This is a genomic window from Hymenobacter piscis (genome assembly GCF_018760735.1).
GTDB lineage: Bacteria > Bacteroidota > Bacteroidia > Cytophagales > Hymenobacteraceae > Hymenobacter > Hymenobacter piscis.
Window position 1 is genome coordinate 1 of record NZ_JAHHZN010000013.1, and the last position, 57,671, is coordinate 57,671.

44 protein-coding genes (1 of these 44 running past the window's edge) are annotated in these 57,671 nt (G+C 64.2%); 26 read left to right on the forward strand and 18 right to left on the reverse strand.

Translation table 11 applies throughout. The features are described 5' to 3' along the window. Positions 1 to 138 precede the first annotated feature (138 nt). The gene (locus tag KLP40_RS13880; RefSeq protein WP_215594426.1) at positions 139 to 1,350 is read right to left on the reverse strand and encodes an energy transducer TonB; all 1,212 of its coding nucleotides are present in this window, start codon (positions 1,348 to 1,350) and stop codon (positions 139 to 141) included. Between the two features lie 226 nt (positions 1,351 to 1,576). Between KLP40_RS13880 and KLP40_RS13885 the strand changes: the two genes are divergently transcribed. The 6 genes from KLP40_RS13885 (at position 1,577) to KLP40_RS13910 (ending at position 9,904) form a co-directional block, all read left to right on the forward strand. After that, complete coding sequence (locus tag KLP40_RS13885) at positions 1,577 to 3,652, forward strand: VWA domain-containing protein (protein WP_246558851.1); 2,076 nt, start codon at positions 1,577 to 1,579, stop codon at positions 3,650 to 3,652. Between the two features lie 230 nt (positions 3,653 to 3,882). Then, positions 3,883 to 4,278, forward strand: coding sequence for a hypothetical protein (locus tag KLP40_RS13890; protein WP_215594427.1), 396 nt, complete (start codon positions 3,883 to 3,885; stop codon positions 4,276 to 4,278). A gap of 105 nt (positions 4,279 to 4,383) precedes the next feature. Beyond that, complete coding sequence (locus tag KLP40_RS13895; protein WP_215594428.1) at positions 4,384 to 5,364, forward strand: pseudouridine synthase; 981 nt, start codon at positions 4,384 to 4,386, stop codon at positions 5,362 to 5,364. After that, entirely contained in the window at positions 5,364 to 6,317 is a 954-nt protein-coding gene (locus tag KLP40_RS13900) for an alpha/beta hydrolase (RefSeq protein WP_215594430.1), read from the forward strand. The genes KLP40_RS13895 and KLP40_RS13900 overlap by 1 nt, the downstream gene beginning before the upstream one ends. Before the next feature lie 225 nt (positions 6,318 to 6,542). Beyond that, positions 6,543 to 8,489: a molecular chaperone DnaK gene (dnaK, locus tag KLP40_RS13905; protein ID WP_215594431.1), complete on the forward strand. Its 1,947-nt coding sequence runs from the start codon at positions 6,543 to 6,545 to the stop codon at positions 8,487 to 8,489. A 263-nt stretch (positions 8,490 to 8,752) separates the two neighbouring features. Beyond that, positions 8,753 to 9,904 carry an FAD-dependent monooxygenase gene (locus KLP40_RS13910; protein ID WP_215594432.1) on the forward strand — a complete coding sequence of 384 codons (1,152 nt, stop codon included), beginning with the start codon at positions 8,753 to 8,755 and terminating at the stop codon, positions 9,902 to 9,904. Positions 9,905 to 10,117: 213 nt separating this feature from the next. Here KLP40_RS13910 and KLP40_RS13915 read toward each other — a convergent pair whose 3' ends face one another. After that, positions 10,118 to 11,287, reverse strand: a complete 1,170-nt coding sequence (locus tag KLP40_RS13915) for an endonuclease/exonuclease/phosphatase family protein (protein WP_215594433.1) — start codon at positions 11,285 to 11,287, stop codon at positions 10,118 to 10,120. Between the two features lie 185 nt (positions 11,288 to 11,472). Between KLP40_RS13915 and KLP40_RS13920 the strand changes: the two genes are divergently transcribed. The 3 genes from KLP40_RS13920 (at position 11,473) to KLP40_RS13930 (ending at position 14,755) form a co-directional block, all read left to right on the forward strand. After that, entirely contained in the window at positions 11,473 to 12,090 is a 618-nt protein-coding gene (locus KLP40_RS13920) for a MarC family protein (protein WP_215594434.1), read from the forward strand. Positions 12,091 to 12,212: 122 nt separating this feature from the next. Continuing rightward, entirely contained in the window at positions 12,213 to 13,247 is a 1,035-nt protein-coding gene (gene hemE, locus KLP40_RS13925) for a uroporphyrinogen decarboxylase (protein WP_215594436.1), read from the forward strand. A 104-nt stretch (positions 13,248 to 13,351) separates the two neighbouring features. Next, a complete protein-coding gene (locus KLP40_RS13930) occupies positions 13,352 to 14,755 on the forward strand; it encodes a hypothetical protein (RefSeq protein WP_215594437.1) in 1,404 nt (467 codons plus the stop codon). A gap of 2 nt (positions 14,756 to 14,757) precedes the next feature. Here KLP40_RS13930 and KLP40_RS13935 read toward each other — a convergent pair whose 3' ends face one another. The 5 genes from KLP40_RS13935 to KLP40_RS13955 form a co-directional block, all read right to left on the reverse strand. Continuing rightward, the gene (locus KLP40_RS13935; protein ID WP_215594438.1) at positions 14,758 to 15,783 is read right to left on the reverse strand and encodes a bifunctional heptose 7-phosphate kinase/heptose 1-phosphate adenyltransferase; all 1,026 of its coding nucleotides are present in this window, start codon (positions 15,781 to 15,783) and stop codon (positions 14,758 to 14,760) included. A gap of 264 nt (positions 15,784 to 16,047) precedes the next feature. After that, positions 16,048 to 17,274: a pyridoxal phosphate-dependent aminotransferase gene (locus KLP40_RS13940; RefSeq protein WP_215594439.1), complete on the reverse strand. Its 1,227-nt coding sequence runs from the start codon at positions 17,272 to 17,274 to the stop codon at positions 16,048 to 16,050. Between the two features lie 102 nt (positions 17,275 to 17,376). Further along, complete coding sequence (locus KLP40_RS13945; protein ID WP_215594440.1) at positions 17,377 to 19,377, reverse strand: glycosyltransferase family 2 protein; 2,001 nt, start codon at positions 19,375 to 19,377, stop codon at positions 17,377 to 17,379. Positions 19,378 to 19,435: 58 nt separating this feature from the next. Then, positions 19,436 to 20,050, reverse strand: coding sequence for a recombination mediator RecR (gene recR / locus KLP40_RS13950; RefSeq protein WP_215594441.1), 615 nt, complete (start codon positions 20,048 to 20,050; stop codon positions 19,436 to 19,438). A gap of 103 nt (positions 20,051 to 20,153) precedes the next feature. Continuing rightward, positions 20,154 to 20,435 (reverse strand): ATP-dependent Clp protease adaptor ClpS, encoded by a 282-nt coding sequence (locus tag KLP40_RS13955; protein ID WP_215594442.1) that lies wholly within the window; start codon positions 20,433 to 20,435, stop codon positions 20,154 to 20,156. 195 nt (positions 20,436 to 20,630) lie between these two features. Here KLP40_RS13955 and KLP40_RS13960 point away from each other — a divergent pair, with 195 nt between their 5' ends. From KLP40_RS13960 to KLP40_RS13970, 3 genes are all read left to right on the forward strand, one after another. Further along, on the forward strand, positions 20,631 to 22,814 hold the full coding sequence (locus tag KLP40_RS13960; RefSeq protein ID WP_215594443.1) for a S9 family peptidase: 2,184 nt from the start codon (positions 20,631 to 20,633) through the stop codon (positions 22,812 to 22,814). Positions 22,815 to 23,034: 220 nt separating this feature from the next. Further along, the gene (locus KLP40_RS13965) at positions 23,035 to 23,592 is read left to right on the forward strand and encodes a hypothetical protein (RefSeq protein WP_215594444.1); all 558 of its coding nucleotides are present in this window, start codon (positions 23,035 to 23,037) and stop codon (positions 23,590 to 23,592) included. An 18-nt stretch (positions 23,593 to 23,610) separates the two neighbouring features. Then, positions 23,611 to 24,387 (forward strand): hypothetical protein, encoded by a 777-nt coding sequence (locus KLP40_RS13970; RefSeq protein WP_215594445.1) that lies wholly within the window; start codon positions 23,611 to 23,613, stop codon positions 24,385 to 24,387. An 82-nt stretch (positions 24,388 to 24,469) separates the two neighbouring features. On the opposite strand, the gene KLP40_RS13975 is transcribed toward KLP40_RS13970, so the two are convergent. Together KLP40_RS13975 and KLP40_RS13980 are read right to left on the reverse strand one after the other, a co-directional pair. Further along, positions 24,470 to 25,108: a YceI family protein gene (locus KLP40_RS13975; protein ID WP_215594446.1), complete on the reverse strand. Its 639-nt coding sequence runs from the start codon at positions 25,106 to 25,108 to the stop codon at positions 24,470 to 24,472. Positions 25,109 to 25,155: 47 nt separating this feature from the next. Beyond that, a complete protein-coding gene (locus tag KLP40_RS13980) occupies positions 25,156 to 25,605 on the reverse strand; it encodes a MarR family winged helix-turn-helix transcriptional regulator (RefSeq protein ID WP_215594447.1) in 450 nt (149 codons plus the stop codon). A 204-nt stretch (positions 25,606 to 25,809) separates the two neighbouring features. Between KLP40_RS13980 and KLP40_RS13985 the strand changes: the two genes are divergently transcribed. Further along, positions 25,810 to 26,379 carry a DUF6799 domain-containing protein gene (locus KLP40_RS13985; RefSeq protein ID WP_215594449.1) on the forward strand — a complete coding sequence of 190 codons (570 nt, stop codon included), beginning with the start codon at positions 25,810 to 25,812 and terminating at the stop codon, positions 26,377 to 26,379. Positions 26,380 to 26,513: 134 nt separating this feature from the next. Here KLP40_RS13985 and KLP40_RS13990 read toward each other — a convergent pair whose 3' ends face one another. After that, positions 26,514 to 27,539, reverse strand: a complete 1,026-nt coding sequence (locus tag KLP40_RS13990; RefSeq protein WP_215594450.1) for a dipeptide epimerase — start codon at positions 27,537 to 27,539, stop codon at positions 26,514 to 26,516. A 138-nt stretch (positions 27,540 to 27,677) separates the two neighbouring features. Here KLP40_RS13990 and KLP40_RS13995 point away from each other — a divergent pair, with 138 nt between their 5' ends. The 5 genes from KLP40_RS13995 to KLP40_RS14015 all read left to right on the forward strand — a co-directional run bounded on the left by KLP40_RS13995 (position 27,678) and on the right by KLP40_RS14015 (position 35,258). Next, positions 27,678 to 29,102, forward strand: coding sequence for a dicarboxylate/amino acid:cation symporter (locus KLP40_RS13995; protein WP_215594451.1), 1,425 nt, complete (start codon positions 27,678 to 27,680; stop codon positions 29,100 to 29,102). A gap of 250 nt (positions 29,103 to 29,352) precedes the next feature. After that, a complete protein-coding gene (locus KLP40_RS14000; protein ID WP_215594452.1) occupies positions 29,353 to 30,009 on the forward strand; it encodes a hypothetical protein in 657 nt (218 codons plus the stop codon). Between the two features lie 173 nt (positions 30,010 to 30,182). Next, positions 30,183 to 31,826, forward strand: coding sequence for a CTP synthase (locus KLP40_RS14005; protein WP_215594453.1), 1,644 nt, complete (start codon positions 30,183 to 30,185; stop codon positions 31,824 to 31,826). Between the two features lie 318 nt (positions 31,827 to 32,144). Continuing rightward, positions 32,145 to 34,040 carry a membrane protein insertase YidC gene (gene yidC, locus KLP40_RS14010; protein ID WP_215594454.1) on the forward strand — a complete coding sequence of 632 codons (1,896 nt, stop codon included), beginning with the start codon at positions 32,145 to 32,147 and terminating at the stop codon, positions 34,038 to 34,040. Positions 34,041 to 34,181: 141 nt separating this feature from the next. Further along, positions 34,182 to 35,258 carry a DUF6438 domain-containing protein gene (locus KLP40_RS14015; RefSeq protein ID WP_215594455.1) on the forward strand — a complete coding sequence of 359 codons (1,077 nt, stop codon included), beginning with the start codon at positions 34,182 to 34,184 and terminating at the stop codon, positions 35,256 to 35,258. A gap of 161 nt (positions 35,259 to 35,419) precedes the next feature. Here the strand turns inward: KLP40_RS14015 and KLP40_RS14020 are convergent, their stop codons facing one another. Next, complete coding sequence (locus tag KLP40_RS14020; RefSeq protein WP_317196776.1) at positions 35,420 to 36,169, reverse strand: superoxide dismutase; 750 nt, start codon at positions 36,167 to 36,169, stop codon at positions 35,420 to 35,422. Positions 36,170 to 36,370: 201 nt separating this feature from the next. On the opposite strand from KLP40_RS14020, the gene KLP40_RS14025 reads away from it, so the two are divergent. After that, positions 36,371 to 37,606, forward strand: a complete 1,236-nt coding sequence (locus KLP40_RS14025; protein ID WP_215594456.1) for a carboxypeptidase-like regulatory domain-containing protein — start codon at positions 36,371 to 36,373, stop codon at positions 37,604 to 37,606. 276 nt (positions 37,607 to 37,882) lie between these two features. Here the strand turns inward: KLP40_RS14025 and KLP40_RS14030 are convergent, their stop codons facing one another. Next, positions 37,883 to 38,020, reverse strand: coding sequence for a hypothetical protein (locus tag KLP40_RS14030; RefSeq protein WP_215594458.1), 138 nt, complete (start codon positions 38,018 to 38,020; stop codon positions 37,883 to 37,885). 67 nt (positions 38,021 to 38,087) lie between these two features. On the opposite strand from KLP40_RS14030, the gene KLP40_RS14035 reads away from it, so the two are divergent. The 6 genes from KLP40_RS14035 to KLP40_RS14060 all read left to right on the forward strand — a co-directional run bounded on the left by KLP40_RS14035 (position 38,088) and on the right by KLP40_RS14060 (position 49,844). Next, positions 38,088 to 39,167 (forward strand): alkaline phosphatase D family protein, encoded by a 1,080-nt coding sequence (locus tag KLP40_RS14035; RefSeq protein ID WP_215594459.1) that lies wholly within the window; start codon positions 38,088 to 38,090, stop codon positions 39,165 to 39,167. A 94-nt stretch (positions 39,168 to 39,261) separates the two neighbouring features. Then, a complete protein-coding gene (locus tag KLP40_RS14040; RefSeq protein ID WP_246558855.1) occupies positions 39,262 to 42,495 on the forward strand; it encodes a glycoside hydrolase family 3 N-terminal domain-containing protein in 3,234 nt (1,077 codons plus the stop codon). Between the two features lie 170 nt (positions 42,496 to 42,665). Continuing rightward, positions 42,666 to 45,722 (forward strand): SusC/RagA family TonB-linked outer membrane protein, encoded by a 3,057-nt coding sequence (locus tag KLP40_RS14045; RefSeq protein ID WP_215594460.1) that lies wholly within the window; start codon positions 42,666 to 42,668, stop codon positions 45,720 to 45,722. A gap of 48 nt (positions 45,723 to 45,770) precedes the next feature. Continuing rightward, positions 45,771 to 47,120: a RagB/SusD family nutrient uptake outer membrane protein gene (locus KLP40_RS14050; RefSeq protein ID WP_246558857.1), complete on the forward strand. Its 1,350-nt coding sequence runs from the start codon at positions 45,771 to 45,773 to the stop codon at positions 47,118 to 47,120. Positions 47,121 to 47,433: 313 nt separating this feature from the next. Further along, a complete protein-coding gene (locus KLP40_RS14055) occupies positions 47,434 to 48,114 on the forward strand; it encodes a hypothetical protein (protein WP_215594461.1) in 681 nt (226 codons plus the stop codon). A gap of 107 nt (positions 48,115 to 48,221) precedes the next feature. Then, positions 48,222 to 49,844 carry a 3-(methylthio)propionyl-CoA ligase gene (locus KLP40_RS14060; protein ID WP_215594462.1) on the forward strand — a complete coding sequence of 541 codons (1,623 nt, stop codon included), beginning with the start codon at positions 48,222 to 48,224 and terminating at the stop codon, positions 49,842 to 49,844. 161 nt (positions 49,845 to 50,005) lie between these two features. Here KLP40_RS14060 and KLP40_RS14065 read toward each other — a convergent pair whose 3' ends face one another. The 6 genes from KLP40_RS14065 to KLP40_RS14090 form a co-directional block, all read right to left on the reverse strand. After that, the gene (locus KLP40_RS14065) at positions 50,006 to 50,524 is read right to left on the reverse strand and encodes a DUF2059 domain-containing protein (protein WP_215594463.1); all 519 of its coding nucleotides are present in this window, start codon (positions 50,522 to 50,524) and stop codon (positions 50,006 to 50,008) included. A gap of 126 nt (positions 50,525 to 50,650) precedes the next feature. Beyond that, positions 50,651 to 51,829, reverse strand: coding sequence for an acyltransferase family protein (locus tag KLP40_RS14070; protein WP_215594465.1), 1,179 nt, complete (start codon positions 51,827 to 51,829; stop codon positions 50,651 to 50,653). A gap of 206 nt (positions 51,830 to 52,035) precedes the next feature. Beyond that, complete coding sequence (nagB, locus tag KLP40_RS14075; RefSeq protein WP_215594466.1) at positions 52,036 to 53,946, reverse strand: glucosamine-6-phosphate deaminase; 1,911 nt, start codon at positions 53,944 to 53,946, stop codon at positions 52,036 to 52,038. 228 nt (positions 53,947 to 54,174) lie between these two features. Then, positions 54,175 to 55,962, reverse strand: a complete 1,788-nt coding sequence (locus KLP40_RS14080; RefSeq protein WP_246558859.1) for a glycoside hydrolase family 10 protein — start codon at positions 55,960 to 55,962, stop codon at positions 54,175 to 54,177. A 244-nt stretch (positions 55,963 to 56,206) separates the two neighbouring features. Next, positions 56,207 to 56,830, reverse strand: a complete 624-nt coding sequence (locus KLP40_RS14085) for a M15 family metallopeptidase (RefSeq protein ID WP_215594468.1) — start codon at positions 56,828 to 56,830, stop codon at positions 56,207 to 56,209. Positions 56,831 to 57,094: 264 nt separating this feature from the next. Next, a complete protein-coding gene (locus KLP40_RS14090) occupies positions 57,095 to 57,352 on the reverse strand; it encodes a hypothetical protein (RefSeq protein ID WP_215594469.1) in 258 nt (85 codons plus the stop codon). Between the two features lie 175 nt (positions 57,353 to 57,527). Here KLP40_RS14090 and KLP40_RS14095 point away from each other — a divergent pair, with 175 nt between their 5' ends. Beyond that, positions 57,528 to 57,671: the beginning of a hypothetical protein gene (locus tag KLP40_RS14095; protein ID WP_215594471.1), read on the forward strand. 984 nt of this gene lie beyond the right edge of the window; 144 of the gene's 1,128 nt are visible here — the first part of the coding sequence; its start codon is at positions 57,528 to 57,530; its stop codon lies beyond the right edge, outside the window.

Below are 57,671 nucleotides of genomic sequence, written 5' to 3' on the forward strand. Positions count from 1 at the left end.
CGGCCAGGTGCTCGGCCAAGTAAGTGCCGGTGTAGTTGACCTGGCTGCTGAGCAGAAACTGGCCATACAATTGAGCGGTGACTTTCATGGGCTTGGTACGCTGAGAAAGCCGTTTGCGTAAGTCCTACATCATAGTTTCTACTTCCCCGCCACGTACGGAAACGGCAGGCTCATCCGGATTTCGTGGTCCTGGCCGCGGGCGTTGGTGAAGCGGGCGGCGCGCATCACGCGCAGCGCCTCCTCGTCGCAGCCGGCCCCGAGGCCCCGCACCACCATGACGTTTTGGGGTGCGCCCTGGGGGTCGATGGTCATTTGCAACGTGACACTGCCGCTCAGGTTCTGCTGACGGGCGGCGGCGGGGTATTGCAGGCGGGCGTAGAGGGCTTCGTTGCCCCCGATTAGCTCCACCGGCGACTCTTCTTCCTCTTCCGTTGCTGATCGAGGCTGAGTGTAGAGTTCGGGTGGGTTAGGGTTGTGGGTGGCCGTTGGCACCTGGTAAGCAACATCATAGTTCTGTTTCAGATACTCCTCCAGCGGCTCCAGGCCCACTCTGGCCCGGCGCACGTTCACGTTGGGCTCGTCTTCGATGGGTTGCAGTGTGTACTTACCGTTCACGGCCGGCCCCAACTGGGAGCCGTAGAGCTGCTTTTCGCCTTTCATGCCTCGGGTTCGGTCAATGAGCAGGGCCACCGACGACCAGTTCAGCTCGCCCTTATCGGCGGCGGCGGTGAGCAGCGGCAGGTACTTTTCGTCGGGATTGTGCTGGATGACGAGGAAGGCGGTTGACTTCTGGTACTCGCCCACCTTCGACTTGCCGGGGTAGCCGTGAATAGTTATCAGGCTGTCTACCTGACGGATGAGTTGCAAATCTAATGGGCTTTGTGCTCTTTCTGCCGCTTGTTCCTGCGGCGAACCCGGCCCGTATTGCCGCTCCGCTTCTGCGGCAATGTGCCGGTAATGCTGGTCCTGATAGCGCATCTCCCTCATTAGCGCCATGAGCTTGGGGTCGAAGGCGGACTCGTGTTGGCGCTGGCGGGCGCTGGCGAAACCGACCAGTCGCACCCAGCCGGGCAGCTTCCGGAGCGAGATAAAATCAGCTTCCTGCTCCAGGGTTTCGGCCGCAATAAATCCTTTGGCCACCGCCTGATTCAGCTGGCGCAGCGCCGTCTTGGAATCCTGTTTCAGGGCCGCCTGGCGGGCTCCCGCGTACAACTCCGCCACCGTCGCGGGCGGCCGTTTGGCCATTGGGGCGGGCTGGGGAGTCCGGCTGGCAGTTTGGGCGGAGAGCGGGCTGACGACCGTCAGGGCCGCGGCCAGGACCAGAGCGGTCCGCAGGGCAAGAATAGACATGGGCATAATAAGAGAGGCCCGCAGGCCGTAGCAATATGGATGCGGCTAATATAGAAGAATCATCCGTAAGGCCGTTAGCACCATCAAGCCCCGGCACGGCCTGCCGTTTTGACCAGCCACGGCCGCAGGGAGCGGGCGTTCGGCCGGGCTGCGTACCTTCACGCAACCAACCGCGCCTGGGCGGGGTTCTTGGGTTTCCCCTGGCTTCCACTGATTCTACCGGCTTTTGATTTTATCTGCTTCTCCCTGGTTTATTGGGTTATGTCTGCTGGTGGGCGCGGGCTACGCGGCCCTGCTCTACTCGGCCACCGCGCCCTGGAGCCGGACCCTGAACTACGCGCTGGCGGCCGTGCGCTTTGTGGTGGTGAGCCTGCTGTGCTTTCTGCTGCTTTCCCCTTTCCTTAAATCAACGACCACCACCACCGAAAAACCCACCGTGGTGCTGGCCCTGGATGATTCGCGGTCAGTGGAACTGTTCACGCCCCCGGCCGTGCTGGGCCAGGCCACGGCCGGCCTCAGCCGGCTGGCGGCCGAGTTGCGCCGTCAGGGCTTCGCGGTGGAAACCCGCACGCTCTCGGCCGCCAACCGCGCCACCCCGCCCGATTCGGTGCGGTTCCGAGCCCCGGCCACCGACCTCGACGGGCTGCTGGCCGGCATCGGCGCAACGTTTCAGGGCCGCAACCTGGCGGGCGTTGTGCTGCTCTCCGATGGCCTCGTGAACCAGGGCCAGGCCCCGCAGTTCGCCGATTACCGCTTCCCAATTTACGCCGTGGGCGTGGGCGACACCATCCCCAAAAAGGACCTGAGCCTGCCCGCCCTCACCTACAACCGGGTAGCCTTCAGCGGCAATCAGTTTCCGCTGGAAGTGGAGCTGGCCTACGCCGGTTTCGCGGCCGGCACCACGGCCACCGTGCAGCTGCGCGAGAATGGCCGGGTGCTGCAAACCAAGCGCGTGGCCCTGCCCGCCGGCCAGACGCGCACCAAAACTACGTTCCTCATCACGGCCACCGGCCCCGGCAAGCGCCGCTACGAAGTGGTGGCCGCGCCCCTGCCCGGCGAATTCACCCGGCTCAACAACCAGAAATTCGCCTACCTCGAGGTGGTGAAGGGCAAGCTGCGGGTGCTGCTGGCCGGGGCCGCCCCCCACCCCGACCTCAAGGCCCTGCGCGCCGCCATCCTGCAAAACGACAACTTCGACCTCATCACCTACCTGCCCGGCATCCGCCCGCTCAAAAACCAGGACTTCGACGTGGCCATTCTGCACCAGCTACCCGCTCGCAGCGGGGTGGGCGCCGAGGTGCTGGCCCAGGTGCAGGCCCGCCGCGCCCCGGCCCTCTACGTGCTGGGGGCGCAGTCCGATTTCGGGGCCTACAACCGCCTCGGCGCGGGCCTCACCATCACGCCCCGCGGCTCCCAGACCGACGACGTGACGCCCGTGCCCAACCCGACCTTTGGCCGGTTTACCTTCGAGGATGACGCCCGGCGGCGCTTTGCCGCTTACCCGCCCGCGCCGGTGCCCTTCGGGGATGCCCGCCTCAGCGACGGGGCCGAAGCCGCACTCTGGCAGCAGGTGGGGCGGGTGAAAACCCAGAAGCCCCTGCTCGTGTTCGGTGGGTCGCCGGCCCGGCGCCAGGCCACCCTGCTCACCGACGGCAGTTGGCAATGGCGCCTCCAGGAAGCCGTGGAGCACGATGACCGGCCCGAGGCCTACGACCGGCTGGTGCTGCGCACGCTCCAGCTGCTCACCCAGAACGCCAACCGCAAGCGCCTCGACGTGTATCCCACCCAGGACGCCTTCAATACCCCCGACGACGTGACCTTCGGGGCCGAAACCTACAACGCCATCTTCGAGCGCATCTATGGCGACCCGGTGACGCTCACGCTTCGCGACGAGCAGCAGAAAACCCGCTCCTTCACCTTCGCCCCCACCCCCGACGGCGCGCCCGTGCACCTGGGCCAGCTGCCGGCCGGCCTCTACCGCTACGAGGCCCGCGCCACCCTCGGCGGCCAGCCCCAGCGCGATGCCGGCGAGGTGCTGGTGGAAGAACAGCAGCTCGAAGCCCTGCAAAGCCGCGCCGACCACAACCTGCTCTCCCAACTGGCCCGCCGCGGCGGCCAGCGCCTCTACTTCCCGCCCCAACTCGACCAGCTGGCCCAGGACATTAGCAAGGCCGGCTACAAACCCGTCCTCTATGAGCAGGAAGATCTCCAGGACCTCATCAACCAGAAATGGCTGTTTTTCCTGCTCCTGGGCCTGCTGACCGCAGAATGGGCCACCCGTAAATATTCCGGCGGGGTGTGAGTTGTCGGTTGTCAGTTGCTAGTTGTCAGTAAAACGAACGTCATGCTGAGCATGTGGCGCATCGAGCCAGTGTCCGGAGGCGCAGTCGAAGCATCTCTACCGCAGCGGTATTCCCAGCTTGCGTAACGAAGCTGTAGGGCTACTTCAACCTGGGTCAGCATGACCATTCCCAATTTTTAACGCCTGCCGCGTAGATAATCCGCCTGACGTTTCGCTCCTACATTCCAATCATGAAATATCTTCCCCTGCTCGCGGCCGTCCTTGCACTTGCCGGCTGCGCGAAATCAACCGAGAAAAAGGCCGAGCTGGCCGTGCAGGACTTCGTGCGCAACCGCGCCTCCGACGCCAAGCACTACTATCCCGGCAAGTTCCGCAGCCAGCCCTACACCCGCCGCGACTCCCTGCTCTACCTGGCCCAGATGGCCGAAATTAACGGTCTGCCCGCCCCCCCCGCCCCCACGGCTGCCGATACGGCCCGCATCGGTCTGCTCATCTACCACGACTACCGCGACCAGACCCCGGACGGCATTCTGGTGCGCGACAGTGGCGAGTACGTGGTTAGCCCCACCGGCCAGGTGCGCCTGCTCATCGCCGAGAGTGTCCGTCGCCGCCGGCTGGCCCGGTAAGCGTACCTTTGCGTTTACTGTAAAAAAGCTGTCATCCTGAGCGCAGCGAAGGATGACAGACCGGCTCACGCAATCCCCGAGTCACTCATTCGCTCCTCCCCCGCCATGCGCTACATTCTGCTCAACAAGCCCTACGAAGTCCTGACCCAGTTTACCGACGAAACCGGCCGGCAGACGCTCAAGGACTTCGTGGACGTGCCCAATATCTACCCCGTGGGCCGGCTCGATTACGATTCTGAGGGCCTGGTGCTGCTCACCGACGACAAACAGCTCCAGCACCGCCTCTCCGAGCCCCGCTTCAAGGTGCCGAAAACCTATTGGGTGCAGGTGGAAGGCGTGCCCACGGAGGCCGCCCTGGAGAACCTGCGCCGGGGCGTGGACCTGAAAACCGGCTACACCTCCCCCGCCGAGGCGGAGCTGCTGCCCGAGGCTCCCGGGCTCTGGGAGCGGAGCAAGCCGGTGCGCTTCCGGGCCGCCATTCCCACCAGCTGGGTGCAAATTCGCATTTCCCAGGGTATGAACCGGCAGGTGCGCAAGATGACGGCCGCCGTGGGCTACCCCACCCTACGCCTGGTGCGCGCCGCCATTGCCGGTTTGCAGCTGGCCGACCTCCAGCCCGGTCAGTGGCGGGAGCTGACCACCCGCGAAGTGCAGGTGCTCACCGAGGACATGGCCGCCCAGACGGCCGCCGCCGGCACCTTCAAAACGCCCAAAACCTCGGAGTACTGGCCCGGGGGCATCCCGCCCGGCGGCAAGAAAAGCAGCGGTAACCGCGGTGGCTTCACGGCCCCCGGCACCCGCCCCGCCCCCGCCCGCTCGGCCGGCGGCAAACCAGCCCCGGGCAGACCATCCGGTGCGAAACCAACGGGCGGTAAGCCTACGGCGGGTCCGAAATCAGCCGGCCCAAAACCCGCCGGCAGCAAGCCCGGTCCGGACGCCCGGCCAGCCGGCAAACCAGCCGGGGCCAAACCAGCCGGCGGCAAGTCCGCGCCGGGAAGCAAATCCTTCGGTCCGAAACCGACTGGCGGCAAACCGGGTAGCAAGCCCGGCACGGCGGGCAGCGGCGGACGCAAGCAGCGCGGCTAATGCAGCGGCGGCGGCTGAAATGGCTGTTGCTGGCCGTTGCGGTGCTATTCGGGGCGCTGAACGTGGTGGCTGCGTTTCACGCCTGGCGCTTCACCCACTTCACGGCCCCGGCCGGCCCACGTACCACCAGCCCCGAGCAACTCACGCTACCCCGGAAGCTGTGCGTGCTGGCCACTGGCATTCGCGTGCCCAAGCCGCAGAACCACGCCCGGCCGGCGTTTCCGTACGCTACGGTGCAGCTGCGGAGTACGAATGGCCGGCTGGAAAGCTGGTATAGCGCAGTGCCCCGAGCCCGGGGCACGGTGGCCCTGTTTCACGGCTACACCAGTTCCAAAAGCCACCTACTGACCGAAGCCGCCACCTTCCGCCGCCTGGGCTACAACGTGCTGCTCACTGATTTTGCCGGCAACGGCGGCTCGGCGGGCTCCCAGTGCACCGTGGGTCACCACGAAGCGGCCGATGTGGCGGCCGTGGTGCGCTGGCTCCAGCGGCGGCCCGGCCCGGTGGTGGTGTACGCCAAGTCCATGGGCGCGGTGGCTACGTTGCGGGCCGAGGCCGAGCTGGGCGTGCGGCCCACCGCCAACGTGCTGGAGTGCCCCTACGGCTCCATGCTCGAAACAGCCCAAAGCCGCTTCCGCTCCATGGGCGTGCCGTCCTTCCCCATGGCCAACCTGCTGGTGTTCTGGGGCGGGCTGGAAAACAACTTCCGGGCCTTCGACCTCAACGCCACCGCCTACGCGGCCCGCACGCCCACGCCCACCCTGCTGCTCTGGGGCACCGCCGACCCGCGCGTGACGCGTCCCGAAACCGACGCCATTTTCGCCGCCCTGGCCGGCCCCAAGCAGCGTCAGGATTTTGCCGGCTCCGGCCACGAGCCCTACTGGTGGAAACACAAGGAGCGGTGGCAGCGCACGGTGGCGGGGTTTCTGGCCGGGCAGTCGGAAGGCAGATAAAGCATGTTCTGCGAAAGCGCCTGCCCGCCTGTCAGCATATCCGGCGGGCGGGTTTTTCGTAGAAGTCAGTCCGGCACGGAATCGGTCCAACTCCTGGCTTAAAATGACAATCTGTCACAAGAAACGGGCATTTCGGGGGCTGGTACGCCTCTTGTAATTACCGCCGTGCACAGGGTAGCCCCTGTTTCAACTGACATCTTAACTCCTAATAATACAACCAACACAATGGGAAAAATAATCGGTATTGACCTCGGCACCACCAACTCCTGCGTGGCCGTGATGGAAGGCAACGAGCCGGTGGTAATTCCAAACAGCGAAGGCCGCCGCACGACTCCCTCGATTGTCGCGTTCCTCGACAATGGTAAAGGTGAGCGCAAAGTGGGGGACCCTGCCAAGCGCCAGGCCATTACCAACCCCAACAACACCATCCAGAGCATCAAGCGCTTCATGGGCCGTAACTTCTCGGAAGTTTCCGAAGAAGCCAAAAACGTGCCCTACGACGTAACCAGCGGCACCAACAACACGGCCACCGTGAAAATCGGCGACCGGAACTACACGCCCCAGGAAATTTCGGCCATGGTGCTTCAGAAGATGAAGCAGACCGCTGAAGAGTACCTCGGCACCACGGTCACCGAAGCCGTTATCACGGTTCCGGCCTACTTCAACGACGCCCAGCGTCAGGCTACCAAGGAGGCCGGCGCCATTGCCGGTCTGGAGGTGAAGCGCATCATCAACGAGCCCACCGCCGCCGCCCTGGCCTACGGCCTCGACAAGGACCACTCCAACCACAAAGTGGCCGTGTACGACCTCGGGGGTGGTACGTTCGATATCTCGATTCTGGAGCTCGACAACGGCGTATTCGAAGTACTGAGCACCAACGGTGACACCCACCTCGGCGGCGACGACTTCGACCAGGTCATCATCAACTTCCTGGCCGACCAGTTCGCCTCGGACAACGAGGGCATGGACCTGCGCAAGGACGCCATGGCCCTCCAGCGCCTGAAAGAGGCCGCCGAGAAAGCCAAAGTAGAGCTGTCCTCGTCGTCGGAAACCGAAATTAATCTGCCCTACATCACCGCTACGGCCTCGGGCCCCAAGCACCTGGTGGTGAAGCTGAGCCGCTCGAAGTTCGAGCAGCTGGCCGACACGCTGTTCAAGCGCAGCATGGAGCCCGTGAAAAAGGCCCTCCAGGACGCCGGCCTGAGCACTTCGGACATCGACGACGTGATTCTGGTAGGTGGCTCGACCCGTATTCCGCGCATTCAGGAAGAGGTAGAGAAGTTCTTCGGCAAGAAGCCCAGCAAGGGCGTGAACCCCGATGAAGTGGTGGCCATTGGTGCGGCCATCCAGGGCGGCGTACTCACCGGCGAGGTGAAGGATGTGCTCCTGCTTGACGTAACCCCGCTGAGCCTCGGCATCGAGACCATGGGCGGCGTGATGACCAAGCTCATCGAGAGCAACACCACCATCCCGACCAAGAAATCGGAAACCTTCTCCACGGCTTCGGATAACCAGCCTTCGGTAGAAATTCATGTGTTGCAAGGCGAGCGGCCCCTGGCGTCGCAGAACCGCACCATCGGCAAGTTCCACCTCGACTCCATCCCGCCTTCCCCCCGCGGCGTACCGCAGATCGAAGTAACCTTCGACATTGATGCCAACGGCATCCTGCACGTAACGGCCAAGGACAAAGGCACCGGCAAGGAGCAGAAAATCCGCATCGAAGCCTCGTCGGGCCTCTCCGACGCCGACATCGAGCGCATGCGCCAGGAAGCTCAGTCGAACGCCGAAGCCGACAAGGCCGAGCGCGAGAAAATCGAGAAGGTCAACCAGGCCGACTCCATGATTTTCCAGACCGAGAAGCAGATGACCGAGTACGGCGACAAGCTGAGCGCGGGCAACAAAACGGCCGTCGAAAACGCCCTCGCTGACCTTAAAAAGGCCCACGAGAGCAAGGACCTCGGTGCCATTGATACCGCTATGGCGGCCATCAACACAGCCTGGCAGGCCGCTTCGCAGGAAATGTACGCCCAGGGCGGTGCCGAAGGCGGCCAGCCCGGTGCCGACGGCGGCAACCCCTTCGGGGGCGCCGGCCAGCCCGGCGGCAACGGCCAGGGCAGTGCCAACACCGACAACGTAACCGACGTGGATTACGAAGAAGTGGAAGGCAAGTAACCACAGAGGACGCTGATGCGGCGAATACCGCAGCCGCAGTCCTGAATCAGAAAGGCCCGAAGCAGCTTGCTTCGGGCCTTTTTTTGTTTAATCGTACGCCGGAGGCAAGCTACCCTCCGTTACACCGACCAGATAAGGATAATCTGCTATCATGTTTCGTCGCCCTTACCTGATCAGACGGTAAGCAGATCCTCAGCAAGCTCCGAATGACGGTATCGTAGCTACCTGTATCGAAATGACATGACCAATAATACCTTCATTTTATGGCGCATTTTCTGATCATCGGGGCCGGGATTGGCGGCCTAACGGCGGCGCACGCGCTGCTGCGGCAGGGCCACACCGTACGGGTGCACGAAGCTGCGCCGGAAATCCGGGAAGTGGGGGCCGGGCTTGTGCTGGGCGCTAACGCCATGCGGGCTTTGCACGAGCTGGACCTGCACGCGGCCGTACGGCCCCTCGGTACTCCGGTTACGCTGCTGCACCTGCTCGACCAGCGCGGCCGCGTGCTGCAGCGTGCCGATACCACCCCGTTTACCCGCGCCGTGGGCTTCGATAATCTGGGCATTCACCGGGCCGCCCTGCAGCATGCCCTGCTCCGGCACCTGCCACCGGGCACCGTACAAACCGGCACCGCCTTCGGGCACTTCACCGCGCAGGGTGCCACCCTCACCGCCCACTTTGCCGACGGCCGCACGGCCACGGCCGATGCCCTCATAGGGGCCGATGGTATTCGCTCCCGGGTGCGCCGGCAGCTGTGGCCCCGGGCGGAGCCGCGCTACGCGGGCTACACCTGCTGGCGGGCCGTAGTGGCCGCGGCTGAGCTGAACCTGCCCGCGGGCGAGTCGGCGGAGGTGTGGGGGGACGCCGGGCGGCGGTTCGGGTACGTGCCGGTGGGTGGCGGGCAGGTGTACTGGTTTGCCTGCCTGAATAGCCCGCAGCCCCGCAATCCAAAGTTTCAGGCGTATTCCCCCGCGGACCTGCAGCGTGCGTTCGGGGCGTTTCCGGACCCGGTGCCGCAGCTGCTGGCCCGCACCGGCAGCCACCAGCTACTCTGGAACGACATTCAGGACCTGCCCCCGCTGGCCCATTTCGCGCAGGGCCGAATATTGCTGCTCGGGGATGCGGCCCACGCCACCACGCCTAACCTGGGCCAGGGAGCCGGCATGGCCGTGGAAGATGCCGCCGTACTGGCCCGGTGCCTGGCTTCCTCTCCCACCGATATTGCCGCCGCCTTCCGGGCGTTTGAGCGCCGCCGCCGGTCCCGCACCGCCCGCGTGGTGCGCACGTCCTGGCACCTGGGCCGGGTGGGCCAGGTGGCAAACCCCTGGCTGGTTAGCCTACGCAACCACGTAATGAAGCTCCTGCCCGACTCCGTGGCCCGGCAGCAGATGGCCTGGCTGTACGAAGAGCTGTAAGCCGGCTTATTCGGTGGGATTGTGGCAATGCCTGATTTGGCCCCCGGCTTCGAGCAGCGCAAACGGCCGGCTCACGGCAAGTCCCTTGCCGGAGAATCGTCTGTTTCCGGGCTCAACGCCTACTCATGACCAAGTAGCGCAACCGCCGGGCCTGCTACTTTACAGCACCGCCCCAATCCGGGGCGGGGGCCACAAGCACGGCGGATTGCCGACTCAGGTGGTCAGCTCCTTTTTCTCGCCGGGGTTGGCAGCTTCCTCGGCTTCTTCCTCCTCTTCCTCTTCGAAGCCTTCCTGTATCTTCTCGGTGGCTTCGGCGTGGTCGTCGGCGTCGGCTTCCTCGCAGTTTTCCTCCTGCTCCTCCTTGTCGTGGGGCTCGTAGCTGAGCTTGATGTAGATGGGGAAATGGTCGGAGCCCACGTAGGGCAGGCGCTCCATATCGTCTACCTTGAAGTGGGCCGACACGAATACGTGGTCGAGGGGCCAGCGCAACAGGTAATGTTCGGCGTGGAAGGTGGGCAGCAGGCCCCGGCCCACGCGCGGGTCCATGAGGCCGCTGACGCGCCGGAACAGCTCGGAGGTGTGCGACCAGGCTACGTCGTTCATATCCCCGAACACGATGGTGGGCTCATCCTTCTTGTCGATGGCCTTGCCCACCAGCAGCAGCTCGGCGTCGCGCTTGGTGCTGGTTTTGGATTCGGCCGGTGCTGGTGGCTTGGGATGCAGCCCGTACACCTGCACCCAGGTACGGCCGTCGGCCAGCTGCACGCGGGCATGCAGGCTGGGCACGTCGTCGTCGAGCAGGTACTTGATGTCGCAGCTATCCAGCTTGAGGCGCGAGAAAAACAGCAGGCCGTAGGTGTTGTCGAGCGGTTCGTGACAGGTGTGGGGGTGGGTTTCTTCCAGGGGCTTGAGCTGCTCGTACCACCACTGGTCGGTTTCCACGGCCATGATGATGTCGGCATCGGCCTGCTGTAGCACCTGCAGGGCTTTGCTGCCCTGTTTGTTGAACTGCAGCACGTTCATCATCACCAGGCTCAGGTGGCGCTTACCGTCCTTGAGGGTGCTGTCGCCCACCTGCTTTTTTACCAGCGGGGTATAGGGCACAATCCGGAACAGCTGATACACCACGGCCGCCGCCAGCGCCAGCAGCAGACCCAGGCCGTAGTAGCCGGGCAGGGCATGCCAGCCCAGGGCCACTCCGCCCAGCATAACCACGAGCAGCACGCCCACAATCTGGAGGCGCGGAAAGTCAAATACCCGGATCCACCACGCCGTCTGGCGCAGCAGCGGCAGCAGGGTGGCTACCAGACCAGCCACGGCCAGCAGCAGGACCAGGCCGTGCAGTAGGGTGTGCCAAAGGGGAAGAGAGTCGAAGTCGGGCACTAGGCAGGCAGGCTTGGGGAGGGAAGAAACAAGAACCGGCAACGGAGCCGGTAAGTGGGCATTCGACCGGCCGGCGCAGGGTGTACGCGCCGGCTTGTAGTGGAGTTGTTACGCCAAACTTAGCGTTTTTCCTGCTTGCTGATTCTCAAAGGCTCGTACCTTTGCCTGCCCGCCCGCCGCTGCCTATGAATATTCTGCTCGCCACGTTCACCACGTTGCTTTCCGTTGTTAATCCGTTCGGGGCCATGCCGGTCTTCCTGACGCTCACGGAGGACGATACGCCCGCCGAGCGGGCCAGCATCGGGCTGAAAGCCTGCATGTACATGCTGGGCGTGCTGTCGGTGTCGTTTTTTGCGGGCCAGTACGTGCTGAACTTCTTTGGCATCAACATTCACCATCTGCGCATTGCGGGCGGTATTCTGCTCATGCGCTCGGCCTTCGATCTGCTGACGCCGGGCGGCAACCGGGCCAAGGTGTCGGAAGAAACCATTGAGGCCAGCCGGGCCAAGGACGACATCAGTTTTACGCCCCTGGCCATGCCCATGCTCTCGGGCCCGGGCTCCATGGCCGTGTGCATCAGCCTGTTCACCAACAAACTCACTTACTCCGACATGGCCCTGATCTTTCTTGGGTTCGTGCTGGTGGTAGTTGCCTCCTACATCATCCTCATGTCCTCGCTCCGGCTCACCCGTTTCCTGGGCCGGCCCGGCATGGCGGCCCTGGCCCGCATCATGGGTTTCCTGACCCTGGCCATCGGCGTGAATTTCATCATGACGGCCATCAAGGCTCTGTTTGTTGCTTAATTTTGCGCGGCGGGCTGCTGGCCCTCAGCTTGCTCGCTCTGATTAAACCGGCCAGCACTCAACCTCCCCTTTTCACCCCCCAGCTAGCAGCCAGCCGCTATTAGCTAACAGCTCCAAACCCTGTGCTCAAGAACGACCTGCTTCTGCGTGCCGCCCGCGGCGAAGACACCGAACGTACCCCCGTATGGCTCATGCGCCAGGCGGGCCGTATTCTGCCCGAATACCGCGCCCTGCGGGGCCGCCTGAGCGGCTTCAAGGAACTGGTGGAAACGCCCGAGCTGGCCGCCGAAGTCACCATTCAGCCCGTGGACGCGCTCGACGTGGACGCGGCCATCATCTTCTCCGACATTCTGGTGGTGCCCGAGGCCATGGGCCTCACCTACGAGATGGTGGAAGCCCGCGGCCCGCTGTTCCCGGAAACCATCAAAACCGCCCAGGACGTGGCCCGCATGCGCATCGCCGACCCCGAGGAGCACCTGGGCTACGTGCTGGAGGCCCTGCGCGTGACCAAGCGCGCCCTCAACGGCCGGGTGCCGCTCATCGGGTTTGCCGGCGCGCCCTGGACGATTCTGGCCTACATGGTGGAGGGCCACGGCTCCAAAACCTTCAGCAAGGCCCGCCGCATGCTCTACGCCGAGCCCGAGCTGGCCCACGAGCTGCTGCGCAAAATCACGGCCACCACCATTGCCTACCTGCGGGCCCAGGTGGCCGCCGGGGCCAACCTGATTCAGGTGTTTGATTCCTGGGCCGGCATTCTGCCCCCCGCCCACTACCAGGAGTTCAGCAGCCGCTACATTGCCGAAATCTGCCGGGCTATTCCGGAGGTGCCCGTAACGGTGTTTGCCAAAGGCGCCTTCTGGGCCGTGGAGGAATTCGCCCAGCTGCCCTGCCGCACCATCGGCCTCGACTGGAACCAGGACCCGCGGGCCGTGCGCCCGTTGGTGGGCGACAAAACCCTGCAGGGCAACCTCGACCCCTGTGCCCTCTATGGCACCCCCGCGCAGGTGCGCGCCGCCACCATCGCCATGCTCGACCAGTTCGGGCCCCAGCGCCACATTGCCAACCTGGGCCACGGCGTTTACCCCGACACCAATCCCGACAACGTGCGGGTATTCATCAACACGGTCAAGGAATACAGCCCCACCCTGCGGGGATAGTTCTTTGCCGCGCCCGCTCGCAGCCCGCCTGTTCCGTACGCCCCGCGACGCAGCAGGCGGGCTGCTTGGGTTTTATCGTGTCTTTCGTGCGCTACCTGCCCGCTATGCCCCCTGTATTTACCCGTCTTGCTTCCCGCTCCTGGTTTTGGTTTGGCGTGGCGTTTCTGCTGTTCGGCATTCACGTGTTCACGTCCCGGTTCCACACCCAGGTGTACGATGCCAATGGGTATTGGCAACTGGCCCAGGACCTTTACCAGCAGAATAATTTCTCCCTGCTCAACTTCAGGAGCGGGCTGCGCGGGTGCCTGTTTCCCTTGCTCTACGTGCCCGTGGTGGCGCTGGATCAGGCCGGAATTTTCTTTGCCGAAACACTCATCAAGCTCCTGGGGGTCCTGCTGGCCGCGGGCCTGACGGCCGGTCTGGTGCCGGCCCTGTGGCAGCGGGTGAGCGGCCAGCGGGTGGGGGCGGGCCGGCGGGCCCTGTTCATCGGCGTGGTATTCCTGCTCTGGCGCGACTATTTCAACTACACCCTCACCGATTTTCCGGCCCTGGCCGGATTGGGCGGCGCCCTCTACCTGCTGCACGGCCGGCCCACGGCGGGGCGGTTGCTGCTGGCGGGGGCGCTGGCAGCTTTCGTGGTCAACATTCGTCCCATTTACCTGGTGGCGCTGCCCTTCCTGGTGCTGCTGGGCAGTGTGGCCGTCAGCCGGGCCACTACCCAACCGTGGCATAAAACCACGGGGCGGTTTCTGCTGGCCTTCACCGCGGGCTTTCTGCTGACGAGCGGGCCGCAGTGGCTGATCAACTACCGGAATTTTGGCGTGAACCGGCCGCTGGTTATCGGCATCGATTTTCAGGACCCCGGCATGGTGGAGGCCGGCGACCTGTACCTGCTGCAGATGAACGCGGGCTTTTCGATGCAGAAATACGAAACCGGCATTGCGGCCGATTACCCCATTCCCCAGGTTCGCTACCAGGATCCGGCCGGCACCCAGCTGCTGCAACAGAATTTCAACCATAAGATTGACTCCTACGGCGAATACCTGCAAGTAGTCGCCCAGCACCCCGCCGATATGGTGGCTCTGAACGGCCGCCATCTGTTCAACGGCCTGGATGTGCTTTACCCCACGCCCTACCTGTACCGGGTGTACACCAACACCGCCGTGCTGGCCTGGATAAATTACACGCTGCTGTTCTTGGCGGGTACCGTGCTGCTGGTGCGCGGGCAGCGCCTCTCGCGCCTGGCCCTGCTAACGGCGCTGCCGCTGCTTATTCCGGCCTTTACAGCTATTCCGCTCCCCATGGAATGCCGCTACATGCTGCCCCTGCACTGGCTGCTGCTGGCCGGGGCCTGCTTCGGTTGGCCGGCGGCGTGGACGTGGCGGGGGCTGGCGGGCCGCCGACTGGCCCTCGGGCTCACGTACGGGGCCTTCGTCACGGCGTGCTTTGTGCTTTCGGCTCACACCCAGGCCCTGCTGGCCGAAGCCCCCAAGCTGATTACGCCCTGACCTTAGTCCGCACTCTGCCAGTGGAGCCCCACGCGCCCGGCTTCCTGCTGCAGCAGGGTTTTCTCGATGGGCACCACGCCCACCTGCTCGCAGACCAGGCCGCCGCCCAGGTTGGCCAGGGCGGCCGTGGCGGGCACGGGCAGACCCAGCGCCACGCACAGGGCGGCAATGCTGATGACCGTATCCCCCGCCCCCGAAACGTCGGAGATAGTGCGCAGGTGGGCCGGCAGGTAGGTTTTGCGCGTTTCCTGCTGGGCGAACACGCCGTGCTCCGAAAGGGTTACGAGCACGACTTCCGGCGCCAGCACCTCCCGGAGCCGGGCCACGGCCGCCTCGAAGCCGGGCCGGTCGGTGGTGGGGTCCCCGAATTCCAGCTTGAGGCCTTCGCGCAGCTCCTTGAGGTTGGGCTTGAACAGGGTGCAGTGACGGTAGGCCAGGAAGTTCTTCTTTTTGGGGTCGACCACCGTGGGTACGCCCTGGGCCCGGGCCTGGTCGATGAAGTGGCGGATGTTGGCTTCGGTGAGCACGCCCTTGTCATAATCCTCGAAAATCACCACGTCGGCGCGGCCCAGCAGCTGCCCGAAGCGGGCGGTGAGACCGGCATTTTCTTCGGCGTTAAGCTCCGTCTCTACTTCCGAATCAATGCGCAGCAGCTGCTGGCCGTGGGCCAGCACGCGCTGCTTCACTGTAGTAGGCCGGGCTCCGGAGCGCACGATGCCCGCGGCCGAGAGGCCGCTGGTTTGCAGCAGCTCCAGCAGCTGGTCGCCGCCCTGGTCCTGCCCGATGACGGCGCACAGCAGCGGCGTGGCGCCCAGGGCCTGCACGTTGAGGGCCACGTTGGCGGCCCCACCGAGGCGCTGCTCGGTCCGGCTCACGTTCACCACCGGCACCGGGGCTTCGGGCGAGAGCCGGGCGGCTTTGCCCCACACGTAGGCGTCCATCATCACGTCGCCCACGATGAGCACGGTGAGGCCGTTAAAGGCGGCGAAAAGTTCGGGCAGCGTGGCGGGCGGTACGGCAGCGGGCATTGCAACAGGTTCAGGTACGAAGCCGCAAAGGTAACTCAGTATTGAGAAGTGAGGAGGTGACAGGGTGATGAAGTGATACAGGACCGGCTTGAACCAGCACGTCATTCCGAGCGGAGCCGAGGAATCTCGCGTGCTGACGTTGTGGTACTCACCCCGGCGTCGGAGTTACCACTACTACATCAGCACGCGAGATTCCTCGGCTCCGCTCGGAATGACGTTCGGTTGGCCGCTTATCTCCCCTCACCTCTCACTTCCTCACCCAACTTACCCCAGCTTTGCCAGGGAGGCTTTGATGCGCAGGAAGGCTTCGCGGAGCTTTTCGTCGGCGGCGGCGGTGCTGAAGCGCAGGCAGTCGGGGGCCCCGAAGGCGGCGCCGTCCACGGCCGCCACGTGGGCATCGTTGAGCAGGTACATGGCCAGGTCGGCGGCGGACTCGATGACGGGGCCGGCGGGCGTGGCCCGGCCGAAGTAGCCGCTCACGTCGGGGAAGATGTAGAAGGCTCCGCTGGGCACGTTGGTCCGGAAGCCGGGAATGTCCTTTACCAAGTCCAGCACCAGGTCGCGGCGGCGGCGGTAAGCCGTTACCATCTCATCGGCCGAGCTGCGCCCCCCCTGCAGCGCGGCCAGGGCGGCGCGCTGGGCAATGGAGCAGGTACCGGAGGTTATCTGGCTCTGGATTTTCTCGCAGGCGGCCGCAATTTCGGGGCGGGCGGCCAGGTAGCCCACCCGCCAGCCCGTCATGGCGTAGCCCTTCGAGAAGCCGTTCACGGTAATCACGCGCTCCTTCACCTCGGCAAACTGGGCCAGGCTCACGTGCTCGCCCACGAAGTTGATGTACTCGTAAATCTCATCGGCCAGCACGTGCACGTGGGGGTGGCGGGCCACCACGTCGGCAATGGCGGCCAGCTCCTCGCGGCTGAACACGGCCCCGGTGGGGTTGCAGGGCGAAGAGTACATGATGAGGCGGGTGCGGGGCGTAATGGCGGCCTCCAGTTGGGCGGCCGTCACCTTGAACTCGTTTTCCAGGGTGCCCACCAGCGGCACGGTCACGCCCTCGGCCAGGCGCACCATTTCCTCGTAGCTTACCCAGTAGGGCGAAAACACCACCACTTCGTCGCCGGGGTTCACCAGGCTCAGCACCACGTTGGCCAACGACTGCTTGGCCCCGGTGCTCACCACAATGTTGGCGGGCTGGTAGTCGAGCTGGTTGTCGCGGCGGAATTTGTCGCAGATGGCCTGGCGCAGCTCCGGGTAGCCGGGCACGGGCGTATAGAAGGTGTAGCCTTCGTCGAGGGCCTGCTTGGCGGCATCCTTGATGTACTGGGGCGTCTGGAAATCGGGCTCCCCGAAGCTCAGGCTGATAACGTCCACTCCCTCGGCGGCCAGGGCCCGGGCTTTTTTGGCCATGGCAATGGTCTGGGACTCCTGCATGGCGTTGATGCGGTCAGACAAAACGAGGGGCGCAAGGGTGGTAGCGTCGGCAGCGGACATCAGAAGGGGGGTTGGGAGAAACGAATGGAACTCAAAAGTACGCGGAATGTACGGCGCGCACTTCAAACATCCTGCATCCGGTTTCCGCGTCGCTACAACGTCCTACTCCTGCTCCCGGCCCAGCTGCCGGAAGCACTGCCCGAGCACGCGCAGGTCGGTGGCGGGCTCGTAGTCTTTGGCGTAGAGCAGCTCCAGGCGGCGGCGGGTGGCCGCGGTGAGCGGGGCTTCCGATTGCACGGCATCGGTGGGCGAAAGCACGGCGTGGGCGGCCCGGCCCGGGGCGGTGGCGTGGCGCAGGCCCACCCAGGTGCGGGCGCCGCCCAGCACCCGCAGGCAGTTGCGCAGGAAGCCCAGCTGGTGGCGCTGCCCCCACACCAGCACGGGGCTCAGGACCAGCAGCAGCAGGCTCACCAGCACATCGAGCAGGCGCTTGTTGCGCACCTGGGCGGGCCGGAACAGGTTGAGCGTGATGTCGAGAGCGTAGTAGTCGCCGGGCGAGTCCTTGCCGGAGCTGCCGATGATGTACTCGCTGTCCTGGGGCAGGATTTTGAAGGCCACCGGCGGGTGCTGGGGCAGCGCCACCATCAGGCCGATAATCTGGCTGGCGGGCAGGTCGCGGCCGCAGAACACCAGCTCGCTCAGGCCATAGATGCGGATAATGTCCTCGAGCTGGCGCACCTCGCCCAGCAGGTCATCGGCGGCGGCGGCGGGCGGGTTGGCGCTGGCCACCGCCGGGCCAGGGGCCACGTAGCCAATTACGCGGGCCGGCACGGCGGCCTGCTCCAGCAGCTGGCGCACCCGCCGGCTTTCCTCCCAGGAGCCCACGATGCCCACGTTTTTCTGGGGCTGATCGGCCAGGCTCAGGCGGCGGTGGCGCAGGTAGTTACCGGCCACCCGGCGTAGCAGCAGCGCCGCCACGGCCCAGGCCCCGCCCAGCACAATAAGGGCCTTGGAGAAGCGCCAGGCATCGAGAAAGTTACTGAGGGCCGAAATCAGCAGCGTGCCCACGGCAATGCCGCGCACCAGCCGCCCCGCCCGGAAGGGCCGGTCGTAGGCCCCGCTGAAAAACGCCGCCAGCAGCCACACCCCAATGTACACCGGCACGGCTACCAGCATGTACTTTTCGGGGTAAGGCACCCGCACGTATTTGTGGTTCTGCTCCCAGTAAGTTTTGAGCAGGTACATACCCGCGTACACCAGCCCCGCATCGAGCAGCACCGGGGCCGCCCGCACCAGCACGCGCTGCAGGACCGCCGCCCCCGCCCGCAGCCAGATGGCCATATTAATCAGCAGCGAAAACGTGCCCGCCCGGTCGGGGGCGAAGTGCTTGCGGGCAAAAATCACCATGGCCCGGTAGAACACGAACACGTAGTTCACGCTCGTGCGCTTGGTGCTTTCGCCCTTGTAATGAATGATGCGGGTGCCGGGGTAGTAGTAGTTCTGCCAGCCTCCCTGGGTGAGGCGGTACGAGAGGTCGATGTCCTCGCCGTACATGAAATAGTCCTCGTCGAGCAGACCCACTTGGGCCAGCGCGGCCTGGCGCATGAGCATGAAGGCCCCGCTGAGCACGTCAATTTCGTGAGTTTCATCGGGGCTGAGGAAGCCCAGGTGGTAGCGCCCGAAGCGCCGCGACCGGGGAAACAGCCGGGCCAGCCCGAAAATCTTGTAGAACGCCACCCAGGGCGTGGGCAGGCCGCGCTTGCTCTCGGGCAGAAACCGACCCTGGCCATCGAGCATTTTCACGCCCAGGCCGCCGCAGCGCGGGTGCTCGTCCAGGAACTCGCAGCAGAGCCGGAAGGTATCCTCCTCCACCACCGTATCGGGGTTGAGCAGGAGCTGATAGCGGCCGGTAGCGCGCCGCAGGGCCTGGTTGTTGGCCTTCGAGAAGCCGGGGTTGTCGTGGTTCTCAATCAGGATAACCTCCGGAAACCGGGCCTTCACCATGGCCACCGAGCCGTCGACGGAGTTGTTATCGACCACGAATACCTCCACCGGCCGACCCATTTTCTCCACCGCCCGCCGCACCGAAAGCAGCGCCTGCTCCAGAAAGTAGCAGACGTTGTAATTGACGATAACGACGGACAGGACGGTTTCGGGCGGCACGCGGCGGAGCAGGTAAGGCCGCGAAAGTTACGCAGCTTCCGCTAGTTCTGCCGCTCCCCTACCGCGCCTGGCGCTGGCGGTCCACGATGCTGCGGCCCAGGGTGATTTCATCGGCGTACTCCAGCTCCCCGCCCATGGGGATGCCGCGGGCGATGGTGCTCACGTGCAGCTCGGGCAGGTCGCGGAGCTTGCGGGAAAGGTAAAAGGCGGTGGTGTCGCCCTCCATGGTGGGGCTGATGGCCAGAATGACCTCCCGGATTTCGGAGCCCTCGCGGGTCACGCGCTCCACCAGCGAGTCGATGGTCAGGTCGCTGGGGCCGATGCCTTCGATGGGCGAAATCACGCCGCCCAGCACGTGGTACATGCCCTGGTACTGGGCCGTATTCTCGATGGCAATCACGTCGCGGATGTCCGACACCACGCAGACCGTGCTCTGGTCGCGCAGGTGGCTGGCGCAGATGGCGCACTCCGGCGTATCGGAAATGTTGTGGCAGGTGTCGCAGTAGCGGATTTCGAAGCGCATCTTGGCCAGCGCCTCGGCCAGCGAGGCGGTGGTATCGGTTTCGGCCTTGAGCAGGTGCAGGGCCAGCCGCAGGGCGGTCTTCTTCCCTACCCCCGGCAGCTTCGACAATTCGCCGACGGCGTTTTCAATCAACTTGGAAGGAAATTCCATGCAGGTTTAGTTGTTGGTTGTTAGTTGTTCGTTGTTCGTCTCAGGCAACGCATCGGTTTAGCGAAGCGAACTGACAACCAACAACTGGCCACTGACAACTAAATCAAAGGACGTCGGCCGAGATGCCGCGGTCGTGGATGGCGGTGCACATGCCGGATAGTTCGTCGTAGCTGCCATGTTTGACGGTACACTGGCCTTTATAGTGAATAAGGAGGGTGCACTGCTCAGCCTGTTCGGGCTGGTGGCCGCACACGTCGATGAGGGTTTTGATGACGTGGTCGAACGTGTTGTGGTCGTCGTTGTAGACGATCAGGTCGCGCAGGTCCGTGGTTTCTTCCAGGAGCAGAACGTCCTCGTCGTACTCGATTTGCGGGTTGCTGTTCATGGGGGCAAAAATACGAAAAAAACGGGCCGAAAGCGGATTGGCAGGGCCTTGGCAGCCGGGTATAACAGCCCGGTTGCCTGAATCGTTTCCGGGCCCCGAAAAGAATGGACAGAGTGCCGCCGGGTCCGCCCCCGGCGCGGTTTGCTCCCGAAATCCGCCGTAATTTCCGCCTTTCGAATGCTCCTTTTTTTCCCTATGCCCCACCTTCCCGCCTCCCGCCGCCTGCCCTGGCTGGCCCTGGTGCTGCTGCTGGCTTCCCGCCCCGCCCTGGCCCAGCAGCCCCGGCCGCTCACCATGGCCGACGCCTTCCTCAACCGCAGCCTCCAGCCCGAAAATCTGCGCCAGCTCACCTGGATTCCGGGTTCCCAGGACGAATACAGCTACCTGCGCACCACCGGCGGCCAGGACGAAGTGGTGCGCGGCACTGCCGGCGGCCCACTCAGGGCGGTGTTCACCCTCGGTGAGCTGAACCAGGCCCTGCAGGCCGCCGGCGCCCCCGCCGTGAAAGCCACCGCCTTCCCCACCCTCACCTGGGCCGACGCCCAAACCGCGCTGCTGACCCGCCTGAGCAAGGTGTACCGCGTGGATGCAGCCAGTAAGCAAGCCACGGCGCTTTTCGGCTACGACCCGGCCGCCGAAAACGTGGACCTCGACCCCACCCACGCCCGGGTGGCCTACACCAAGGCCCAGAACCTGTACGTATCAATGGCCGGGCGCGAGAACGAAGCCGTGACCACCGAAACCAACCCGGGCATCGTGAACGGGCAAGCCGCCCACCGCTCGGAGTTCGGCATCACGAAGGGCACGTTCTGGGGCCCCACGGGTGCCAAGCTGGCCTTCTACCGCATGGACCAGACGATGGTAACGGACTACCCGCTGGTGGACCTGACCGAAACGCCGGCCCGCGAGAAAGCTTTCAAGTACCCGATGGCCGGCGACACCAGCCACCAGGTGACGCTGGGCGTGTACGACCTGAGCACCCGTCAAACCGTGTTTCTGCAAACCGGGGAGCCCCGGGAGCAGTACCTGACCAACCTGAGCTGGAGCCCCGACGAGAAGCGCATCTACCTGGCCGTACTCAACCGGGGCCAGAACCACCTGCGCTTCAATGAGTACGACGCCACCACCGGCGCCTTTATCAAAACGCTGTTCGAGGAGAAGTCCGACAAGGACTTTGTGGAGCCCCTGCACGCGGCCCAGTTCGTGCCCGGCCACTCCGACCAGTTTCTCTGGCGCAGTCAGCGCGACGGGTACGAGCATATTTACCTGTATAACACCAGCGGCCGGCTGCTGCGCCAGCTCACCAAAGGCGCCTGGCAGGTGACGGACGTGCTGGGCTTCGCCAACAACGACCGGGAAGTGGTGTTCCAGAGCACGGCAGCCAGCCCCTTGCAGCGGCGCATTTATGCCGTGAAGCTCAGTGGCGGCAACGTGCGCGACCTCACGCCCACGGCCGGCACCCACGCGGCCACCCTGAGCCCTTCCGGTAAACAGTTGCTCGACATGTTCAGCAACGCCACCACGCCCCGCGTAATTCAGGTGGTGGATGTGGCCAAGAGCACCGTGCGCCAAACCCTGCTCACGGCCCCCAACCCGCTGGCCGGCTACCAGCTCGGCGAAACGAAAATCGTAACCATCAAGGCCGCCGACGGCACTACCGACCTCTACGGCCGCCTCATTACCCCGCCCGGCTTCGACCCCGGCAAGCAATACCCCACGGTGGTGTACCTCTACGGCGGGCCGCACGTGCAGCTCGTTACGGATTCCTGGCTGAGCGGCTCCAACCTCTGGATGCAGCTCATGGCCCAGAAGGGCTACGTCATGTTTACCATTGACTCGCGCGGGTCGGGCAACCGGGGCTCGGCCTTCGAGCGGGCCACGTTCCGCCAGCTCGGCACGGTGGAGATGCAGGACCAGCTTCGGGGCGTAGACTACCTCAAAAGCCTGCCCTACGTGGACCAGAACCGCCTGGGCGTGCACGGCTGGAGCTTCGGCGGCTTCATGACGACTACGCTCATGACCCGTAGCCCCGGCACGTTCAAGGTGGGCGTGGGCGGCGGCCCGGTTATCGACTGGCGCCTGTACGAAATCATGTACACGGAGCGCTACATGGATTCGCCCCAGGAAAACCCCGAGGGCTACCAAACGGCCAACCTGCTCAACTACGTGGATAAGCTGCAGGGCAAGCTTCTGCTCATCCACGGCACCGTGGACGACGTAGTGGTGTGGCAGCACAGCCTCAACTACCTCAAAACCGCCGTCGACAAGGGCATTCAGCTCGACTACTTCGTCTACCCCGGCCACCCCCACAACGTCGGCGGCAAGGACCGCGTCCACCTCTACCAGAAAATCACCGACTACTTCGACGACAAGCTGTAGTTGAATTAGGTGGATGGCTGGATGGGAGAATTGCTCGAACGGTTGAATTGTCATCCTGAGCAGAGCGAAGGACCTTATCACGCTTGAACGGTTACGGCAACGACTGGTAATGACGTAATAAGATCCTTCGCTCTGCTCAGGATGACCGTTCTTTCTGACCGTTTACTCATCCACCCATCCAAAAATTCAATACTCCACCCATCCACCCATCCCGCCCCTCATGCCCGTCCCGTCCGCCGAATTCAAACGCGCCCTCAAGAAGCTCTCCGACAAGGAAAAGGAAGCCCTGCTGCTGCGCGCGGCCCGCCGCGACGCCGAGCTCTACGACACGCTCTGCTACGAGCTGCTGCCCGACGTGACCACGGAAACCGTGTTCGAGCAGGTCTCCGACCAGATTCATGAGCTGTTTGCGGTGGGTGCTACGGGCCGGTTACTCAACCGCAGCCTCACCAAGGCCCTGAGCAAAGCCACCAAGGAAGTAGCCCGGGCCCGCCGCATTACCAAGGACAAGCGTCTGGAAATCGACCTGAACCTGTACGCGCTGCGCCATATTTTCGAGAACTACACCGGGCAGTTTGAGAGCGTGTACGCGGGCTTCTACACGGCCACGGCCCGGCTGGCGGCCCGTACCGCCCAGCTCGTGCTCAAAAACCTGCACGAAGACCTGCGCCTGGAGTACAAGGCCGACCTCGATGACTTCCTGACCCAGCTCCACGCCCGCAGTAAAAGCCGCACTCTCAAGTTTGAGCTGCCCCGGGAATTGGAGCTGCCGGATTAGTGACTTTATTGCGGAATAATGCGCGCTATGCTCCTCCTGCCCCGCTTTCTGCCCGCCGCGGTGGTGGCTGCAACCTTTGTGGCCTGCTCGCCTGACGGTACCTCGCCCCCCGCCACCGCTCCGGCATCCCAAACTCGGCCTGATTCCGCCGCCCTGCACCGGGCCGCTCAACAGTTTCGGGTGCACTACAACTCGCCCGTCAACCTCGACAGCACTTCTTTTTATTACGTGCCCGTTTCAGTGGTGCCTCAGGAGAAAGCCGACCGGAGCCGGGTACTCAGCAGCTCCTTCGACAGCTACGATGAGCAGTCTGACGGCATTGAAGGTACTTGCTACAATGTGCTCTTCTTTCAGAAAGAAACCGGCCAGCAGCACGCGCTGCTACCGCACGGGCGCTTTACGGTGCAGGAAATAGATGCTGCCCCCGAGCCCGGCGCGCGCTGGCCTTACGTATTTTACCGCATCATCAAAGCCGACACGAACCACGACGGCAGCCAGGACACGGACGACGCCAGCGCCCTGTTCGTTTCTGACCGTAGCGGCCGGCATGTACGCCAGCTCACGCCTGATGACGCCCAGTTAGGCAACCGGCTTATTTTACCCAAAACCAGTCTGCTGCTGGTCCAGGTTCGGCCCGATACCAACCACGACGGGCAGTTCACCCACGCCGATGGCCCGTACTGGCTGCGCTTCAATCTGCGGGACCTGCGCACCCCACCCGTCCGCCAGCCCGACCCGGCCCTCACCGAAGCGATGCAGCAACAGATGCTACTTCGCCAAAGCCGGGTAAAATAAACTTACTAAAACGCCAAAAAGCCTCCGCAACAACTGTTGCGGAGGCTTTCTGCTGCCCGAAGCAGGAACTCAAAGCCCGGAATTACTTCTTGGCGATGATATTGAAGCTGAGCGTGAACTCATCCATGATGGCTTTGTCGCCGATGCTTTCGAAGAACGACTTGGAGCCGTACTTGATGTCGAACTTGGTGCGGTCGATGGTGGCTACGCCGGAGGCCGAGGCCACGCCGCCCTTCACGCCCACTTTGGCCGGGAAGCTGATTTTCTGGGTGATGCCCTTGATGGTCAGGTCGCCGGTTACGGTGGCGTTGTTGCCGTTGGCGTCGCCCTTGAGGGGAGTTACACTCGTGATTTTGAACGTGGACGTGGCGTTCTTATCGATGCTGAAGAAATCCTCCGAGCGCAGGTGGCCCACCAGCTTGGCGTTGTATTCCTGCTCCTTGATGTCTTCTACTTTCAGCGAGTTCATGTCCACCGTGAAGGTGCCGCCCACGATCTGGCTGCCGCGCACGAGCACGTCGCCGTCCTTGAACTGCATGGTGCCGTTGTGCTGGCCGGTTACTTTCTTACCCACCCAGCCCAGAGTGCTCAGCTGGGGCTGAAGCGCGTAGCTGGTGGAGGCCGCTTTGGAAGAGCCGGGAGTTACTTTTTTCTGGGCCGAAGCCGGGGCGGCGGCCAGCAGGGAGGCGGCCAGCAGGGCCGGCAGGAAGAACTTTTTCATGCGTAAAAAACGAGGGGTGAAAAGCAAAACAGTGACTGAAACAACCGTCAGTCGCGGATTTTATCGAGCAGATAGCTCAATTGGGCAGCTTCCTCAGCCGTTAGATTCTGTAGGCCGAGCTGGTAGTGCTGCATGAGCTCATCGAGGTGGCTCAGCAGCCCCAGCCCGGCCGCCGTAATGCGGATATCCACGGCGCGGCGGTTGCTGGGGCATACCGTGCGGGTGACCAGGGCCTTGGTTTCCAGCTTGTCCACAATGCGCGAGGCGTTGCTGGTTTTGTCGAGCATGCGCTCAATCAGTAGGTTGACTGTGGCCGGCTTCGGGTGCTGGCCCCGCAGAATGCGCAGAATGTTAAACTGCGGCAACGTGAGGCCATGTTCCTTAAAGAAAGCACTCTGCTGCTGCTGGAGCCAGCCCGCGGTGAACATTAGGTTGATGTGGGCTTTCTGGAAATCGTCCTTGAAGGCCGACTGCTTGATTTCGTCTTCAATTCTCATGTGTTGCATGGATGACCGGAACGCGCTGCAAATATATGTACATACATTTAATGTCGCAACACAGTTCAGGGAAATTTTGTAAAAATAGAAGAAGTCGGCGGGTCATCCCGGGACTGGCAATTATAATGCCGCCTCAACGCGGCCCGTCATCTGCCGTAAGCAACCTCATCATCTCCCTCTAATTCCCTCTAACTGCTCACTCCCATGAAAAAAACGCTCCTGCTGCTCGTGCTCCTGAGTCTGGGCGCCGCCCCGGCCGTGCTGGCCCAGACCGCCAACGTGGCCGGCCCGGTCGAAACGGCTCCTTCCGACCGGTTTATGCTCCAGAACGGCGAAGTGGTGCTGGTGAATGGCAAGCGCCCCACCCCACTCACTAAGAACGTACTGCTTTCCAACGGCACCAAAATCAATTACAAAAGCGGCATTGTGGAGCTGCCCGGCGGCAAAATCACCACCCTCAAGGAGGGCGACTACGTGCGGCCCAACGGCGACATCGTGTTTGGTACGCCCGCCAGCGCCGCCCAGGCCCGGGGCGACAACTCGGTGCCCGCCACGGCCCAGTTCAACACCTACGTAGACCCGCGTCCGGCCCCGGCTACTCCTCTGGCTATGGAAACCCGCCTGACGGAGATGAATACCAAAATCAGCCTGATGGCGGAGAAGATCCAGTTGCTCAACCAGAAAATCAGCTTACTCAGCACCGCCGGCCAGTCGAAACCCGATACGTCGGCCCTGGATCAGCAGATTCAGGCCATTGATGCCAAGCTGAAGTAGGTCTGGCCTACCACCCGCCCAAAGAACTGTCATCGTGAGCAGCGCGAAGGACCTTGTCACGTTAGCACGAGCCGTTGTTACGGGGCCGTTGCAGCGCAATAAGACCCTTCGCGCCGCTCAGGATGACAGTTCTTTTACAGTTCTTTTTGGCCTCCCTCACTTCCCGTCAGAAAACCGGCTTCCTCGCGGACCAGCCCGAACGGTTCGTCGCGGACGATGAGGAAGCCGTCGAGGTCACAGACGTCGGCCAGGGAGCTGACTTGCAGGGCCGACCAGATGCCAAGCGAGGTTTCGACCATGCAGCCGAGCATGGTTTGCAGGCCGTGAGTGCGGGTCTCGCGCAGCATGCGCAGGCCGTTCAGGTAGCCGCCGGCCTTCATCAGCTTCATGTTCACGCCGTCGAACTGTCGGGCAATGTCGGCAAAATCGGCGTCGTCGGTTACTGATTCGTCGGCGAAAACGGGGCAGCCCAGCTGGCCCTTGAGGGCGCGGTAATCGGCGGCGCAGGCGGCCGGCAGGGGTTGCTCCAGCAGGCGCACCCGCAGGCCGGGTAGGTGCCGGATTTGCTCCAAGCTGTGGTGGAGGCTGTCGGCGTCGGCCCAGGCTTCGTTGCCATCGATGATGAGCGGGTGGCCGGGCCGCAGGCGGGTGACTTCGCGGAGCAAATCCAGCGCCCCTTCGCGGTTCACCTTGATTTTGAGCAGCGGAAACCGCCCCAGGCCCTGCTCCCGCACGAAAGCGGCCACCGCACCCACTTCCATAATGGGCAACGATACCGCCGTCGGCACCGGCCCGATGGGTGGAGCCACGCCCAGCCAGGCGGCCACGCCCTGCCCCGCCCGGGCCGCCTCCCGGTGCACAAACGCCGATTCCAGCGCAAACCGCAGCGCCGGGGCAGGCAGGTTTCGGGCCAGGAATTCCGTCAGCTCGGCCAGGGTTTCGCAGGCGCCCAGCCCGGCTGTGACCAGGGCAGCAAACTCAGTTTGCAGGCGCTCGGGGGTTTCGTGGTACCGGATGTTGGGAGCGGCCTCGCCCCGGCCCTGGTAGCCGCCGCCGGCCACTTCCACCAGCAGGTTGGTTTTGTGGGCGGAGGCGTTGCGGGCAATTTTCCAGGTGAAGCGCAACGGCAGCCGCAGGGGCGTGAGCGTCCAGGTGAGCATGGGCGGGCGGAACCAGAGAAGCGAAGGATTTCGGGCAACAGGGGCCGAAGCTAGTGGTTGGGGCGCGTTTCTCCGTGCCAATCGGGCTATATTTGTCCGAACCCCACTCCTTTTCTCTCGCCCTTAGTTCTGCCGCGCATGAAGTTTTCGCGACTCTCGCTTCTTGTTCTCCTGCTGTTCGTGCTGGCGGCCGCCGCCACGGTGCTGGCCGCCCGTACCCCGCCCCTGCTCGACCCAACGGTGGCCCTGGTCCTGCGCTGGCTGTTCCTGGCCGCCCTGGCCTGGATGGCCGTTAAGCGCCGCTCCCTCACCTTCTGGATTGTGGTGAGCATGTTTGTGGGAGCCGAGCTGGGCAACGACTACCCGGCCCTGGCCGTGAACCTGAAAGTGCTCAGCGACATTTTCCTGCGCCTCGTCAAGACCATTATTGCGCCGCTGGTTTTTGCCACCCTGGTCGTGGGCATTGCCGGCCACGCCGACCTCAAGCAGGTGGGCCGCATGGGCATCAAGGCCCTGGTGTACTTTGAAATCGTGACCACGTTTGCCCTCTTCATCGGGCTGGCGGCCATCAACCTGTCGAAGGCCGGCATGGGCATCAACCGCAGCGGCATTGCCGCCGATACCGAGCAGCTCCAGACCGTGGAGCAGAGCACCAGCGACATTATCCTGCACATCTTCCCCGAAAACATTGCCAAATCGGTAGCCAACGGCGAGGTGCTGCAAGTGGTGGTGTTTGCCATCATCTTCGCCATCGGCCTGGCCATGGTGCACCAGAAGCACCGCCAGCCCCTGCTCACGGTAACCGAAAGCCTGTCGGAGGTGATGTTCAAGTTCACCAACGTGGTGATGTACTTCGCCCCCATCGGGGTGGGCGGGGCCATTGCCTACACGGTGGGCAAAATGGGCTTCGCGCCGCTGCTTAACGCGTTTCAGCTGCTGCTCACGCTCTACGCCGCCCTTATTGCCTTCGTGCTGCTGGTGCTGCTGCCGGTGGCCCTCATTGCCCGCCTGCCCATTAAGCGCATCGTGACGGCCATTGCCGAGCCGGTGAGCATTGCCTTCGCCACCACCTCCTCGGAAGCCGCCCTGCCCCGGGCCATGGAAGCCATGGAAAGCGTGGGCGTGCCGCGCCGTATTGTGGCCTTCGTAATGCCCACGGGCTACTCCTTCAACCTCGACGGCACCACGCTCTACCTTTCCCTGGCGGCCGTGTTCGTGGCCCAGGCGGCAGGCGTGGAGCTGACGCTGGGCCAGCAGCTCGTGATGGTGTTCACGCTCATGCTCACCAGCAAGGGCGTGGCCGGCGTACCCCGCGCTTCGCTCGTGATTCTGCTGGCTACGGTGGCCTCGTTCAACCTGCCGGCCTGGCCCGTATTCATTATTCTGGGCATTGATGCGCTCATGGACATGGCCCGCACGGCCGTGAACGTGGCCGGCAACTGCCTGGCCTCGGCCGTAGTAGCCCGCTGGGAAGGCGAGTTCATCGACGACTACGTGGCCCCCGACCCCGTCATCGACCTGGCGGAAACCGACAGTGCCCTGGCGGCCCGGCCGATGCACTGATTCAACGCGTTTCTTCACTTATTCAACATTCCCGTCCGGCTCATTCTGAGTTGGACGGGAATTTTTTTTGGTGGCTGCTGTTAGTCCAGGAGTCGTTGCAGTTTCTCTATATACAATCCAATAAATATCATTTTATTACAATTTTTCTCGTATTTCTGCAACGCGCTTCCCCCGGCTTTCCCGTACTTTTGAAAGCTGGGGGTTTTCTTCTGATTTCAGCCTGACTACCAGCCTCTGACGAACCGCCATTATGCCGCAGCCCTACCGTTTTGCCTTGCTGATTTTGTGCGCCAGCCTGACGCTGAACGCCTGTAAATCGACGGAAAAGGCCGTTTTTCGGACTATCCGTTCCAACAACTCGGTGGCCCTGGGTCGGCTGCCCAACCTGGAGCCCGTGCTGGAAGCCGGCCCGCTGACGGTTTCTTCCGAAGACGGCTACCCCGACGACGCGGTGAAGGCCTTCCGCCAGGAGTTGTCGTACCACCTGGCCGAGCCCCGCGAAGACTCGGTACGCTACGGTTACGCCAAGCTGCTGGTTATTCAGGGTGAGCAGCAGCGCACCGGCCACTTTTTCCAGGCGATTCAGATGCTGACCCTGATGACGCCCAGCCTGCTGGCCCTGCCCCTGGAGTGGTATCGCACCCGCGTGAAGGCCGAAATGCAGATTATCAACGCCCGGGGCGAGGTAATTGGCTCCTACGTGGGCGAGGGCCGCAGCAAGGTGCGCGTGGCCATGTACCACGGCTACGGCCAGGGCAAAGCCGCCCGCCTCGCCGATATTCAGGGCCTGCGTCTGGCCCTCGACCAGATTCGCCCCCAGCTCGATGCCGATGCCGACACCCTGCGCACGCAGCTGCTTTCTACCGGCCCCGTGGAAGAGGTGATCGGGGTTTCGCTGGGTCACTAGGTCCGGTTGCCCGTTTTCTGGCCCCGGTTTCCGGTCCGGCCGACTGCCCTGGTGCGCAGTCGGCCGGACTTTTTAGTTGGGGGCGGCGCCGAAATTATGTAGGCTTCATACACCGAAAAATATCCTGTGCAACGGTAGCCGCCCGCGGATAACGCCTAACTTTGTTTCCCGTTATGCCAGACCGAAATTCCACTTCCGCGGCTGCAACGGCCAAGTACATTTTTGTAACGGGCGGCGTTACTTCCTCGCTGGGCAAAGGCATCATTTCGGCCTCCCTGGCCAAATTGCTGCAAGCCCGCGGCTTCCGGGTCACCATCCAGAAGTTCGACCCCTACATCAACATCGACCCCGGCACGCTCAACCCCTACGAGCACGGCGAATGTTACGTGACCGACGACGGGGCCGAAACCGACCTCGACCTGGGCCACTACGAGCGGTTCCTGAACGTGCCCACCTCCCAGGCCAACAACGTGACCACCGGCCGCATCTACGACCACGTGATTACCAAGGAGCGCGAGGGCGCCTACCTGGGCAAAACCGTGCAGGTCGTGCCCCATATCACCGACGAAATCAAGCGGCGCATGCTGCTGCTGGGCCAAACGGGCCAGTTCGACGTGGTGATTACCGAAATCGGGGGCTCGATTGGCGACATTGAAAGCCTGCCCTTCGTGGAATCGGTGCGGCAGCTGCGCTGGGAGCTGCCCGAGAACAGCTCCCTCGTGATTCACCTCACGCTGCTCCCCTACCTGAAGGCCGCCGGGGAGCTCAAAACCAAGCCCACCCAGCACTCGGTGCGCGATTTGCGCAGCGCCGGCCTCCAGCCCGATATTCTGGTGTGCCGCTCCGAGCACCCGATTCCGGCCGAGATGCGCCGCAAAATCGCGCTCTTCTGCAACGTGAACATCAACTCCGTTATCGAGAGCCTCGACGCCGACAGCATCTACTCGGTGCCGCTGCTCATGCTCAAGGAACACCTCGATGAGCGCGTGATCAAGAAGCTCAAGCTGGGGGGCGGGGCTGCCCAGCCCGATCTGGAAGCCTGGAAGGACTTTCTGGGTCGGCTCAAAAACCCCACCGAGGAAGTCACGATTGCGCTGGTAGGCAAGTACGTGGAGCTGCCCGACGCCTACAAGTCCATCATCGAGTCGTTCATTCACGCCGGGGCTCAGAACGAGTGCAAGGTCACGGTGCGCAGCATTCAGAGCGACCACCTGACGGCCGAGAACGTGGCCCAGCAGCTCCACGGCGTGCACGGCGTGCTGGTAGCGCCGGGCTTTGGCGAGCGGGGTTTCGAGGGCAAGATTGCCGCCGTGCAGTACGTGCGCGAAAACAACATCCCCTTCTTCGGCATCTGCCTGGGTATGCAGGTGGCAGTAGTCGAGTTCGGGCGCAACGTGCTGGGCTTGTCCCAGGCCTCGTCTACGGAAATGGACCCGAACACGCCCGAGCCCGTTATTGCCATGATGGAGGGCCAGAAGGACATTACCCAGAAGGGCGGCACCATGCGCCTGGGCGCCTACGACTGCGAACTGCGCCGGGGCTCAAAGGCCGCCAAGGCCTACGGCCGCAACCACATCAGCGAGCGGCACCGCCACCGCTACGAGTTCAACAACGACTACCTGGAGCGCTACGAGCAGGCCGGCATGGTGGCCTCGGGCCGCAACCCCGAAACCGGCCTGGTGGAAGTAGTGGAGCTGCCCAACCACCCCTGGTTCGTGGCCGGCCAGTTCCACCCCGAGCTAAAAAGCACCGTTCAGAATCCCCATCCGCTGTTCGTGCGCTTCGTGAAAGCCGCCATCCAGTACCGGAAGGGGTAATCGGGGGTTAGAAGGAACGTCATTCCGAGCGGAGCCAAGGAATCTCGCGTGCTGATGTTGCCAAAGTAACTCTACTTATAAGAGCTGCCAGGCCTAACGTCAGCACGCGAGATTCCTCGGCTTCGCTCGGAATGACGTTCTGTTTACGGCCGCTTTTCTTCGACTTTTCGGCCCGCTTTCCAGCAAAAAACGGCCGGCCGGAAAATATTCGGCCGACAAACCCGACCTTTGCGGTTGGGTGGCTGGTTTCCGAGCTGGCGGCCCGGTTTTGTATTTCCCGTCCGGGCCGTTGTGGTGCGGGCACACTCTACTTACTAAATGGACAGAAATTCAGCAATTGGCCTGTTTTTGATGGCGGCCTTGCTTCTGATTTACCTTCAGTTCGCGCCCAAACCCACGCCCGAGTCGGCTGACCCGGCCAAAACCACGGCGGCGGCCAAGGCCTCGGCCAACACGCCGGGAGCCGCCCCCGCCGCGCCGGACTCGGTGGCCTTGGCCCGGCAGCTGGGCTCGTTTGCCGCTGCAGCCCAGGGCACGGCCCAGACTATGGAGCTGAAAAACGACCTGCTGACGGTGTCTTTCTCCTCGAAGGGCGGCCAGGTACAGGCCGTGCGCCTGCACAAGTTCAAAACCTTCTTCGGCCAGCCCCTCGATATTTTCGATGCCCAGAGCGCGAAAATTGACACCCGCTTCCGCACCACCGACGGCCGCCAGGTGAAGCTCTCGGACCTCTACTTCCGGGCCGAGCCCCAGGGCACCGAAGCCCTGCGCTTCGTGGCCGACGTGGCCGGCGGCCAGATTGAGCAGCGCTACTCGCTGGCGCCCGGCTCCTACGAGGTGGGCTACCAGCTGCGCTTCAACGGCCTGAACCAGACCCTGGCCCAGGAGGCACTCACGTTTACGTTCGTGGACAACGTGCGCCAGACCGAGCAGGACCGCAAGCAGAACCGTAACCACACGGCCATCAACCGATACCTCGTATCGGGCGACCACACGGTTCTGTTCGAGGCCAGCGAGAGCCCGGAGGAAATAACGGTGGAAGAACCCCTGAAGTGGGCCGCCCACAAGCACAACTTTTTCATTGCCGGCATCATTGCCGATAACGCCTTCAGCTCGGGCCAGCTTAACTCCTCGGTTGACCTCAACGACTCGACCTACCTCAAGACGCTGAGCAGCACGCTCAAGATTCCGGTGACGGATGTGCAGCAGGGCAAAGCCAACTTCCGCTTCTACTTCGGGCCGAATTCCCTGGATCTGCTTAAAACAGTAGCGCCCGAATTCGACCGTAACGTGAACCTGGGCTGGGGCCTGTTCCGCTGGGTGAACCGCTTCGTGGTGCTGCCCGTGTTCCACTTCCTGGAGCAGTTCATCAGCTCCTACGGCCTGATTATCGTGCTGCTGGTGGTGCTCATCAAGCTCGTGACCTGGCCCCTGACCTACAAAACGTACGAGAGTCAGGCCAAGATGAAGGTGCTCAAGCCCGAGCTCGACGCCATCAAGGCCAAGTACCCCGACGACCAGGTGAAGCAGCAGCAGGAAACGATGAAGCTCAACCAGAGCATGGGCGTGAACCCGCTCAGCGGCTGCGTGCCCACCCTGCTCACGCTCCCGATCCTGTTTGCCATGTTCCAGTTCTTCCCCAACGCCATTGAGCTGCGCCAGGAGCCCTTCCTGTGGGCCCGGGACCTGAGCACGTACGACGAGTTTCTCAAGCTGCCCTTCGAGCTGCCTTTCCTGGGCTCCCACATCAGCATGTTTACCGTGCTCATGACGCTCTCGACCCTGGCCATGACGTACCAGAGTAACCAGAGCAACCCCTCGGCCATGCAGGGCCCGATGAAGTTCTACAGCTACCTGATGCCGCTGATTTTCTTCTTCGTGCTCAACAGCTTCGCCGCTGGTCTGACCTGGTACTACCTGGTTTCGAACCTGGTGACGATGGCCCAGCAGGCCATTACCCGCCGCTTCGTGGACGACGACAAGGTGCGGGCCAAGCTCGAAGCCAACAAGGTGAAGAACAAGGACAAGAAGCCCAGTGGCTTCTCGGCCCGCCTCGCCGACGCCATGAAAGCTGCCCAGGAGCGCGAAGCCCAGGCCAAAGGCGCCCCCCGCGTCGCCCGTACCGACTCCGATGCGGCCGACCTCGACGAAGAACCCGGCACCGGTGCCGCCGATATTTCGCCGAAGAAGCCACGCAAAACGCGCCGTTCGTAACTTTTCCAGAATTTCGGGAACTTTTAGCCCCGCTGCCGGACCGGCAGCGGGGCTTTTTGCTGGTTCTGGCACCAAGTTTGGCAATCGGGAATTCGCTATATAGCGAACCGGTTTCTCCCATCTCTCCTTTTCGTTCCTTCCATGCGCGCTGCCTTATTTCCCGCATTCGTACTGTTACTGGGGCTAAGCGCCCTGCCAGCCTGCACGGTGAACTACTACGTCCCCGCCGCCACTGAGGGGGGCGTCACGTACTCGGAGCCCCAGCGCTACCGCCGTCCGCCCCGGGGCCGCTGGCAGCCGGCTCCCGGTCCGGTTACGTACGCGCCGGGCCAGTATCCGCCGGCCCCGCAGCCGGCCCCCACCACGCCGGCCCCGGGACCCGGCCGGCCGCCCTACACTCCTCCGCCGGCCCCGGGGCCCGGCCGTCAGCCCCCGGTACCCGCCCCGGGCCGTCAGCCCCATACTCCTCCACCCGTTCCTGGTCCGACCAAGCAGGCACCAGTTCCCGCTCCCGGCCCGACGAAGCAGCCCCCAGTGCCCGCCCCGCCCCGCCAAACGCCCCGTACGCCTGCACCTACCCGGGTTCCGGTTCCCGCGCCCCAACCTACTCCTACTCCTACTCCGCAACCGGCTCCTGCTCCGCAACAGCCACGCCACCCAATCCCGCAACCGGCTCCTGCTCCAGAACGTCAGCCGGCCCCGGAGCAGCCCCGCCAACCCGTTCCGGCTCCTGCTCCAGAGCGGGAGCCAGTCCCCCAGCCCACGCCGAAAACGCCTCCCGTGCGCCTGCCCGAACCCGTGGAAACACCGGATGGACCTTCGGTTCCGGCGGGGCAGCTGGCCCGGCCGACCCTGATCTTCAGCCGCACCCCCTGCCTGGGTAAGTGCCCCAGCTACACGGCCCGGGTATACGCCGATGGACGGGTGGAGTACGAAGGATTTCGCTACGCCCCGGTAGAAGGCAGGCGCCAGCTGACGATGAGTCCGGCCGTGGTGCAGGATTTTCTGCGGGAAGCGGAGCAGATCGGGTTTCGGCAGCTTCCGGACAGCTACTCCAGCGGCGCCTCCGACATGCCGGCCACCGTACTGAGCATCACCACGGCCCAGGGCACCAAGCAGGTGCGGGTAGAGGAAAACGCGCCTCAGCCGCTCCAGCACCTGTTCGCCCTCATCGACAAGCACCTGCTGAGCGCCCTCAACCAGGCCGGAGATATGTAAGTTGATGATTAAGCTGTTGGCTGATAGCCAACAGCCAACAGCCGAAGCACTACCTTTCCGGGGAAATACAAAAGCCCTGCGCGCGAAAACAGCTTGTTCTCACGCGCAGGGCTTTTGTATTTGCTTCCCGGTAACAGCCAGCAGCCAGCAGCCAAAAAAAGCTAGCCTTTGCGGGCTTCGTCGTAGCGGCTGTTGGCTTCCGACCAGTTGACCACGCTCCAGAACTCCTTGATGTAGTCGGGGCGCTTGTTCTGGTGCTTGAGGTAGTAGGCGTGCTCCCACACGTCGAGGCCGAGCACGGGGATGCCGCGCTGCATGCCGGGCAGATCCATCAGCGGGTTGTCCTGGTTGGGGGTGGAGGTGACCATGAGCTTGCCGGATTTCTTATCCACTATCAGCCAAGCCCAGCCGGAGCCAAACCGGCCGCTGGCGGCTTTAGTGAATTCCTCGCTGAACTTATCGAAGGAGCCGAAGTCCTTGGTGATGGCTGTGGCGAGGTTGCCGGTGGGCTGGCCGCCGCCCTTGGGAGCCATAATCTGCCAGAAAAAGGAGTGGTTCCAGTGGCCGCCGGCGTTGTTGCGGATGGCCTCGGGCTGCTTGTTCATGGAGGCCAGCAGCTGGGCGAGGCTCATTTTCTCGGCCGGCGTGCCCATTACGGCCGCGTTGAGCTTACTCACGTAGCCTTTGTGGTGGGCATCGTGGTGAATTTCCATGGTGCGCGCGTCGATGTGCGGCTCCAGGGCATTGAAGGCGTAGGGCAGGTCGGGCAGCGTGAACGGGCCATCGGCCATGGGCGTGGCGCGGGCTTCACGGAGCAGTTTTTCTTCGTGGGCCGCGGCCAGCACGGCGGGGCTTACCAAAGCGCCCACCACGGTGAGCAGGCTGTTTTTCAGGAAATCGCGCTTCAGCATGATTGTAGAAAGGAAAGGAAAGTGAAAGGACAGTGGGGCCCGGCAACGGCCGCGCCCCGGCGGCCAAGGTAGGACTACTTACCCGGATTGGGGGCGGTCTGTTGCATTTCGGGTGTACTTTTGTGGGGAAGGGCACGGTTTTAGAACGGCCCCGCGTTAGGTTACCTGATCCTGTCTGCTCTTTTTTTGCTGCTCTTGCTTATGCCCGTTTTCCGCCCGATTTCCCGATTAGCTTCCCCGGCCCGCCTTCTCGGGCTGCTGCTACTGCTGCTGACCGTGGCCCACTTCAGCCAGGCCCAGGTGCAGCTGCGCGGCGTAGTCCGCGACAAGGATACCCAGGAGGTGCTGCCCTTCGCCAGCGTGGCCGTGCCCGGCACCACCAACGGCACCACCACCAACCTGGAGGGCGAGTTCAGCCTGGTGGTAGCCGCCCTGCCCGTGACGCTGCAGATTTCCGAGTTGGGCCACGTGAAGGATACCCTGCGCGTGACTACCACCGCCCCGCTCAACATTGAGCTGGCTTCGGCCACGGTAGCCCTGCCCGAGGTGAAAGTGGCCAGCTTCCCCTATCAGATGGTGGACCGGGCCTTCCGCACCCTGCAAAGCAACTACCGCCGCACCTACTACGGCCGGGCCTTCTACCGCCAGATTACCCGCATCGACGACCAGCCCACCGAGCTGCAGGAAGTGGTCTGGAACGTGAAGTCGAACCCGGCGCGGATTCTGGGCACCACCCTGGCCCAGGGCCGCTACGCCGCCGTGCAGGCCCCCATCAACCTCAACAACTTCTCGGTTTACACCCGCAAGTACGGCCTCTTCGACCCGCGCCAGGACAGCACCACCTCCCTGGCCCTGATGAGCCCCAACGTGGAAAAGAATTACCTGCTCGAGCTCAAGGGCATCGTGGGGGAGGACTCCACGGGCGGAGTGGCCGAAATCACCTTCGAAACCCGCCCCGAAGTGAGCTACCGCGCCCAGGGCACCGTCTGGATTGACATCGAAACCAACCAGATTGTGCGCTACCGGGTGGTGCAGCCCAGCTTCACGGGCAGCACCAACAACCCCAAGCAGAAATTCGACAACGCCCGGCTGGCCATTGAAATGTCGTTCAAAACCGACGAGAAATCCCCGGTGGCGCCGCTGGAGCTGATGAAGATGGACCTGACCACCGACCTGACGGAGCCCGGCAAGCAGCCGCTGGCCATCAAGGTGTCGTCGTTTACCTATTTCTACAACCAGAGCACCACGCCCCAGCGCCTGGCCTACGCCGCCGCCAGCCTTTCCGACCGCGACCTGCAGGCCATCAAGGCCCTGCCCTACGACCCCGAGTTCTGGGCCAATAACCCCGTCGTGAAGCGTACCCCCGCCGAGGATGAGGTGGTAGCCGCCTTCGAGAAAAAAGGCGCCTTCGGCTCGATGGTGAAGAAGAAGCGGTAATTGGGGTGATGGGGTGAGGAGGTGATGGGGTGAGGAGGTGATGGGGTGAGGAGGTGATGGGGTGAGGAGGTGATGGGGTGAGGAGGTGATGGGGTGAGGAGGGGTATGGGAACTGTCATCCTGAGCGGAGCGAAGGACCTTATCACGCTGCAATGAGTTGTTGATACGATTTATCGTTCTCAGGTGGTAAGATCCTTCGCTCTGCTCAGGATGACAGTTCCCATACCCCTCCTCACCCCATCACCTCCTCACCCCATCACCTTCTTACCTCCTTCCCTAACTAAACCAGACTACCACCGCCAGCAGTATCAGGCCGGCGAGGAAGGCGCAGCCCAGGCCCAGGCCGATACCCTTGAGCAGGCGGGCGTCGTTGTCGGTGATGTGGGGCGGGCGGGAATTGGGGGAGTCGGGCATGCTGGTGTAACCGGGAGAGCTCCAAAAAGATGCCGCAACCGAAAGCTGGCGGTGGCATCTTTGCGCCATGAAAACAACTTCGCTCTGCGTGCTGCTGGCCCTGGCGCTGGCCGCCTGCACACCTTCCACCCAGCTTACCCAGCCGCCCGAAGCCGCCGCCGCCCAGGCGCACCCCAAGCAGGCGCGCCCCGAGCAGGCGGGCCCTACGCAGGAGCTGCGCCTGGCTTTCGGCTCCTGCAATCGCCACGACCTGCCCCAGCCCCTCTGGGACGACATTGCCCGCGCCCAGCCCGACGTGTGGATCTGGCTGGGCGACAACATCTACGGCGACTCCGACGACCCCCAGGTGCTGCAAGCCAAGTACACGGCCCAGTTTAATCACCCCGGCTACCGCCACCTGCGCGAGCAGGGCACCCGCGTTATCGGAACCTGGGACGACCACGATTACGGCCGCAACGATGGCGACAAAAACTACCCCTTCAAAGCCCAGAACCAGCAGCTGGCCCTCGATTTTCTGGAGGAGCCGGCCGATAGTCCGCGCCGCCGCCAGGAAGGTATTTATGCCGCCTACGAATACCGGGTGGGCACCAAAAAGGTGAAGGTTATCTTGCTCGACGACCGGTATTTTCAGGACCCGGTTCACCGCGACGCCCAGCTGGTGTACCAGCCCAACCCCACCGGCGACGTGCTGGGCGAGGCCCAGTGGCAGTGGCTGCGCACGCAGCTGCTGAATTCCGACGCCGACGCCCACCTCATCGGCTCGGGCATTCAGTTTCTGCCCACCCAGCACCGTTTCGAGAAATGGGCCAACTTCCCGGCCGCCCGCCGGCGCTTCCTGGACCTGCTCACTGAAACCCATCCCAAGGGCACGCTGCTCATCAGCGGCGACCGGCACATCGGGGAAGTGTCGCGGCTGGCGGTGCCGGGGCTGGCCGGGCCGGTGGTCGAAATCACCTCCAGCGGCCTCACCCACCCCGCCACCCAGAACACTGCCGAAGCCAACGACCTGCGCATCAGCGCCCTCATCAACCAGAAGCACTACGGCCTGTTTCGCTTTCAGGACCAGGACGGGCAGTTGCGGGTAGTGGCCTACCTGCGCGGCGACGAGGGCCAGGTGTTCTACGAGCAAACCTGGCGCCTTGAGTAAGACAAGCCGACGGTACGACGGCAACCGGGGCCTGCATGGCGGTGCCAGCCGTGGAAACCCTACATTAGCCTCTTCACTACTCGTCCTGCACACCTTGTCTTTTTCCCGCTTTCTTCCGTTTCTGTGGCTGCTGGCCCTGCTGCTGAGCGGCGCTGATGCCTCGGCCCAGCGCCGCCGCAAAACCAGCCCCCGCTCCCCCGTCCGTACCCGTACCGCAGCCCGCCGCGCACCTGCCAGCAAACCCCGTTCTGTGGTGCCGGTTCGTCGGGTAGCACCGACACCTACAAATGCACCCGTACGGTTCGGTCCTCCAAAGCCCATTCTGCACGAAGAAATCATCCGCAAGCCGACCACCAGCCGCAACCAGCCGGTGCCGTTTGCCGGCCCGCTGGCCCAGTCCCGGTGGGTCGATTCGGTGATGGCCACGCTCACGCCCGACCAGCGGGTGGCCCAGCTGTTCATGGTGGCCGCCTACTCCAACCGCACCCGCGTGGATGAGGATTCGGTGTCGGCCCTGATTCAGCAGTACGGCATCGGGGGACTGATTTTCTTTCAGGGCGGGCCCGTGCGCCAGAGCCGGTTGCTCAACCGCTACCAAAGCCAGAGCCGGGTGCCGCTGCTGGTAGCCATGGATGGCGAGTGGGGCGTGGGCATGCGCCTGGACAGCGTAGTACGTTTCCCCTTCCAGATGAGCCTGGGCGGGCTGCGCGACAACGCCCTGCTCTACCAGATGGGCCAGGAAGTGGCCGGCCAGTTCAGGCGGCTGGGTATGCACGTCAATTTTGCCCCGGTGGCCGACGTGAACAACAACGCCCAGAACCCGGTCATCGGCTTCCGCAGCTGGGGCGAAAACCGGGAGAACGTGACCGAAAAGAGCTACCAGTACATGAAGGGCATGCAGGACGCGGGCGTGCTGGCCGTGGCCAAGCACTTCCCCGGCCACGGCGACACCGACGTGGACTCCCACCTGGCCCTGCCCCTGCTGCGCGTGGACCGGCAGCGGCTCGATACGCTGGAGCTGTTCCCGTTTAAAAGCCTGATCCGGCGCGGGCTGGGCGGCATGATGGTGGCCCACCTCAACATTCCGGCCCTCGACACCACCGGCGTACCTTCTACTCTCTCCCAACCCATCATTGAGGGGCTGCTGCGCCAGCAGCTGGGCTTTGAGGGCATCATCTTCACCGACGCCATGAACATGAAGGGCGTCATCTCGAAGTACCCGCCCGGCGAGGCCGATTTGCGGGCCGTGCTGGCCGGCAACGACATCCTGGAGTTCAGCAAGAACATCCCGCTGGCCCTGCGCCTGATTCGGGAGGCCATCAACCAGGACCGTATTTCCCAGGCCGAAATTGACCGCCGCTGCCGCAAGGTGCTGGCCCTGAAGCAGTGGTCGGGCCTGAACCACTACCGCCCCATCGAGCTGAACAACCTGGTGGCCGACCTCAACACGCCCCACGCCCAGTTTCTGAGCCGCCAGCTCACGGAGCAGAGCCTCACGGTGCTGCGCAATCAGCGTACCCTGCTGCCCCTGCAGCGCCTCGATACGCTGCGCCTGGCCACGCTCACCCTGGGCACCACCGATACCACCTATTTTCAGCGCCGGGTGGCCGATTACGCGCCTGTCCGCCACTTCTGGCTGCCCGCCGCGCCTTCTTTGGATGAGCTCACGCGGATGCGCGAGGCGCTCCGGCCCTACAACATGGTACTGGTGGGCGTCAGCAACCTGGGCCGCCAGCCCGCCACCAGCTTCGGCGTAACGCCCGAAATGAACGTGCTGCTGCGCGAGCTGGGCGGCCCGGGCCAGCAGCTGGTCGTGACGGTATTCGGGACGGCCTACGCCGTGGACCGCCTGCGCGATTTGAGCCGGGCCGAGGCCGTGGTGCTGGCCTACCAGGAAAGCCAGAACGCCCAGGAGGTGGCCGCCGAGGTGATTTTCGGGGGCGTTTCGGCCTGCGGGCACCTGCCGGTGGCGGCCTCGGGCCGCTACGGCTACGGGCTGGGCCTGCCCACCCAGGGCGGCATCCGGCTGCGCTACAGCTTCCCCGAGGCCGTGGGCATGAACAACAACCTGGAAAGCCGCATCGATTCGGTGATGAACCGGGCCCTGGCGGCCGGGGCCTTCCCGGGCGCCCAGGTCCTGATTGCCCGCCGGGGCACGGTGGTGCTGCGCAAGAGCTACGGCCGCCAGACCTACGGCCCAAAGGCCCGCCCCGTGCGCCCCGACGACTTGTACGATCTGGCCTCGCTCACCAAAGTCAGCGCCGCGCTGCCGGCCCTCATGAAGCTCCAGGACCAGGGCAACTTCTCGCCCGACCTGACCCTGGGCCAGCTGCTGCCGGCCCTGCAGGGCACCAACAAGCAGGACCTGAAGCTGCGCGACGTGCTCACCCACCAGGCCCGCCTCAAGGCCTGGATTCCGTTCTGGAAGAATTACACCAAGCCCCGGGGCTTCTTCAACGCGCTATTCGGCCAGAGCCCGCCGGCCAGCGCGGTATCGGCCACCCAGCCCGCGGAGCTGAGCCGCCGCTATTTCCGGCCCGATTCGTCAGCGCGGTTTCCGCTGCGGGCCGCCACCGGCCTGTGGGCCCGCCAGGATTTCCCCGACCTCATCTTCAAAGCCATTGCCGAGTCGCCGCTCCATGAGAAGCCGGGCTACGTGTACTCCGATCTGTCGTTCATTCTCTACCCGCGCTTCGTGCAGGCAGCCAGCGGCCAGCCCCTCGATGAGTTCGTGACCCGGGAGTTCTACCGGCCCCTGGGGGCCACCACCCTCGGCTACCGCCCCACCCGCCGTTTCCCGCTGCGCCGCATCGTGCCCACTGAGTACGACTCGCTGTTCCGCCACCAATTGCTGTATGGCACCGTGGATGACGAGGGCGCGGCCCTGCTCGGGGGCCTGTCGGGCCACGCGGGCCTGTTCGGCTCGGCCAACGACCTGGCCAAGCTCGTGCAGCTCTACGCCTGGAACGGGCAGTACGGCGGCCAGCAGCTACTCAAAGCCGAAACCCTGCAAGAGTACACCCGCTGCCAGTTTTGCCCCGATAACCGCCGCGCCCTGGGCTTCGATAGGCCCGCCGCCAACCCCAGCGTGAATTCGGCCCGGAGCGCCTCCCCGGCCAGCTACGGCCACACGGGTTTCACGGGTACCATGTTCTGGGTGGAGCCCCAGGAGGAGCTGATCTGCATTGTGCTCACCAACCGCGTGCATCCTACCCGCCGCAACAATAAGATTTCCAGTCTGAACGTGCGCACCGACGTGTTGCAGGTGGCCCTGGAAAGCATACTGCGCCGGCGGCAGCTGGAGGTGGAAACTACGGTGGAGGAATAGTAATCAGATGCGGCTGAACCGCCCAATGGCGGAATCAGCTCAGCGCAAGGGAAGTAGAGTGGCCTAACCTGCTCTGCTTCCCTTATTTTTTTATACATTTTCTCCGCCTACTCACCCCTTTCCTCCTTCCCTGGCACCCTTCCGACTGCCCCACCTAACCCATTCTTGCTATGCATGACGCCTACTCGCTTATCGGTTCGGTCCGAAGCACGCGCTGGCTGGCCGCGCTGCCCGGGCTGCTGCTGCCGCTGGCCGCCGCCGCCCAGACGCCGGCCACCTACACCATCAGCGGCCGGGTGCTGGACAGCCGCTCCGAGCCGGTGCCCGGTGCCACCGTCCGGGTGCTGAACACCGTGCTGGGCACTAGCACCGATGTGGACGGCAACTACACCCTGACCGCTACACTGGCCCCCGGCACCTACCCCTTGCTGATCAGCGCCGTGGGCTACTCGCCCCAGCGGCAGCAGCTGGAGCTGGGTGCCACCACGGCCGTGGCCCTCGGCCCCACCACCCTGCCCGAAGACCTGGTGCAGCTCAACGACGTGGTGGTAACGGGTACTTCGGTGGCCACCAGCAAGAAGCAGCTCGGCAACACCATTGCCACCGTGAGCGGCGAGCAGCTGCGCACTACCGTGCCCACCCAAATCGACCAGGCCCTCCAGGGCAAGTTTGCGGGCGTGCAGATTACCCAGAACTCGGGCAACCCCGCCGGTGGCATCTCGGTGCGCCTGCGCGGCCCCAGCACCGTGGCCGGCTCCTCCGAGCCGCTCTACATCATCGACGGGGTCATTGTCGATAACAGCTCGCCCCAGCTGCTGGACCTGGGCGGCTACTCCCAGAACCGCCTCGTGGACATCAGCCCCAACGACGTGGAGCGCATTGAGGTGATTAAGGGCGCGGCGGCGGCGGCCATCTACGGCTCGCGGGCCAATAACGGGGTGGTCCAGATTTTTACCAAGCGCGGCCAGGACGGCAAGCCCCAGGTCACGGTATCGTCGAACTTCATGACCTCGCAAATCCGCCGGAAGCTCGACTACAATACCTTTGGCTTCCGCTTCACCAACACCAACGCTGCCGACCTGACCCAGGTGCCGGTGCAGCGCTACGACTACCAGGACGACATATTCCGCACCGCTACCGGCACCGATAATTACGCGTCGGTGTCGGGGGGCACCAGCAACACCAAATACTTTGCCTCGGGCAACTACTTCCGCAACCAGGGCATTGTGCGCAACACCGACTTTACGCGGGGCGGGAGCCGGCTGCGGGTGCAGCAAAACCTGGGCAACAAGGCCAACCTGAGCGTGGGCGCCAACTACTCGCTCACCAACAGCCAGGAGGTGCCCAACGGCGGCATCAGCGAAGCCTACGGGGCCCTGACGGGGTTCATCTTTTCGAGCAACTACATCGACCCCGCCGCCGACCCCGTTACCGGCCGCTTCCCCAGCACCGCCCCGGCCATTGCCCGCACCAACCCCCGTGAAGCCATCAGCCGCTTCGATTTTGAGCAGCGCACCTCCCGCTTTATCGGCGACGTGCAGCTCAACCTGACGCCCTTCGAGGGCTTCAGCGCCAACTTCACGCTGGGCTTTGATAACAGCACCCAGATTGGCACCGGCTACATTCCGCCGGGCAACACCACGCCCACCTACAACACCGGCCTGGCCCGCCGCGCCGACCGCACCGGCTTTCTGGTGAATACGGACGTGACGCTCAGCTACAAGCGCAACCTCACCGACTGGCTGGTGAGCACCACCACCCTGGGCGGCACCCGCCAGGCCCAGCGTTTCCTCTCCACCGCCATCCAGTCGATTGGGCTGACGCCGGGCATTCCGGCCGCGTCATTCGGGAACGGCACGGCCGCTACCGGTGAACGCCGCGAAGATCAGCGCATCCTCGGGGCCTTCGGTCAGCAAACCCTGGGCTTCTACGACCAGGTTTTCCTGACCGGGGCGTTGCGGGTGGATGCGGCCTCGGTTTACGGGGTCAGTAACCGAACGCAGTACTACCCCAAAGTGGGCGCTTCGTACGTGGTGTCGCAATCGGCGTTCTGGCAGAACGGGCCGCTGGGCCGCATCCTGCCCCAGTTCAAGCTCCGCGCTTCCTACGGCCAATCGGGCAACCTGACGGCCCTGGGACCCTTCGAGCGGTTTACCAACTACAATCCGCTGGTGCTGGGCACGTTGCCCGGGCTGTTTCCGGGCACTCAGCAGGGCAACGAGCAGGTAGGGCCCGAGCGCCAGGCCGAATTGGAGGCGGGCATCGATGCCAGCCTGCTCAACGAGCGGGTGAGCTTCGAGGTATCGGTGTACCGCAAGAAGATAACCGACCTGCTGTTGCGCCGGGACCTGAGCCCGAGCACCGGCTTCAGCTCACGCGCCGACAACATCGGCAACATGACCAACCGGGGCATCGAACTCCTGGTGCGGGTGCAGCCCGTGCGCTCCGACAAGGTAACCTGGAACGTGACGGGCACCTTCACCCACAACGTCAACGAAATCACCAACATCCCCAACGGCCTGGTCACCTTCCCCGACGGCTTCGGGTTGGTAGCGGCCGTGGAGGGCAAGCCCCTGGGCACCTACTACGGCACCTACGCCGCCCGCAACCCCGACGGCTCCCTGCTGCTGACGCCCACGGGCCTGCCCCAGCGCGAGCGGGGCGTGCAGGGCCCGCCCGGCCAGCCCAACACCCCCCAGCGCGGCAACGACGGCCAGCCCTCCGGGGCCCTGCTGCTCGACGTGCTCGGCGACCCCAACCCCCAGTACGTGGCCTCCCTCATCAACGAGGTGGGCCTGCTCAAGAACCGGCTCAACTTCCGGGTGCAGTTTGATACCCAGCAGAACTTCGACGTGTTCAACTTCACCCAGCGCGTGGGCACCCGCGACCTGTTCGGGGGGCTGGCCGGCTACGAGCCCGAGCTGCGCGGCGAAGTGCCCAAGGGCTCCAGCGCCGCCGCCTACAACACCTTCGATAAGTGGGTGCAGGACGGCTCCTTCATCAAGCTGCGCGAAATTTCGGTCAGCTACCAGCTCAGGCCCCGGTTCCTGGGCATGCGCGACCTGCGCCTCTCGGTGGCAGGCCGCAACCTGTGGGTGATAACCGATTACCAGGGCTTCGACCCCGAAGTAAGCGCAGCGGGCCAGAGCACGGCCGTCCGGGGCTTCGACTTCGTGGAGGTGCCCATTCCCCGCACCGTGTCGGTGGGCTTCAACGCCTCCTTCTAGCCCAGTGGCCCGTGCGGGGTTTTTCTCTGACGTTTACTTTCGGTTGATATGACTTCATTCCTTCGATTTCGGCACCTGCCCGCCCGGCTGCTGCTCGGCGCGGCCCTGCTGGGCCTGGCCCCCTCCTGCAGCCTCGATATTCCCAACCCCAACGCCGCCACCGAGCAATCCACGCTCAGCTCCCGCGATGGGGTGCTGGCCTTTAGCGTGGGCCTGCGCCAGACGTACGCCACCCAGGTGATTGAGCCGCTGCTGCTCGCTACCGGTACCACCAGCCGGGAGGTGAAGGGCATTACCACCTTCATCAACGTAACGGAGCTGGAACAGGGCGGCACCCAACTCTCGCCCAACAACGCCAACCTCACGGCCCTGTTCGGGCGGCCTTACCGCATCGTTTCCGCCGCCGACCAGCTCCTTGGCGCGGCTCCCGCCACCCTCGCAACGGATGCGGCCACGCTGAGCGGAGTGCTGGCCCACGCCTACCTGTTTAAGGCGGCCGCCCTGCTGGCCGTGGCCCAGGGCTTCGAGCAGGCTCCTGTTTCGGCCGCCGAGAATGCCGCGTTTGTACCCCGGACCCAGGTGCTGGCCGAGGCCGTGCGCCTGCTCGATCTGGCTGCCCAGACCCTGACGGCCAACGCCCCGTCGGCGGAGTTCAATACCCGCGTGCTCGGCCCCGAGTTCGACCTGCCCAATACGGTGCAGGCCTACCGGGCCCGCGCCAACCTGATGGCCGGCAACTACGCCGCCGCCCTGGCCGCCGCCAACCTGGTCGATTTAACCAAAACGTCGGTGTTCGTGTACACCGGCGCGGCCCCCAATCCCATCTTCACCCAGTCGGTGCTGGCGGGCAACTTCAAGCCCCGCGACCAGTTCGGGCTGCCCGCCGACCTGGTGGAGGCCCAGGATGCCCGCCTGAGCTTCTACCTGCAAGGGCCCGCCGTTACGCGCTCCGACAACGGCAGCACCAGCACGCTGCGGGAGCTGGCCGGCTTCTTCACCTCCCAGGTCAGCCCCATTCCCGCTTATCTTCCCGATGAGATGCGCCTGATCCGGGCCGAGGCCAACCTGCGGGCCGTCACGCCCGACCTTGCGGCCGCCCTGCTTGATATCAACGCCGTGCGCACCCAGACTGCCGGCGACCCGCTGGGCGTAAATGCCGCCCTGCCGCCCTACGCCGGGCCGGAAACCGTGGCGGCGTTGTTGCAGGAGGTGTACAAACAGCGCAGCGCCGAGCTGTTTCTGAGCGGCCTGCACCTCGACGACAGCCGCCGCTTCGGCCGTCCCGCCCCGGCCCCCAACCAGCCCATCAGCCAGACGGAGCGCAGCCGCAACTTCTACCCCTACCCCCAGCAGGAGCGCATCAACAACCCCAACGTGCCCGCTGACCCGGCTATCTGAAGAATTAAGAGGGGTATTTTCCTGACCGGCTGAGGTTGCCTTTTGAGGCCTCTTTGTGTCGCGCGAGGAGAATACCCCTCTTCCTTTCAGATACTAAAAAGCGCATTAGAAAGGCGCGTTAACCTGACTGAACATGCTAATGTGCTACAGGTGCCCCTGGAAAACCTCCGGCAACGGCAGTGGCTGGAGGAGTAAATCCGTTCTAGGCTCTCATCCATTACCCAGAGGACTGAGCTTCGATTGCAACCTATCCGATGCTGATGAGCTCCTATAACGTGTCACATAGTACCTTATCGTGAAGCTTCTGCGCGTTATGAAAAAGCCCTACCGCCTGTTATATGTCGGCTTACTGTTGAGTTCAGGTTGCCTTACATCAACCACGGAAGAAATTAGAATTCCGGCCGAGCAGCTGGCCTGGCAGCCCTACCATAACGGCGACGTCCTCCGTTTCGGGCAGGACCGCAGCAGTAACGTGCGCACCTTCCTTATCACCGAAATCAAGGAGGAATTCATAGAGTACTCCATCGGGGGAAATGCGCCGGTATACCTGGGGCCACCTAAAAAAATACGGGCGCAAACCCTTGACGTATACGCCCGCCGCACCGATACTGTGCGCTACGTGGCTACTCCTGCCAGCACGCCCAACAAACCCGATTCGGTGGTTTTTACCACTCCAACAAACCTGCTCAGTCTGGGCGCCAGTGAGTCAGGCGGGTATGCTTACCTGAACTGGGACGTTACGTTTAGCGCGGAGTTGCCATTGCGGCAAATCACGACTGGCTACCCGCTCTACGATACCACCCAGGTCCTGCTGCCCCGGCTGCAGCTGGGCGGCGTGGCCTACGATTCGGTGCTGCGAATTTCCAACGCCCGTTCTGCCGGTATCTTGTACGGACTGCCCCGGGCTAAACCCGTGCGGCGCGTGTATTATGCCAAAGCGTTTGGGGTAGTGGGCTTCGTGGAAGGCGGCACGCTCTGGTACCGGCTGCCCTAACCTGGGCGGCGCGCAGGCCCACGGAAGGCAACAACCTTAATCGGGACAGTAGTCCGGAGTTCCCCGGAAAACCGCTAGCTTAAAGGCTCCCACCAAAGAAGCCCCGTATGCTAGGATTGATGATGCACGAGCCCCTGCGCATTGCCGGGTTGCTGGAACACGCCGAGAAGTGGCACGCCGATACCGAAATTGTGAGCCGCCTGCCCGAGGGCCTCATTCACCGCTACACCTACGCCGATTTGGGCCGCCGGAGCCGGCAGCTGGCCCACGCCCTGGCCCGCCTGGGCATCGGCAGCGGCGACCGGGTGGGCACGCTGGCCTGGAACACCCACCGCCACCTGGAGCTCTACTACGCCGTGTCGGGCTCCGGGGCGGTGTGCCACACCATCAACCCGCGCCTGTTTGCCGAGCAGATTGTCTACATCATCGGCCACGCCCAGGACCGGGTGGTGTTCTTCGACCTGACCTTCCTGCCCCTGGTGGAAAAGCTGGCCGCCCACTGCCCCGGCGTGGAAGCCTGGGTGCTGCTGAGCGACCGGGCGCATATGCCCGATAGCGCCGCCCTGCCCGACCTGCACTGCTATGAGGACCTGCTGGCGGCCGAAGACGCCGACTACCCGTGGCCGGTGTTCGATGAGAATACCGCCTCCTCGCTTTGCTACACCTCCGGCACCACCGCCGAGCCCAAGGGCGTGCTCTACTCCCACCGCTCCACCCTGCTGCACTCCTTCGCCGCCGCCCTGCCCGACTGCTTTAACTGTTCGGCCCAGGATGTGATTCTGCCCGTGGTACCCATGTTCCACGTCAACGCCTGGGGCATTCCGTACCTGGCGCCCATGCTGGGCTGCAAGCTGGTGCTGCCCGGCCCCGGCCTGGATGCGGCCAGCCTCTACGAGCTGTTCGAAACCGAGGGCGTCACGTTCTCGGCCGGGGTGCCCACCATCTGGCTGGGCCTGCTCACGTTCATGCGCGAGAAGAAGCTCCAATTCACGACCCTGCACCAGACGGTGGTGGGCGGCGCGGCCTGCCCGCCGGCCCTGTTCCGGGCCTTTGCCGACGAGCTGGGCGTGACCATCCGCCACGCCTGGGGCATGACCGAAACCTCGCCCCTGGGCACGGTGGGCGTGCTCAAGCCCCAGCAGCTGCGCCTGAGCGAGGAGGAGCAGTTCGCCCTGCGCACCAAGCAGGGCCGGGTTATTTTCGGGGTCGATATGAAGATTGTGGACGATGAAGGCCGCGCCCTGCCCCACGACGGCGTGGCCTTTGGCGACCTGCTCGTGCGCGGCCCCTGGATTGTGGCCGACTACTTCGGCACCGAGAAAACCGGCGAGCTGACCGCCGACGGCTGGTTCCGCACCGGCGACGTGGCCACCATCGACCCGGCCGGCTTCATGCAGATTACCGACCGCTCCAAGGACGTCATCAAATCGGGCGGGGAGTGGATTTCGAGCATCGCGCTGGAGAACCTGGCCGTGGGCCACCCGGCCGTGGCCGAAGCCGCCGTCATCGGCCTGCCCCACCCCAGGTGGAGCGAGCGGCCGTTGCTGGTAGTCGTGCGCCGCCCCGGCCACGCGGTAACGGGCGAGGAGCTGCTGGCCTTCTACGAGGGCAAAATAGCCAAGTGGTGGACGCCCGAAGCCGTGGAATTCGTGGACGAGCTGCCCCACACGGCCACCGGCAAGCTGCTCAAAACCAAAATCCGCCAGGATTTCGCGGGGTATCAGTGGTGAATGAGTGAGTTGGTGAATGAGTGAAAAGGGCACTGCCATCCTGCATAGCGCGCAGGACTTTGTCATGTTAGGGCGAGTATCGTATTAACGACTCGGTTCAACGTGACAGGGTCCTGCGCTCCGCTCCGGATGACAGACCTATTCTACTTCCTCGCTCCCTCCTACTCTTCCGCGCCGGGGGACTGGGTTTTCATCTTTTCGGCAATAGCCTGCTGGAGCTCGGGCAGGTGCTCCTGCATGCGCCGCTGGCCCAGCTCCATGCCGGCGGTGGTGAGTTGGGGCAGCTTTTCGATGGTTTTGCGGCCGATGGGCGTCAGGTAGAACTTGGTCAGCTCCTTGAGCTCCTTTTCGGTGAAGGCGCCGGCGTAGAGCTGAATCATTTCCTCCTTGAGCGAGGCCCAGCTCATGTACTTGGTCAGGTAGGCGCGCATTTCGGGCTCCACGGCCTTCATGCCGGGGTTCTGCTCGATTTGTCCGGCCAGCATCCGGTCGATGGTCAGGTTCAGGTTCTGCTCGGAGTTGGTGGCGGCCAGCAGGGTCTCGGCGGCTTTGCGGTGGCTGGCCGACAGGGGCGCCGCGGGGGAAGTAGCAACAGTAGCAGCGGCCGGGGCCGTCTGGGCCCGGGCGGCCGGCAAGGCCAGCACCGTAGCGGCCGCCAGCAGCAGGAAGGTTCTTTTCATGCCACAGAGGTACGAAATATTGCCGCAATCTGTGGCCTGAGCCGCCCACGAGGTTCACCAGCAGGCGAAGCAATACTTCACTTTACAGCCGTTCACGAAATCCGTGAAATCCCCGAAAATCCGCGCTCAGACCTTGACGATAATGTTGCGCCGGTACATCAGCCAGAGCACTCCATACCAGATGAGCACGCAGGCCACGGCCCCGGCCAGGGAAGCATTCAGGGGGCTGAAGAAGGGCTCGAAGAACCGCTGGTAGAGCCACGCTTTGGCTGGTACGGCGGTGCCAGCACCGTTGGGCAGCTCCAGCATATTCAGCCAGCGGGCCAGCACGCCCGAGAGGAAAAAGGCCGTAATGGCATTCACGCCGTACACCAGCCCGAAACGCGTAAGCCAGCCCCGGTAGCCGTGCACGTCGCAGAGCCAGTAGAGGGCGGCCAGCGCGGCCCCGGCCAGGCCGCCGGTATAGAGCACGTAGGAACTGGTCCAGAGGCTTTTGTTGATGGGAAACCACAGGTTCCAGACGAGGCCCAGCCCAATGGCCGCCCCGCTGGCCAGCAGCAGCCACACCACCCGGCTGGCCACCTCGGGCCGGGGCCGGCGCAGCCACTGCCCCGCCAGCAGCCCCAGCAGCCCGGTCCCGATGGCCGGCAGGGTGCCCAGCAGGCCTTCGGGGTCCCAGGTTTTGCTTTGCACCCAAAGGTGGTTTTCGCCCAGCACCGTGCGGTCGAGCCAGGCGCCGAGGTTGGTGGCGGGCTCCAGGTTAGCCGGCCCGAAGCCGGGCACGGGCACGAGTTGCAGCAGCCCGTTGTAGCCGATGAGCAGCACCGCCAGCAACCCCAGCTGGGTGCGCCAGCCCGTTTTCACGAATACCACCCCGCAGGCCAGAAACACCAGCGCAATGCGCGGCAGCACGCCCAGAATGCGCACGTGGGCAAAGTCGAATTTGGGCTGCAGAGCCATCAGCAAGCCCAACCCAAACAGCACGGCCGCCCGCCGCGCCACCCGCCCCAGCAGGGGCCCGTGCCGCGCCGGCTCTTGCCGGGCCGAGCCCAGGGCGTAGGTGATACTCACGCCCACAATGAACAGGAAGAAGGGAAAAATCAGGTCGGTGGGCGTGCAGCCGTGCCACGCAGCGTGCTCCAGCGGGGCGTAGATGTGGCCCCAGTCGCCGGGGTTGTTCACCAGCAGCATGGCCGCCACCGTCAGGCCCCGAAACACATCGAGGCTGACGAGGCGGCCGGGCTGGGAGGCCTCGGCCAGGGGCCGGGCGCCGGTAGTGTCGAGGGCGGCCTGGGTGGTCTGCATCGGGGGTTTGAAAGGGTTAGCTGCTGCTGGCAGACGCAGCGTTACGCTACCAGCAGCTTTTCAGGACACTGAAAACACTCCAATGTAGCCTATATCCAGCTCCGGGCGGCCCCCACTACCCATGTGCGCCCGATGCATAGGCTCTGACCACGACAAAACAATAGCTTTTTGCTGGCTCCCCCCGCGTTCTGGCCGTTCCCATCTTCTCAGAAGTGCCACCTTACGAAAGCCTCCATGCCCTCGTACTCGGGCAGGCCGAGCTGGTCGTAGAGGCGGGCGGTGGTGCGGTTGCGGGCCTCGGCGCGCTGCCAGAACTCGCGCTGGTCGGCGCCGGGAAACAGGGGTCGGTCTTTCTGGCTCTGGTGCTTGAAGATGGCCCGGCGCTTGCGCGTGAGCTCCTCCGGGCTCAGGGGCACGGCCATGTCAATCTGGTCTACGTCCCACTCCTGCCAGGCCCCGCGGTAGAGCCACACCCGGCATTCGGCCAGCCAGGGCATGCCGGCGGCCTGGAGTTGCTGCACGGCCTGCATGATGGCGGCCAGGCACACGCGGTGGGTGCCGTGGGGGTCCGATAGGTCGCCGGCGGCGTAAATCTGCTGGGGCTGCAGGCGGTTGAGCAGGTCCACGGTCAGCTGGATGTCCTCCTGCCCCAGCGGCTTTTTGCGCACCCGGCCGGTTTCGTAGAAGGGCAGGTCCTGGAAGTGGGCGCGGGTATCGGGGTCGAGGCCGGCGTAGCGCAGGGCGCTCTTGGCTTCCCCGCGCCGGATCAGGCCCTTGATCTGCTGCACTTCCCCGGAATCGACCTGGCCGGGCTGCTTGTTTTTGAGGAAATCCGCCACCCGCTGGTAGAGGGTTTCGGCGGGCTGGTCGTCGAAGCGGAAGGCCTCGTCGTAGTCGGCCACGAACTCGGCGAAGCGGATTACCTCGTCATCGAAGACGGCAATGTTGCCCGAGGTCTGGTAGGCCACGTGCACCTCGTGGCCCTGGTCGACGAGCCGCAGCAGGGTGCCGCCCATGGAAATCACGTCGTCGTCGGGGTGGGGCGAGAAGATGAGCACCCGCTTGGGGAAGGGCGCGGCCCGCTCGGGGCGCAGCGCGTCGTCGGCGCCGGGCTTACCACCGGGCCAGCCCGTGATGGTGCGCTGCAGCTCGTTGAAGACCCGGATGTTGAGGACGTAAGCCGGCCCTTCTGATTCGGCCAGCAGGTCCGAGAGGCCGTTTTCGTTGTAGTCCTGGTCGGTGAGCTTGAGAATGGGCTTTTCCACCAGCCGGGCCAGCCAGGTCACGGCCTTGCGCACCAGGGCCGCCTCCTGCCAGCGGCAGGTTTCGCCGGCCAGCCAGGGCGTTTTGCGGGCGCTCAGCTCGGCGGCGGCGGCCTCGTCGAGCACGACCTGCACGGCGGGGTGATGCTGCAGATACGTGGCCGGCACGGTGTCGGTGGGCTCGCCCTCCACCAGGCGCTTCACCACCGCGGCCTTGCCCTCGCCCCAGGCCAGCAGCACCACGTGGCGGGCTTCCAGAATAGTGCCCACGCCCATGGTAATGGCCCGGCGGGGCACGTTTTCCTCGCCGTAGAAGTCGGAGGCCGCGTCGGTGCGGGTGATGTGGTCGAGGGTGATGAGGCGGGTGCGGGAGGCGGCCCCGGAACCGGGCTCATTGAAGCCAATGTGGCCCGTGCGCCCGATGCCCAGCAGCTGCCAGTCGATGCCCCCGGCCGCCCGGATCTGCTCCTCGTAGCGGCGGCAGTAGTCGGCTACCTGCTCGGGCGGCACCGTGCCGTCGGGGATGTGGATATTTTCGGGCCGGATGTCCACCTGGTCGAACAGGTACTCGTGCATGAAGCGCACGTAGCTCTGCAGCGAGTCGGGCGCCATGGGAAAGTACTCGTCGAGGTTGAAGCTGACCACGTTCTGGAAGCTCAGTCCTTCCTCGCGGTGCAGGCGCACCAGCTCCTCGTACACCCGGGTCGGCGAGGAGCCGGTGGCCAGGCCGAGCACGGCCGGGCGGTTTTCGGCGGCCCGCTCCCGGATGAAGGCGGCCAGTTCCAGGGCCACCTGCGCGGAGGCCTGCCCGGAGTCGGGGAAAATGCGGACGGGGACGCGGGAGACGGTAGCCATGAGCGGGCGGGTTGGTGGAAGCCCCGGAACTTGCTTCCGGACGAAGGGAAGTTGCCGTTTTACCCGCAGGAATCAAAGAAGCTGTTTAGAAAGTAAAAACACCTGTCATCCTGAGCGCAGCGAAGGACCTTATCACGGTGGCATAATAGCTGCTCAACCGTGATAAGGTCCTTCGCTGCGCTCAGGATGACAGGCTTTCTACCGCCAGCGCCAAAAAGCCCGCCTCCCCTACCGCCCGCCGAACAGGCGGCTGAAGAAGCCGCCGCGGCGCTTGCTCTTGGTTTTCACCTTGACTTTGGTGGTTGGCCGGGCCGTGGCGGCCGGGCGGGTAGCCACCGGCCGGGGCGCGGGCCGGGGGGCCGGCGCCGGAGCGGGCACGGGCGGCGCTACCGCTACTTCGGATTGCGCCTGGGGTACCGGCTGGGGCACCGGAGCCGGCACCGGAGTGGGCGTCGGCGCGGGTTCAGGCGGGGCCGTCTGGGCCACGATGATTTCGGCGGGGCGGCCGGTGGTGCGCACCCAGATGGGGCGGCTCTCGTTGTGCAGGCGGTCGAAGGCGGTGAGGTAGTAGGCGTAGGCCTGGCCGGGGCGGGCGGTGGTATCGACGAAGGCGAGGCCGTAGCCGGCCCGGGGGCGCACCACGGCCAGCAGGTTGCGCGGGTCGTCGGGGCGGGGCGTCTGCTCGGGCGTGAAGCGGTAGAGGGCGTAGTAGGCGGCCAGGTCGCCATCGGGGGCGGCGGGGCCGGGCTGCCAGGTGAGGGTGTGGGCCGGGCCGCTGGCCGTGAGGGTCAGGTTTTCGGCCGGGCGCGGGGGCACGGCATCGAGCCAGGGCATGGTGGGCACCAGGGCCGGGTAGCGGAACTCGTGCTGACGCAGGGAATCGGTGGTGCGCAGGGCGTTGGCCATCAACGATTTCGAGCTAAAGAACACGCTACCCTGCACCTCGGCCGGAAACGTGCGGTTCAGGCGCACCTGCCGGGGCAGCTCGCGGGGGTTGCGCCACACGGTATCGGCCCGGGTGTTTTCCAGCATCCGGTAGGCGCCGTGGCCGATGTAGACGTGGCGGTTGTTGGCGTTGCGGGCCCACCACTCCACCAGCACCGGGTACTGGGCCACCTTGAAGCCGGTGCTCCAGTAGAGCTGGGGCAGCACGTAATCGACCCAGCCCTGGCGGGTCCATTCGAGGGCATCGGCGTAGAGGCCGTCGTAGCCCTGGAAGGCTTTGGTGGCCGAGCCGTTGGGGTCGGAGGTCTGGTTGCGCCACACGCCGAAGGGCGAAATGCCGAACTTCACCCACCGCTTGGTGTGCTGAATCGAGTCGTGGAGCTCGTGGATGAGCACGTTCACGTTCTGCCGCCGCCAGTCGGCCAGGGCCAGCCCGTCGGGGTTGAAGCGGGCGTAGGCGTCCTCGTCGTGAATAACCTGCTTGGCTTCCGGGTAGGGGTAGAAATAGTCGTCGAAGTGGACGCCGTCGATGTCGTAGCGGCGCACCACGTCCAGAATCACGCGGTTGATGTACTGGCGCACTTCCGGCAAACCGGGATTGTAGAGCAGCTTGCCCGCGAAGCGGATAAACCACTCCGGGTGGCGGCGGTACGGGTGATTGGCCGAGAGGCGGCGGGTAACCGTGTCCATGGTGGCCCGATAGGGGTTGAACCAGGCGTGGAACTCCATGCCGCGGTTGTGGGCTTCCTCAATCAGGAACGGGAGCGGGTCGTAGTAGGGCGTGGGGGCCTTGCCCTGGGTGCCGGTCAGCCACTTGCTCCAGGGTTCCAGCTCGCTCTTGTAAAAGGCGTCGGAGGCGGGGCGCACCTGCACGAATACGGCGTTGATGCCGCTGCGCTGGTGGTCGTCGAGCATGCGGCGGTACTCGCGGCGCTGCTGCTCGGGCGTGAGGCTGCGGCTGCTGGGCCAGTCGATGTTCTCCACCGTGGCAATCCAGACGCCCCGCAACTCCCGCTTGGGCGGTATTTCCTGGGCCCGGGCCGCCGTGGCCGCCAGCAGGTGAACACTCAAAAACAAAACAACCAGTAAGCGGCCAGCAGCAATCAATCGTACCATTCCCACAAAACTACGGGAATCGGTGAATGAGCGAAGCAGTGAATGAGTGGGGGCCTGTCATCCTGAACGCAGCGAAGGACCTTATCCTGCCTGAACGAGTCGTTGTTACGGTCATCCATGCGGGATAAGGTCCTTCGCTACGCTCAGGATGACACAGCTTCACCACTTCACGCATTCACCACTTTACTCATTCACCACTTCACAACTCCTCGAACGGTAAGTCGAGCAGGTCGAAATCGGGCCAGCGGTGGTGGGCGAAGTGCCACCACTGCCCGGGGTAGTTCTGGAAGCCCTGCTGCTTCATGGCGGCCAGCAGCACGCTGCGGTTAAAGAGCACGTGGGGCGGCAACTGTCCAAAACCGGAGTGCGCCGCGGGCAGCTCTTCGCCAAAATCAGTGGGCAGGGGCACCGGACGGCGGGTAGCTACTTCCACCAGGCCCACATCTACCGCGCAGCCGCGGTTGCGGGGCAGGCTGTTCCAGGGCGAGGTAGCGGTTTTAACGGTGCCGCTGTCCTGGGCCAGGACCCGGGTCAGGCTGTAGGGCCGGTAGGCATCAAATACGCACAGGCTCAGCCCCCACTCCCGGAGCACCTGCTGAACACCCTGCAGGGCCTCGGCAACCGGGCGCCGCAGCAAGGCCCGGGCCTGCGAATACAGCGGCCGGCCCAGAACGTTGTGGGCGGTGGCAAACCGTAAATCGAGCACAATTTCCGGAATAAGCACCGCCAGATCCACCAGTTCCCGCTCTCCATTGACGGCCAGACGCCGACGATAATCAGCCGCAGAAGAAACGATAGTAAATCCGGAGGAGGGAAGGGTCATAGCAAGTGGAACGGGCTGCTTCAGGAGCTGAACCGTAGTAACGGCGGAAAACGTCCGGCCGTTGTGCAAGCACAGTAAAAAGCCAATAGTCCCTCTCACCGGAGTTCCGGCCTTTTCAGCGGAGCGCCTTCCCGCAGCCCTTCCGGCGCCCCGCAAGCAGAGCGCCGGAAGTACACACCCGATGCCGGACACTTGCCCGAACCGCGTACACCATCTAGCCGGGTTGCGTGACCCGGCGCGGGTTGGCGGCGGAAGGCCCGAGGCCTACTGCTGGCCGGAAGTCGGTTCCTCCGACTCTTTGCCTTCCAGGCCGTTGGTCTGGCTGCTGTCGCCGTAACCGCCCCGGATGCCGGCCCCGTCGCCCATATGTTCCTGGGTGCTTTCCGGAGTGGCGGCTTCCGGGTTGGCTTGTTGCTGCGAATCAGGGTCGGGGGCGTGAGCAGCGGCCCCGGCGCCGTCGGCAATGGTAGCGGCGGCCCCGGCGGGTGGGGTCTGCGGAGAATCTTCGGACGAATTTTTCATGGGAGGATACAATTAAGGAAAAGAAAGGGAAGACTTGGGGCAGCGGACAGCGAGGCCATCCGCTGCCCGGCTATACGCTCTGCGGGCAGCAGCGTTGGGTAGAAGCCACGGGAAATACCAAGCATTTTCTCCAATTTAGAGCCGTTTTCTCGTCGTATTTGTCCGCTTATTCCCTATGCCTACTTTTTCCTCCACCGATTCTTTTCTGCAAAAGCCCACTGAAGAGCTACAATACCTGGTACAGAATCCGTCGTTCTACGATCCTTCCCTGGTGGCGGAGGCCGGCCGCGAGCTGCGCCGCCGCGGCGCCCTGGTGCCC

Excerpts from the sequence above, each read along its gene's own strand:
- KLP40_RS13880 (WP_215594426.1), bottom strand. The coding sequence starts at position 1,350 with ATGTCTATTCTTGCCCTGCGGACCGCTCTGGTCCTGGCCGCGGCCCTG.
- KLP40_RS13890 (WP_215594427.1), top strand. The coding sequence starts at position 3,883 with ATGAAATATCTTCCCCTGCTCGCGGCCGTCCTTGCACTTGCCGGCTGC.
- KLP40_RS13895 (WP_215594428.1), top strand. The coding sequence starts at position 4,384 with ATGCGCTACATTCTGCTCAACAAGCCCTACGAAGTCCTGACCCAGTTT.
- KLP40_RS13900 (WP_215594430.1), top strand. The coding sequence starts at position 5,364 with ATGCAGCGGCGGCGGCTGAAATGGCTGTTGCTGGCCGTTGCGGTGCTA.
- dnaK (WP_215594431.1), top strand. The coding sequence starts at position 6,543 with ATGGGAAAAATAATCGGTATTGACCTCGGCACCACCAACTCCTGCGTG.
- KLP40_RS13910 (WP_215594432.1), top strand. The coding sequence starts at position 8,753 with ATGGCGCATTTTCTGATCATCGGGGCCGGGATTGGCGGCCTAACGGCG.
- KLP40_RS13920 (WP_215594434.1), top strand. The coding sequence starts at position 11,473 with ATGAATATTCTGCTCGCCACGTTCACCACGTTGCTTTCCGTTGTTAAT.
- KLP40_RS13930 (WP_215594437.1), top strand. The coding sequence starts at position 13,352 with ATGCCCCCTGTATTTACCCGTCTTGCTTCCCGCTCCTGGTTTTGGTTT.
- KLP40_RS13935 (WP_215594438.1), bottom strand. The coding sequence starts at position 15,783 with ATGCCCGCTGCCGTACCGCCCGCCACGCTGCCCGAACTTTTCGCCGCC.
- KLP40_RS13940 (WP_215594439.1), bottom strand. The coding sequence starts at position 17,274 with ATGTCCGCTGCCGACGCTACCACCCTTGCGCCCCTCGTTTTGTCTGAC.
- recR (WP_215594441.1), bottom strand. The coding sequence starts at position 20,050 with ATGGAATTTCCTTCCAAGTTGATTGAAAACGCCGTCGGCGAATTGTCG.
- KLP40_RS13955 (WP_215594442.1), bottom strand. The coding sequence starts at position 20,435 with ATGAACAGCAACCCGCAAATCGAGTACGACGAGGACGTTCTGCTCCTG.
- KLP40_RS13960 (WP_215594443.1), top strand. The coding sequence starts at position 20,631 with ATGCCCCACCTTCCCGCCTCCCGCCGCCTGCCCTGGCTGGCCCTGGTG.
- KLP40_RS13965 (WP_215594444.1), top strand. The coding sequence starts at position 23,035 with ATGCCCGTCCCGTCCGCCGAATTCAAACGCGCCCTCAAGAAGCTCTCC.
- KLP40_RS13970 (WP_215594445.1), top strand. The coding sequence starts at position 23,611 with ATGCGCGCTATGCTCCTCCTGCCCCGCTTTCTGCCCGCCGCGGTGGTG.
- KLP40_RS13975 (WP_215594446.1), bottom strand. The coding sequence starts at position 25,108 with ATGAAAAAGTTCTTCCTGCCGGCCCTGCTGGCCGCCTCCCTGCTGGCC.
- KLP40_RS13980 (WP_215594447.1), bottom strand. The coding sequence starts at position 25,605 with ATGAGAATTGAAGACGAAATCAAGCAGTCGGCCTTCAAGGACGATTTC.
- KLP40_RS13985 (WP_215594449.1), top strand. The coding sequence starts at position 25,810 with ATGAAAAAAACGCTCCTGCTGCTCGTGCTCCTGAGTCTGGGCGCCGCC.
- KLP40_RS13990 (WP_215594450.1), bottom strand. The coding sequence starts at position 27,539 with ATGCTCACCTGGACGCTCACGCCCCTGCGGCTGCCGTTGCGCTTCACC.
- KLP40_RS13995 (WP_215594451.1), top strand. The coding sequence starts at position 27,678 with ATGAAGTTTTCGCGACTCTCGCTTCTTGTTCTCCTGCTGTTCGTGCTG.
- KLP40_RS14000 (WP_215594452.1), top strand. The coding sequence starts at position 29,353 with ATGCCGCAGCCCTACCGTTTTGCCTTGCTGATTTTGTGCGCCAGCCTG.
- KLP40_RS14005 (WP_215594453.1), top strand. The coding sequence starts at position 30,183 with ATGCCAGACCGAAATTCCACTTCCGCGGCTGCAACGGCCAAGTACATT.
- yidC (WP_215594454.1), top strand. The coding sequence starts at position 32,145 with ATGGACAGAAATTCAGCAATTGGCCTGTTTTTGATGGCGGCCTTGCTT.
- KLP40_RS14015 (WP_215594455.1), top strand. The coding sequence starts at position 34,182 with ATGCGCGCTGCCTTATTTCCCGCATTCGTACTGTTACTGGGGCTAAGC.
- KLP40_RS14020 (WP_317196776.1), bottom strand. The coding sequence starts at position 36,169 with ATGCTGAAGCGCGATTTCCTGAAAAACAGCCTGCTCACCGTGGTGGGC.
- KLP40_RS14025 (WP_215594456.1), top strand. The coding sequence starts at position 36,371 with ATGCCCGTTTTCCGCCCGATTTCCCGATTAGCTTCCCCGGCCCGCCTT.
- KLP40_RS14030 (WP_215594458.1), bottom strand. The coding sequence starts at position 38,020 with ATGCCCGACTCCCCCAATTCCCGCCCGCCCCACATCACCGACAACGAC.
- KLP40_RS14035 (WP_215594459.1), top strand. The coding sequence starts at position 38,088 with ATGAAAACAACTTCGCTCTGCGTGCTGCTGGCCCTGGCGCTGGCCGCC.
- KLP40_RS14045 (WP_215594460.1), top strand. The coding sequence starts at position 42,666 with ATGCATGACGCCTACTCGCTTATCGGTTCGGTCCGAAGCACGCGCTGG.
- KLP40_RS14050 (WP_246558857.1), top strand. The coding sequence starts at position 45,771 with ATGACTTCATTCCTTCGATTTCGGCACCTGCCCGCCCGGCTGCTGCTC.
- KLP40_RS14055 (WP_215594461.1), top strand. The coding sequence starts at position 47,434 with ATGAAAAAGCCCTACCGCCTGTTATATGTCGGCTTACTGTTGAGTTCA.
- KLP40_RS14060 (WP_215594462.1), top strand. The coding sequence starts at position 48,222 with ATGCTAGGATTGATGATGCACGAGCCCCTGCGCATTGCCGGGTTGCTG.
- KLP40_RS14065 (WP_215594463.1), bottom strand. The coding sequence starts at position 50,524 with ATGAAAAGAACCTTCCTGCTGCTGGCGGCCGCTACGGTGCTGGCCTTG.
- KLP40_RS14070 (WP_215594465.1), bottom strand. The coding sequence starts at position 51,829 with ATGCAGACCACCCAGGCCGCCCTCGACACTACCGGCGCCCGGCCCCTG.
- nagB (WP_215594466.1), bottom strand. The coding sequence starts at position 53,946 with ATGGCTACCGTCTCCCGCGTCCCCGTCCGCATTTTCCCCGACTCCGGG.
- KLP40_RS14085 (WP_215594468.1), bottom strand. The coding sequence starts at position 56,830 with ATGACCCTTCCCTCCTCCGGATTTACTATCGTTTCTTCTGCGGCTGAT.
- KLP40_RS14090 (WP_215594469.1), bottom strand. The coding sequence starts at position 57,352 with ATGAAAAATTCGTCCGAAGATTCTCCGCAGACCCCACCCGCCGGGGCC.